The following is a 57496-nucleotide window of genomic DNA, read 5'->3' on the forward strand; positions in this document are numbered from 1 at the left end:
CGTAGGGGTACTCGATGGGGTCGGCGTCCCCCTGGCCCACGCCGAGGAAGTCCTCCTGGAACCGCTCCAGGGCCACGCCCCCGGCGTCGAAGTCGAACTCGTTGAGCAGCAGCACGTCGGGGCGCTGCCGCTGGACGATAGCGGCGACGTTCCGGACCTCGGCGTCCTGGGCCTCGTCGTCGGCGTCGGCCAGGTCGGCGGCCAGCTCCCCCTCGGTGGCGCGGAACATCGACACGTTGAAGGACGCGAAGCGCACCGGGTCCCGCTGGTGGGCGGCCGCGGGGGCGGCGGTCAGCAGCGGCAGCACCAGGGCGCCGGCGAGGGCCAGGCCGACGGCGGGGACGGGTCGGGACGGGCTCACGGGGCCTCCGGGGGAGCGGTGGGGCGGGCGGTCGCCGGCGACCCTGCGCGCCGGGCGTGACCGGCGGGTGTACCGCAGGCCGCGCGCAGGCGACGGGGAGGCCAGCATCGCCAGCCTGCCGGACCCGGGCGTGGCTACAGTGCCCCGGTGGTCGGGGAGGGGTGGCCGCGGCCGGTGCCGCTGGTCGGGGACGCGACCTCGGCGTCGCAGCGGGCCGCCGACCCGGCCGGCTGGGCGATGGACGGCCCCACCCGGGACGCCCTGCACCGGGTGGTCGCCGCGCGCCGCGACGTCCGCCGCTTCCGCCCGGACCCGGTGCCCGACGAGGTGCTGGAGCGGGTGCTCACCGCGGCGCACGCGGCCCCGTCGGTCGGCCACAGCCAGCCGTGGCGGTTCGTGGTGGTGCAGGACCCGGCGACCCGGGACCGCGCCGCCGTCCTCACCGACCGGGAGCGGCTGCGCCAGGCCGCCCGGCTCGCCCCCGACGCCGCCCGCCGGCTGCTGGACCTGCAGCTGGAGGGCGTCCGCGAGGCGCCGCTCGGGGTGGTGGTCTGCTGCGACCGGCGGGCGCCGGCCGCCGGGGTGCTGGGCCGGGCGACCTTCCCCGACGCCGACCTGTGGAGCTGCGCGGCGGCGATCCAGAACCTGTGGCTGGCCGCCCGCGCCGAGGGGCTCGGGCTGGGCTGGGTGACCCTCTTCCGCCCCGAGGAGCTGGCCGGGCTGCTCGGCCTGCCCGACCGCGTGGTCACCCTCGGCTGGCTGTGCCTCGGCTGGCCCGACGAGCGGCCACCCGCGCCGGGCCTGGAGCGGGCCGGCTGGTCGCGGCGGCTGCCGCTGGCCGACGTCGTCCTGCGCGAGCGGTGGCCGGGTGCGGCGCCGCCGGCCGCCCCGCCGTCGGCACTGCGCGCGCCGGGCCGGCACGCCGTCGTCGCGGCCCGGGACGAGGCCGACCGGCTGCTCACCCCGCCGGGGTCGCTGGGCGTGCTGGACCGCGCGGTGGACGCCGTGGTGGCGCTCGGCGGCGCCGGGACCACCAGGGGCACGCTCGTGCTCGCCGCCGCCGACCACCCGGTCGCCGGGCACGGGGTGTCGGCGTACTCCCCCGGCGTCAGCCGCGACGTGGTCCGCGCGGCGGTGGCCGGCACCTCCCTGGGCGCCACCGCGGCCCGGACGGCGGGCCTGCGGGTGCGGGTCGTCGACGCCGGTGTCGCCGGGGAGCCCGTGCCCGGGACGACGGTGCTCCGCCCGGCCGGCCCGCGCGGGGACCTCGCCGGGGCACCGGCCATGACGCCGGCCGCGGCCCGGGAGCTGCTGGACGGCGGACGGCGCCTGGGGGCGGAGGCGGCCGGCGCGGGGCTGGTCGCCCTCGGCGAGGTCGGCGTCGGCAACACCACGGTCGCCGCCGCGCTGGCCTGCGGGCTGCTGGACGCCGACCCCGGCGACGCGGTCGGGCTGGGCGCCGGCGCCGACGCGGCCGTCCTCGCCCGCAAGCGGCAGGTGGTGGCCGCGGCCGTGGACCGGGCCCGGCGCGCGGGCGTCGACGACCCGCTGGACGCGCTGGCCGAGCTGGGCGGCCCGGAGCTGGCGGTGCTGGCCGGCGTGGTGCTCGGCGCGGCCGCGGCGGGGTCCGCGGTGGTGCTCGACGGCTACGCCACCTCGGTCGCCGCCCTCGTCGCCGTCCGGCTGGAGCCCGGGGTGCAGCCGGCCCTGCTGGCCGGGCAGCGCAGCCGCGAGCGCGGGCACGAGCTGGTGCTGCAGGAGCTGGGCCGCGAACCGCTGCTGGACCTGCGGCTGAGGGCCGGCGAGGGCGTGGGCGCCGCGCTGGCCGCGGGCCTGGTGCTCGCCGGGCTGGCGCTGCGCCGGGAGACCGCCCGCGTCGACCCCTGACCCGGCCCGCCCGGCGCCTCAGCCGGCCGGCCCCAGCTGCAGCGGCAGGCCCGGCGCGCCAGGCGTCGGCCGGGCCGGCGCCGCGCTCGGTGGCCGCCGTCCAGCCGACCGCGATGGCGGCGAAGCCGACCGTGAGGCCCACCGTCGTCGCCGACGCGCTGCCGGCCGCAGGCCGGGACCGCGACGCCGGCGTCAGACCGCCTCGAGCGCCCCCTCGCCGCAGGCCGCGCCGATCGGGACGAGCTGCTCCGGGGCCGACGTGTGCACGCCGGCCTGCGCGAGGACCACCCGGAGCGCGGCGTCCGGGTCGACCGCCCGGGCGGCGGCCCACGACGGTGGCGCGCCCAGCTCCCGCCGGAAGGACCGGGAGGCCCAGCGGGCCTCGCGCGCCGAGAACTCCGGGTGGAACTGCACCCCGACGACGCGGGCTCCCACGGCGAAGCCCTGGACGGTGGTGACCGGGTTGCCCCACAGGTGCCGCACGGCGGGCCGGGACAGGAACGCCTCGGGCACCTCGGCGACGTGCGCGGTGGCCACCGTCAGGTCCGGGACGTCCGGTGCGCGGCCGGTGACGACGGTCAGGCCGGCCTCTCCCCCTCCGGCCACCGGGCGCGGCACCAGGCCGGCGACGACGGCGGCGATCATCTGGGCGCCCAGGCAGACGCCGACCACCGAGCAGCCGTCCCGCTCCGCGGTGCGGACCGCGGCCCGGACGGCGTCCAGCCGGGCGGCCATCTCCGGCGAGCCGGAGGACACCGGCTCCAGCCCACCGGTGAACACGTGCAGCACCCCGCTGCGGCCCGCGTGCGCGGCGCCGGGATCGCCCCACGGCACGACGCTCGGCTGCCGGCCCAGGGCGGTCAGCCGGCGGACGAGGGCGTCGTCCCAGGAGGTCAGGGGCCAGGCCGATCCACTGCCCTGCCAGACCACCGTGTCCACGGCCGCTCCCCCCGTCCCGGGCACCCGACGCGGGTGCTGGGTGGAGGATGGCGGCGGGGTTCGCGGGACAGGGGTCGACACGGTTTCGCGCAGGTCACGGATCGGCATCCACCCCGCGGGGTCCGGCCGGCGGCGCTACGTTCGACCGCGGGGTCCGACCGCGGGGAGTCGGTGTCCGGTCGGCCGTGAGGGGTGTTGTCCGGGTGTGCGGCATCGCGGGTGGGTGGGGGGACGTGGTCCCCGAGGACGTCGAGGCGATGACCGCCGCCCTCGCGCACCGGGGGCCGGACGACGCCGGCCTGCACGTGGCCGGCCGGTCGGTCCTCGGCCACCGCCGGTTGTCCATCGTCGACCTGGAGCACGGGGCGCAGCCGATCGTGGACGGCCATGGCGCCGACGAGGTCGTCGTGGTGGTGAACGGCGAGATCTACAACGCCCCGCTGCTGCGGACCGAGCTCGGCGGCGGCCGCCCCTGGCTGACCGCCTCCGACAGCGAGGTGGTCCTGCGGCTGCTCGACGGCCGCGACCGCGACCCGCGCGAGGACGCCGCCGCGGCGGCCCGGCTGCGCGGGATGTACGCCTTCGCCGTGCAGCGGGACGGCGAGCTCGTGTTCGGCCGTGACCCGGTGGGCATCAAGCCGCTCTACCTGGGCCGCCGGGGTCCGGCCACCGTCTTCGCCTCGGAGGTGAAGGCCTTCCCGCCCGGCACGCACGACGTGGCGCCGCTGGCGCCGGGCACGCTGTGGTCCTCGCGGTCCGGGGTCACCCGCTTCGCCGCGATCCCCGGTCCCAATCCCGTGCCCGGGACGGCCGACGGGCACGTGCGGGCGGTGCGGGCGGCGCTGGAGCGCTCGGTGGAACGGCACCTGATGGCCGACGTGCCGGTGGGTGCGTTCCTCTCCGGTGGGCTGGACTCCAGCGCCATCTGCGCCCTCGTCGGCGCCCGGGTGCCCGACCTGCACACCTTCGCGGTGGGGCTGGCCGGCAGCCCGGACCTGGCCGCCGCGCGCCGGGTCGCCGAGCACCTGGGCACCGTCCACCACGAGCGGGTCATCGACCCCGGCGAGGTCGCCGCGGCGCTCCCGCACATCGTGTGGGCGCTGGAGTCCACCGACCCGGACCTGGTGCGCAGCGCCGTGCCCACCTGGTTCGTGGCCGAGCTGGCCGCCCGGCACGTCAAGGTGGTGCTCACCGGGGAGGGGGCCGACGAGCTCTTCGCCGGCTACCGGTACCACGCCGACGTCCCGCGGCACCTGCTGCACGCCGAGCTGCGGCGCTCGCTGGGCGAGATGCACCACGTCAACCTGCAGCGGGTGGACCGGATGACGATGGCGCACAGCCTCGAGGCGCGGGTGCCCTTCCTCGACCTGGACTTCGTCGACGCCGCGCTGCGCGTGCCGGTCGAGCTGAAGCTGCCCGCCGGCGGCCCGGAGAAGTGGGTGCTCCGCGAGGCGGTCGCCGACCTGCTGCCCTCGGAGATCGTGTGGCGCACCAAGGCGCAGTTCGACGAGGGCAGCGGCGTCGGCGACCTGGTCGACCGGGCGCTGGCCGACTCGTGGGCCCAGGCCGGGGGTGCCGGGGACGAGCCCCTGCGGGCGGTCCTGGCCAGCGTCGCCTCGCCGGAGATGGTCGCGCACGTCGCCGCCGTCGCCGGGCGCTGGGACGCCGGCCGGCTCGGCGACGTCGCCTGACCGGCGCGGCCCCGGACGGGACAGCGGGGCCCGTGCGGCCGCACGGACCCCGCTGCGCACCCGGTGGGGATCAGGCGATGAAGCCGTTCTCCCGCAGGAACTCCTGGGCCACGTCGGCGTACTGCTCGCCGCCGTTGTCCACCTGCGAGTTGAGCTCGGTGATCGTCTCGTCGGTGAGCAGCTCGGCGATCGGCGCCATGATCTCGGCGATTGCCGGGTGCTCGTCCAGGACCTCCTGGCGGACGGTGAGCGCGCCGTTGTAGGGGACGAAGAAGTCCCGGTCGTCCTCCAGGACGACGAGGTCGTTGGAGACGATCCGGGCGTCGGTGGAGAAGACCTCGCCGAAGGCGCAGGTGTCCCCGACCTGCGTGTAGATCAGCCCCAGGTCCAGCTCGACGACGTCGGTGAACGCGAAGCCGTAGGCGTCCTGCAGGCCGGGCAGGCCGTCGTCCCGGTTGAGGAACTCGCTGGCCGCGCAGATCGACCCCTGGTCGGGGTTGGCCGCCACGAACTCGGCGGCGTCGCTGGTGGTCTCCAGCCCCTCCTGCTCGGCGAGCTCGGCGGAGGTCGCGATCCGGTAGGTGTCCTCGAAGGGCGCCGGCTCCAGCCAGGCGACACCGTTCGCGGCATCGGCCTCGGACACGGCCGCGAAGAGGTCGTCGGGCAGGTCGTCGGTGGTGTTGCCCAGGATGTTCACCCAGCCGGTGCCGGTGTACTCCCAGTACATGTCGATGTCGCCGGACTGCAGGGCGGCCCGGACGGTGTCGGTCCCGGTCAGCCCGGTCTGGTCGGCGACCTCGGCGCCGGCCGCCTGCAGCGCGGCGATGGTGATCTGGCCGAGGACCACCGACTCGGTGAACTCCTTGGACCCCACGGTCAGCGAGGCCCCCGACAGGTCGTGCTCCTCGGCGATGGAGCCGCCGCCGGCGGCGGCCGCGCCGCCCCCGCCGCCCCCGCCGCCCCCGCCGCCCGCGTCGCTCAGGTCGGTGTCGCCGCCGCACGCGGTGACCAGCAGCGCGGTCAGCCCCAGCGCCGCGGTCACGGGCCACGCCCTCGTGGCCCTCGTCGTCCTCGTCGTCATGCGTGTGTTCCTCTCGGGTGGCCGGTGGTGCTCGGACGGTGCGCTCGGTGGCGGCTCACAGCCCCTTGGGCTTGAGGAGGTCCTCCGCGATGCCCGCCAGGTGGTCGACGAGCAGGGCGAGGACGGCGCTGAGGATCGCGCCGGTGAGGGAGACGAGGATCCGGTTGGTGGAGAAGCCGGCCACGATCAGCGTCCCCAGCCCGCCGCCGTTGATGTAGGCGGCGAGGGTGGCCGTGCCCACGTTGATCACCAGCGCCGTCCGGATGCCGGCCAGGATGACCGGGACGGCCAGCGGGAGCTCCAGCCGGCGGAGCACCTGGGCCTGGGACAGCCCCATCCCCCGGCCGGCCTCCAGGACCGCGTCGTCGACCTCCTCCAGCCCGACCATGGTGTTCCGCAGCACCGGCAGGACGGCGTAGACGACCAGCCCAACGACGGCGGCCCAGAAGCCGAGGAAGAAGAAGACGACGGCCAGCAGGGCCAGCAGGCCGATGGTCGGCACCGCCTGGCCGATGTTGGCCACGGTCAGCAGTGCGCCCCGGACCCGGCGGGTGAACGGACGGGTCAGCACGATCCCCAGCGGCACGGCGATCAGGACGACCAGGACGGTGGAGACCGCCGTGAGCGCGACGTGCCGCAGCAGGGTCTCCCGGATGGTCGCGGCGTTGAGGCTGCGCGCCTCGATGGAGTCCAGGGTCTGGCTGCTGACGTAGAGCCACAGCACCAGGCACACGACGGCGAGCACCACCGGCAGGGCCACCCAGCCCACCCACCGCCGCTGCCCGTCGCCGCGGTCGGTGGACGCGGGGCGGGTGACCCCACGGGCCGGGGCGGTCATCGCCGCCGGTCCCGGATCGTCCCCGCGGCCTCGTCCCGCCCGTCGTCGAGGCCCAGCCGGGCCGCGCGCTGGTCGTCGCTGCGCATGGTCCGGATGGCCTCGGTGATCCGGTCGATGTCGACGACGCCCTGGTAGACGCCGTTGCCGTCGACGACGGTGGCGATGCTGTACCGGGCGGTGATGAGCTCGTTGAGGGCGTCGCTGAGGGTGGCGTGCGGCTCGACGACCGCCTCCGGCACCATGCCCACCTGGTCGAGCGGACGGCCGTCGGCGCGCTGCAGGTCGGCGCGGCCGACCCAGCGGCGGGGCCGGCCCTGCGCGTCGAGGACCAGGACGGCGCTGCCCGGGGAGGAACGCAGCACCCCGAGCGCCTCCTCCGCCGACGTCCCCTCGGGCACGGTGGCCCAGGGGCTGAGCTCGATGTCGCGGACCCGGCTGAGGTTCAGCCGCTTGAGCGAGGCGCCGGCGCCGATGAAGTCGCGGACGAAGCCGTCGGCCGGGTGGGTGAGGATGGTCTCGGGTGTGTCGTACTGCACCACCTCGGACCCCTCGCGCAGGATGGCGATCCGGTCGCCCATCTTGATCGCCTCGTCGATGTCGTGCGTGACGAAGACGATGGTCTTGCGCACCTCGGCCTGCAGCCGGAGGAACTCGTTCTGCAGCCGGTCGCGGGTGATGGGGTCGATCGCGCCGAAGGGCTCGTCCATCAGCATGACGTCGGGGTCGGCCGACAGCGCCCGGGCCACCCCGACGCGCTGCCGCTGACCGCCGGAGAGCTCCTTGGGGTAGCGGTCCCGGTACTCGGCCGGGTCCATCCGCACGGTGGTCAGGAGCTCGTCGACGCGGTCGGCGATCCGCTGCCTGTCCCAGCCGAGGAGCCGGGGCACCGTGGCGATGTTGTCCGCGATCGTCATGTGCGGGAACAGGCCGATCTGCTGGATCACGTAGCCGATGCGCCGGCGCAGCTGGTCGGGGTCGGCGTGGGTGACGTCCTCGCCGTCGAGCACGATCCGCCCGGACGTCGGCTCGATGATCCGGTTGATCATCTTCATGGTCGTCGTCTTCCCGCACCCCGACGGGCCGACGAGGATGACGATCTCCCCCGCCCGGACGTCGAGCGTGAGGTCGTCCACGGCCGGCCGGTCCTGCCCCGGGAAGGTCTTGGTCAGGTGCTCCAGCCGGATCATGGGGCGGTCGGTGTGCGACCCCGGGGTCGGGGAGTCGGTCATCGGAGCCCCTTCGGCGTGGTGAGCCGGCCCAGCACCGTGTAGGCCGCGTCGAACAGGACGGCCACGACCACCACGCCGAGCGTGCCGGCGAGCACCAGGTCGGCCGCGACCGGCGAGCCCACCCGGGCCAGCCCGTTGAAGATGAGGTTGCCGTAGCCGGGCCCGTTGACGATCGCGCCGATCGCGGCGATGCCCACCAGGACCACGGTGCTGACCCGGATGCCGGTGAGCACGATCGGCCAGGCCAGCGGCAGCTCGATGCGCAGCAGCCGCTGCCGGCGGGACAGGCCCATGCCCAGGGCCGACTCCACGACCGCGGGGTCGACCTGCAGCAACCCGGTGATGGTGTTGCGCACCACCGGGAGCAGCCCGTAGAGGGTGAGCGCCATGACGACCGGCGTCGTGCCGAGTCCGACGAGGCCCAGGAGCAGCACGAACAGCGCGAACGACGGGATGGTCAGGAAGGCGCCGGTGACCGCGAGGACCGCCCGGCGGGCGCCGGGCCGGCGGTAGCTCAGCACGCCCAGCAGCACACCGAGGGTCGAGGACAGGGCGACCGAGAGGGCGACCAGCCAGACGTGCTGGACCCCCAGCGTCAGCACGTCGTCGCGCCGGCTCCAGACGAACTCCAGGAAGTCCAGGACGGCGCTCCTCTCCGTGTCCGGGCGCGTCGGGGAGGCTCCGGCCGACGCGTTGACCAGGTACTGCGGCTGACGATGGCGAGACCGGGGTGGCGTGGTCAACCCGGGAGGCCGGATCCGGCACGTCCGCCGCCAGATCGTTGCGCACGGCCCGGCGCCCCGGGGCCCGCCCGTCCGGCCGGGGTCGCGGGGGCGGCGGGTGGCGGGCCAGGATCGGCGCATGACCGACCCCCGCGCCGGACAGCCGGCCCAGCCCGGCGACCTCGTCGACGTCGCCTCGCTGGTCACCGCGTACTACACGCTCGAGCCCGACCCGGCCGAGCCCGCCCAGCAGGTCGCCTTCGGCACCTCCGGGCACCGCGGCTCGGCGTTCGACCGGGCGTTCAACGAGGCGCACATCCTGGCCACCACGCAGGCCATCTGCGAGTACCGCGCCGCGCAGGGGTACGACGGGCCGCTGTTCGTCGGCCGCGACACCCACGCGCTGTCCGAGCCGGCCTGGGCCTCGGCGCTGGAGGTGCTGGCCGCCAACGAGGTGACCGTGCTGGTCGACGCCGCCGACCGGTACACGCCCACCCCGGCGGTCAGCCACGCCATCCTGCGGGCGAACCGCGGCCGCTCGACGGGCCTCGCCGACGGCATCGTCGTCACCCCGTCGCACAACCCGCCGCGCGACGGCGGGTTCAAGTACAACCCGCCGAACGGCGGCCCGGCCGACACCGACGCGACCAAGGTCATCGCCGCCCGCGCCAACGAGCTGCTCCGGGACGGCCTGGCGGGCGTCCGGCGCACCCCCTTCGCCCGCGCCCGCGCGGCGGCGCGGCCGCACGACTTCCTCGGCGACTACGTCGACGACCTGCCCTCGGTGCTGGATCTCGACGCGGTCCGCGACGCGGGCGTGCGCATCGGCGCCGACCCGCTCGGCGGCGCCAGCGTCGACTACTGGGGGGCGGTCGCCGAGCGGCACCGCCTGGACCTCACCGTGGTCAACCCACTGGTCGACCCCACCTGGCGGTTCATGACGCTGGACTGGGACGGCAAGATCCGGATGGACTGCTCCTCACCGAGCGCCATGGCCTCGCTGATCGGCGCCAAGGACGACTACCAGGTGGCCACCGGCAACGACGCCGACGCCGACCGGCACGGCATCGTGACCCCCGACGGCGGGCTGATGAACCCCAACCACTTCCTCGCCGTCGCGATCTCCTACCTGTTCAGCCACCGCGAGGGCTGGTCCGCGGACACCGCCGTCGGCAAGACGCTCGTGTCGTCGTCCCTCATCGACCGGGTGGTCGGCGGGTTGGGCCGGCGGCTGGTCGAGGTGCCGGTCGGCTTCAAGTGGTTCGTGCCCGGCCTGCTCGACGGGTCGGTCGGCTTCGGCGGGGAGGAGTCAGCCGGTGCTGCGTTCCTGCGCCGCGACGGCAGCGTGTGGACGACGGACAAGGACGGCATCCTGCTGGCCCTGCTGGCCGCCGAGATCCTGGCCGTGACGGGACGGTCCCCGTCGCAGCTGCACGCCGACCTCACCGGCCGGTACGGGGAGTCGGCGTACGCGCGCACCGACGCGCCGGCGTCCCGGGAGCAGAAGGCCGCCCTGGGGCAGCTGTCGCCGGAGGCGGTCACCGCCACCGAGCTGGCCGGCGAGCCGATCACCGCGAAGCTCACCCGCGCGCCCGGCAACGACGCGCCGATCGGCGGGCTGAAGGTCACCACGGAGAACGCCTGGTTCGCCGCCCGTCCCTCGGGGACCGAGGACGTCTACAAGGTCTACGCGGAGTCCTTCCGGGGCCCGGACCACCTGGCGCGGGTGCAGGAGGAGGCCCAGGCGGTCGTCACCGCGGCCCTGGGCTGACCCACCCCGCGGTGTGTGCACACACCGTCGTCCACACCGGCGACGGACAGCGCTACGTGCACACACCGCGGGGGACGCGGGTCAGCTCACGTCCTCGTCCACCCAGTCGAGGCTCTTGGTGACCGCCTTCTGCCAGTTGCGGTAGCTGCGCTCCCGCTCCTCGGCCGCCATCTGGGGCTCCCACCGCTTGTCCTCGGCCCACTTGGCGGTGAGCTCGTCGAGGTCGGACCAGAAGCCGACGGCCAGCCCGGCGGCGTAGGCGGCCCCCAGCGCGGTGGTCTCGGCGATCTTCGGCCGGATCACCGGGACGTCGAGCACGTCGGCCTGGAACTGCATGAGCAGCTCGTTGCCGACCATCCCGCCGTCCACCCGCAGCTCGGTGAGGTCCACGCCGGAGTCGGCGTTCATCGCGTCCAGCACCTCGCGGGTCTGGTACGCCGTCGCCTCCAGCACCGCCCGCGCCAGGTGGCCCTTGTTGACGTACCGGGTGAGCCCGACGATCGCGCCGCGGGCGTCGGAGCGCCAGTGCGGGGCGAACAGCCCGGAGAAGGCGGGCACGAAGTAGGCGCCGCCGTTGTCCTCGACGGTCCGGGCGACGTCCTCGATCTCCGGCGCACTGGAGATCATCCCGAGGTTGTCCCGGACCCACTGCACCAGCGACCCGGTGACCGCGATCGAGCCCTCCAGCGCGTACACCGGCTTGCCCTCGCCGAGCTGGTAGCACAGCGTCGTGAGCAGGCCGTTCTGCGACGGGACGGCCTCCTCGCCGGTGTTGAGCAGCATGAAGTTGCCGGTGCCGTAGGTGTTCTTGGCCATGCCCTTGGTGAAGCAGACCTGGCCGAAGGTGGCCGCCTGCTGGTCGCCGAGGGACCCGGCGATCGGCACCCCGGCGAGGAAGCCGGCCTTGCGGCCGCGGCCGTACTCCTCGGAGTTCGACCGGATCTCCGGCAGCATCGACACCGGGATGCCCATCTCCCCCGCGATGTCGGCGTCCCAGGACAGCGTCCGGTAGTCCATGAGCATCGTGCGGGAGGCGTTGGAGACGTCGGTGAGGTGCAGCCCGCCGTCGGCCCCGCCGGTCATGTTCCAGATCAGCCAGGAGTCGATGGTGCCCATGAGCAGCTCGCCGCGCTCGGCCCGCTCGCGGGCCCCGTCGACGTTGTCGAGGATCCAGCGCACCTTGGGCCCGGCGAAGTAGGTCGCCAGCGGCAGGCCGACCTTGTCCTTGTACCGGTCGGCGCCGCCGCCGAGGGCGCCGAGCTGCTCGACGATCGCCGTGGTGCGGGTGTCCTGCCAGACGATCGCGTTGTACACCGGCTCGCCGGTGGCCCGGTCCCAGACGACGGCGGTCTCGCGCTGGTTGGTGATGCCGACGGCGACGACGTCGGAGTGCCCGACGTTGCCGCGGGCGAGCGCCTGGCCGACCACCTCCCGGGTGTTGCCCCAGATCTCGTTCGGGTCGTGCTCCACCCAGCCGGCGCGCGGGAAGATCTGCCGGTGCTCCTTCTGCCCGACCGAGACCACGGCGCCGTCGTGGTCGAAGATCATGCAGCGGGTGCTGGTGGTGCCCTGGTCGATGGCGGCCACGTACTGGCTCACGGGTCGTTCCTCTCGGTCGGTGCGGGGGTCGGGCGGGTCGGGGGGCGGGTCAGATGGGCACGCGGGAGAACAGGCCGGCCAGGACCGCGCCGAGCAGCGGGCCGACGACCGGCACCCACGAGTAGCCCCAGTCGCTGCCGCCCTTGCCGCGGATGGGCAGCACCGCGTGGGCGATCCGCGGGCCGAGGTCGCGGGCGGGGTTGATGGCGTAGCCGGTCGGCCCGCCCAGGGAGGCGCCGATGCCGACGACGAGCAGGGCCACGGGGAGCGGGCCGAGTTGGATGGGCGTGTCGCCGAAGCGCAGGATGATGTAGACCAGCACGAACGTGCCGACGACCTCGGCGAGCACGTTGTTGGGGATCGACCGGATGGTCGGCCCGGTGGAGAAGGTGCCCAGCACGGGTTCGGTCGCCGCGTCGTAGTGGCTGCGGTAGGTGAGCCACGCCAGGACGGCGCCGAGGAACGCGCCGACGAGTTGTCCGGCCACGTAGACCAGTGACGTGGCGAGGGTGACCGGCACGCCGGGCGCGTACTCGGCCGTGCCGCTCACCGCCAGCCCGAGGGTCACCGCCGGGTTGATGTGCGCCCCCGAGCTGGCCCCGGCGAAGACGCCGGCGAAGACGGCCAGCCCCCAGCCGAAGTTGATCAGCAGCCAGCCACCCCCGTTGCCCAGGGTCTGCGGCAGTACGACGTTCGCCACCACCCCGATGCCGAGGAGCAGCAGGATCGCCGTCCCGACCACCTCGCTGCCGAACACGGTCCACAGGCTGATCTCGTCCATGCGCTGCTCCTCGTCACCGGTGATGCGTGGGTGCGGATCGACGCCGGGACCGCGGGGGCGACCGGGTGCCGGCTGGAGCGGTGACGCTATTCACACCGGTGACCGGGGACAATGGGTGCCGTACGACGATGTCGGACAGCGCCCGCGCCGGTCAGGCGCGCTCGCCCCAGGCGATGCTCAGCCGCACGGCGCGCTCCCACTCGGGGTAGGCGGCGTCCAGCGCGGCGACCCGGCGCGGGTCGGGGGACCACTGCGCCGAGCGGTGCCAGTTGCGCCGCAGCGCCCCGGTGTCCGACCACACGCCGACGGCCAGCCCGGCCGCGTAGGCCGCGCCCAGGGACACCGTCTCCCCCACCATCGGGCGCACCACCGGGGTGCCGAGGACGTCGGCCAGGAACTGCATGAGCAGGTTGTTGGTGGTCATCCCGCCGTCCACCCGCAGCGCGGTCAGGGGCAGCCCGGAGTCGGCGTCCATGGCCCGGACGACGTCGCGCGTCTGCCAGCCGGTCGCCTCCAGCGCCGCGCGCGCCAGGTGGCCCTTGGTCACGTAGGACGTCAGGCCGGCGACCAGGCCGCGGGCCCGGCCGGCCCAGTGCGGGGCGAGCAGCCCGGAGAACGCCGGGACGACGTAGCACCCGCCGTTGTCGGCGACCGTGCGGGCCAGGGTCTCCACCTCCGCGGCCGAGCCGATCAGCCCCAGGCTGTCCCGCAGCCACTGCACCAGCGCCCCGGTGACGGCGATGGAGCCCTCCAGCGCGTAGTGCACCGGCTCCCCCGCCAGCTGGTAGGCCACCGTGCTGATGAGCCCGTGCCGGGAGCGGACCAGGTCGGTGCCGGTGTTCTGCAGCAGGAAGCTGCCGGTGCCGTAGGTGCACTTGGCCTCCCCCGGCGCGAAGCAGGTCTGCCCGAACAGGGCGGCCTGCTGGTCGCCGAGGGCGCCGCCGATGGGCAGCGGCACCGGGAGGGCGCGCGCGGTGCCCAGCACCCCGACCGACGGGCAGATCCCCGGCAGCATCGCGGCCGGGACGCCGAAGAAGTCGAGCAGGTCGGGGTCCCAGCGGCAGGTGCGCACGTCCATGAGCAGCGTGCGGCTGGCGTTGGTGACGTCGGTGACGTGCACGCCGCCGTCGGTGCCGCCGGTGAGGTTCCAGACCAGCCAGCTCTCCATGGTGCCGCACAGCAGCTCGCCGCGCTCGGCCCGCGCCCGGGCCCCCGGGACGGCGTCCAGCACCCAGCGCAGCCGCGGACCGGCGAAGTACCCGGCCAGCTCCAGCCCGGTGCGCTCGCGGACCAGGCCGGCGTCCGGCCGGGCGGCCAGCTGTTCCACCAGCGGCCCGGTGCGGGTGTCCTGCCAGACCAGCGCGTTGACCACCGGCCGGCCGGTGGCGCGGTCCCAGACCACCGTCGTCTCGCGCTGGTTGGCGATGCCCAGCGCCACCACCTGCCCCGGCGCCGAGGCGACGTCGCGCAGCGCCTGGGCGGCGGTGAGCTGGGTGTTCGCCCAGATCTCCTCCGGGTCGTGCTCCACCCAGCCGGGCCGGGGGAAGTGCTGGCGGTGCTCGCGCTGGCGGACGGCGACCAGCCGGCCGGCCCGGTCGAAGACGATCGAGCGGGTGGAGGTGGTGCCCTGGTCCACCGCCAGCACGTACCTCTCGGTCACGAGGCGAGCTCCCGCGACACGGCCGCGGCCGCCTCGACGACCATCGCCCGCAGCGCCGGCCGGGCGGTGTCGGCGAACAGCCGCTCGACCGGCCCGCTGATGCCCAGCGCCCCGACCACCAGCCCGCCGGGGCCGTACACCGGCGCGGCGATCCCGCCGGTGCCGAGCCGGTACTCGTCGCGCTGCTCGGCCCAGCCGCGGCCGCGCACCGCCTGCAGCTGCGCCAGCAGCACCGCGGGGTCGACGACGGTGCGGGCCGTCAGCGCCTCGAGCGGGCCGTCGGCCAGGGCCCGGGCCATCGCCGGCCGCCCGGCCAGCAGCACCTTGCCCACCGCCGTGGCGTGCGCGGGCAGCAGCGCCCCGACCTCCAGCTCCTGCGGCGAGTCGTCGGGCCGGAACACGTGGTGGACGACGACCACCTGCGGCCCGGCCGGCGTGCCGAGCCGGACGGCGCAGCCGCTGCGGCCGGCCAGCGAGTCGGCCCAGTTCGACGCCCGGGAGCGCAGCTCGTTGGCGTCGAGGTAGCGCGACCCCAGGCCCAGCAGGCCGGCGCCCAGGGCGTAGCGGCCGGTGCGCGGGTCCTGCTCGACGAAGCCCACCGCCAGCAGCGTGCGCAGCAGCCCGTGCGTGGTCGTCTTCGGCAGGCCGACCGCGGCGGCCAGCTCGGTGACCCCCATCTGGCCGCCGGACTCGACGATGGCGTGCAGCAGGGTGGCGGCGCGCTCGATCGACTGGACGGTCCCTGGCACGGCCGGTCACCCTAGGCCCTGCACGTCCGACATTGTCGAACGCAGGGCGTCGACCGGCCCGTGACCCGCGCCTACCGTGGACGGCGAGCAGTCCCCGCCCTAGGAGTCGGCATGCCAGTAGTCCCCGCTCTCGGCCCCGAGCAGCGCGCCCGTGCCTGGTCCGAACTCGCGGAGGAGTCCTTCGAGGTGCTCGTCGTCGGAGGCGGGGTGACCGGTGCCGGCGTGGCGCTCGACGCCGCGACCCGCGGCCTGCGGACGGCGCTCGTCGAGGCCCGCGACTTCGCCAGCGGCACCTCGTCGCGGTCCTCCAAGCTGTTCCACGGCGGCCTGCGCTACCTGGAGTCCTTCGACTTCGGGCTGGTCCGCGAGGCGCTGCACGAGCGGGACCTCAGCGTCACCCGGCTCGCCCCGCACCTGGTCAAGCCGGTGCCGTTCCTCTACCCGCTGACCCGGCACTGGGAGCGGCCGTACGTGACCGCGGGGCTGACCCTCTACGACGCCCTGGCCCGCGTCGGCGCCCTGTCCACGCCCCTCCCGCCGCAGCGGCACCTGACCCGCACCGGCGCCCGCAAGCTGTTCCCCGCGCTGCGGCCGGACTCCCTCGTCGGCGCCGTCCGCTACTACGACGCGCAGGCCGACGACGCCCGGCACACCCTCGGCGTCGTCCGCACCGCGGCCGCCTACGGCGCCACCGTGCTCAACTCCGCCGCGGTCGTGGCGTTCACCCACGCCGGCGGCCGGGTCACCGGGGTGCGGGTGCGCGACGTGGAGACCGGCGCGGAGACCGACGTGCGGGCCGAGGTCGTCGTCAACGCCACCGGCGTGTGGACCGACGACATCCAGACCCTCATCGGCGGGCGCGGCCGGTTCCACGTGCGGGCCAGCAAGGGCGTGCACATCGTCGTCCCCCGGGACCGGATCAACGGCGAGACCGGGCTGATCCTGCGCACCGAGAAGTCGGTGCTGTTCGTCATCCCGTGGGGCAGCCACTGGATCGTCGGGACCACCGACACCGACTGGGACCTCGACAAGGCCCACCCGGCGGCGTCCCGCGCCGACATCGACTACATCCTCGAGAACGTCAACAAGGTGCTCGCCGTGCCGCTGACGCACGACGACATCACCGGCGTCTACGCCGGGCTGCGCCCGCTGCTGGCCGGCGAGTCCGAGATCACCAGCCAGCTCTCCCGCGAGCACGCCGTCGCCCGGCCGATGCCCGGCGTGGTGGCGGTGGCCGGCGGCAAGTACACGACCTACCGGCCGATGGCCGCCGACGCGGTGGACGCCGTTGCCGCCGACGTCACCCGGGCCGTGCCGCCGAGCGTCACCGAGAACGTCCCGCTGGTCGGCGCCGAGGGCTACCACGCGATGGTCAACCAGCTGCACGGGCTCAGCCAGCGCTGGGGCATCCCGCGCTTCCGCGCCGAGCACCTGCTCAACCGCTACGGCTCGGAGACCCCCGAGGTGCTCGCCCTGGCCGCCGGCGACCGCTCGCTGCTCGAGCCCGTCCCCGGCGCCGAGGAGTACCTCATGGTCGAGATGGTGTGGGGGGCCTCCCACGAGGGCGCGCTGCACCTGGACGACCTGCTGGCCCGGCGCACCCGCATCTCCATCGAGACGCCGCACCGCGGCGCGGCCTCCGCCGAGCCGGTGGCCCGGGCCGTCGCCGGGGTCCTCGGCTGGGACGAGGAGCGCATCGCCAACGAGGTGGACAGCTACGCCGCCCGGGTGGAGGCCGAGCGCCGCTCGCAGGCCGAGCCCGGTGACCAGGAGGCCGACGCGGTGCGGGTCGCCGCCCCGGACACCCGCGCCGTCGCGGTGGGCCGCGCGCTCGTCTGAAGAAGGACCCCCCCTCGCGAGCTCGGGGCGGTGCCCTGGAGGGGGCCGCCCGGACCTGCGCGCCCCGCTCGCCTGTGCCCACGCCGTGCGCGGGCCGGGCGCGTGAGGGGCAGGATCGGGTCATGACCGCGCCTGCTCCCGCCCTCGACCTGACCGCGCTGGTGCGCGAGCTGGTCGGCCGCAGCACCGTCTCCGGGGACGCCGCCGCCCAGCGCGACGTGCTCGGCCTGCTCACCGAGGTGGTGCGGGAGCGGGCGCCGCACGTGCGGGTCACCGAGGGCCGCGACGCCGACCACCCGTGGACGCTGCTGCGCACCCCGGCCGACCCCGGCCGCCCGCAGCTGCTGCTGGCCTGCCACGTCGACACCGTGCCCGTGCCCGACGCCGGCGCCTGGCAGCGTGACCCGTTCGGCGCCGACCTCGAGCAGGGGCGGGTGTGGGGCCGCGGCGGCAGCGACATGAAGGCCGGCGTGGTCGCCGCCGTCGCCGCGCTGGCCACCGCCGACCCGCAGACGCCGGTCGCGCTGCTGCTCACCAGCGACGAGGAGACCGGCTCCCAGGGAGCGGCCGCCGCGGCCGCCGCCGTCGAGGGGCTGCCGGTCGGCGCGGTGGTCGTCCCCGAGGCCACGGGCAACCAGGTCGTCCTCGGCCACAAGGGGGCGCTGTGGCTCGCCGTCCGCACCGCCGGGCGGGCCGCGCACGGCAGCACCCCGGAGCGCGGGCACAACGCCGTCCTGGACCTGGCCGCGCTGCTCGGCCGGGCCGGCGGCGCGCTGCCGCTGCGGACCGACCCCTTCCTCGGCACCGAGACCTGGAACCCCGGCGTCGTCTCCGGCGGCACGGTGTTCAACGTCGTCCCCGACCGGGCCGAGGTGCTGGTCGACATGCGCACCGTCGGCGAGGGCGCCGACCTGCTGGCGTGGTGGCGGGCCCAGCCCGAGGTGGCCGACGTCGAGGTGCGGGTGGACCTGCCGCCGGTGGTCACCCCCACCGACGACCCGTGGGTCACCGCGCTCCCGGCCGCGGTCCGGCCCACGCCGGCGACCTACTTCACCGACGCGTCGGTGCTGGTCCGCGTGGTCGGCGGGGCGCCGATCGTGGTCTGGGGGCCGGGCACCCCCGCGGTGATGCACGCCGTCGACGAGTACGTGGAGGTCGCCGAGGTCGAGCAGGCCGCGGCCGCCTTCGCCGGCGTCATCGCCCGCTGGGGCGGCTGAGCTCAGCGGCGGCGGGCGGCCTTGTCGGCGTACATCGCGTCGTCGGCCTCGCGGACGAGTCGCTCGAGGGCCCGCTCGGGGTCGGTGCCCCCGGGGACGGTGCCGATCCCGATGCTCATGCCGATCGGCAGGTCCACGTCGCCGACCCGCAGCGGCTCGGTGACCGTGCTCCGCAGCCGCGCGGCCAGCACCTCCGCGTCGGCCCGCGCGCTGTTCTCGCAGACGATGCTGAACTCGTCCCCGCCCACCCGGGCGGCGGTGTCGCTGGCCCGCAGCACCGAGGTGAGCCGCTCGGCGACGGCGACCAGCACCGCGTCGCCGACCGGGTGGCCGTACCGGTCGTTGATCTCCTTGAACCCGTCCAGGTCGATGCCCAGCACGCAGGTGGCGGTCCGCTCCCGGTGGCCGCGCTCCAGGGCGTGCCGCAGCCGGTCGCGGAAGAGGATCCGGTTGGGCAGCCCGGTCAGCGGGTCGTGCAGCGAGCGGTGCACCAGCGAGGCCTCCAGGGCCTTGCGCTCGGTGATGTCCTCGACGATGGCGACCACGTGCGGCGGGTCGCCCTCCGGCGTGCCGTCCACCCACGAGGAGGTGACCTGCACCGGGACGACGGACCCGTCCGCGCGCACCAGCCGGGTCTCGTGCCGCATCATCCGGCGCAGCTCGAGGAGCTCGGCGAACGCCTCCACGGCGGCCGCGTGGTCGTCCGGGTGGACCAGGTCGAGCATCGAGTGCCCGTAGAGCTCCCCGGCGCTGCGCCCGACCATCGCCGCGAGGGCCGGGTTCGCGTCCACGACGAGACCGGTGGTGGTGGCGAGGGCGATGCCCATGGGGGCGTTGGCGAACGCGCTCCGGCGGTCCGCCGGCGGCAACGTGCGGGTCTCGTCCGTCAACTCCCACCTCCCTGGCGGCCATGCTGGGCGAGTACCCGTCCCTCGCCGCACGTCCGGCTGCCCCGAGCCGGTTCCACGTGGAACCGGCGAGGGGGCAGGATGGCACGGGGACGAGCGAGGAGGGGTCCGTGAGCGAGTTCGACCTGGTGTTGCCCGCGACGGTGGACGTGCGTGAGGTGGGCATGCGCGACGGCCTGCAGCTGGAGGCCCCGGTGCCCCTGGCGGACAAGCTGGCCATGCTGGAGGCGCTCGTGGCCACTGGCGTCCGGCGGATCGAGGTGACCTCCTTCGTCTCGCCGAAGGCCGTGCCCGCGCTCGCCGACGCCGCCGAGCTCGCCGCCGAACTGCACCAGTTCGACGGCGTGCACTTCTCCGCGCTGGTGGCCAACGCCCGCGGGGCGACCCGGGCCCTGGACGCCGGGATGGCCCACCTGGAGTACGTCGTGTCCGCCTCCGACGGGCACAGCCGGGCCAACGCGGGGCGCTCCACGGCCGAGGCGGTGGCCGCTGTCGGCGAGATCGCCGCCCTGGCCGCCGCTGCCGGGGGCTCCCTGGAGGTGGTCATCGCCACCGCGTGGGACTGCCCGTTCGACGGCCGGACGCCGATCTCCCGCACCGTGGACGTCGCCCGTGCCGCGGTCACCGCCGGCGCCGACCGGCTCTGCCTCGGCGACACCATCGGCACCACCACACCGCTGCGGGTCGTGCAGCTCGTCGACGCCGTCCGCCGGGCGTGCCCGGGCGTGGACGTCGGCGTGCACTTCCACGACACTCGCGGGACCGGTCAGGCCAACGCGCTGGCCGCCGTCCAGGCCGGGGTCACCCAGCTGGACTCCTCCGTCGGCGGCCTCGGCGGCTGCCCCTTCGCGCCCGGCGCGAGCGGCAACATCGCCACCGAGGAGCTCGTCTACATGCTGGAGGAGTCCGGCGTGCACACCGGGCTGGACCTCGACGCCGTCCTGGCCGCCGCCCGCGTCACCGAGCGGGCCGTGGGCCGGCCGCTGCCCAGCTCGCTGTACCGGGCCGGGGGCCCCTCGGTGCCCCGGCCGGCCTCGCCCGTCGGGTGACGTCGCCGGGTCCGGGCCCCGTGGTTGAGTGGGGGGCATGAGCCAGCCGCCGGCGGGGGACGGCGTGATCGACCCGGGGACCATGCGGGACGTCCTCGGCCACTTCGCCTCCGGGGTCACCGTGGTGACCGCCCGGGGCGAGGGGGGCCCCCTCGGCTTCACCTGCCAGTCGTTCAGCTCGCTGTCGCTGGACCCGCCGCTCGTGGTGGTCGCGCCGGCCCGCACCTCGCGCACCTGGCCGCAGCTGCGCGCGCTGGGCCGCTTCTGCGTCAACGTGCTGGCCGAGGACCAGACCGAGCTGTCGGTGACCTTCGCCCGCTCCGGCACCGACAAGTTCGCCGGCGTCCCGTGGCGGCCCGGCAGGCTGGGCCAGCCGGTGCTCGAGGGCGTCGTCGCCTGGATCGACTGCGAGCTGTGGGCCGAGTACGACGGCGGGGACCACACCCTCGTCGCGGCCCGGGTGCTGGACCTCGGCGCCGACCCCGGCCGGCGGCCGCTGCTGTTCCACCGCGGCGCCTACGGGTTGCTGGAGGCCCCGCGCGGCTGACCCGCGGCCGGCCTCAGCAGAAGCGGACGGCGAGCAGCGCGACGTCGTCGCGACCGTCGATGGAGCCGGCGACCGCGGCGGCGCACAGCTCGCGGGGCCCCGCGCCGGCGCGGGCGGCGGCCAGCCGGCCGACCAGCTCGGCGATGCCCTCGTCGAGGTCGGTGCCGGGCCGCTCGATGAGCCCGTCGGTGTAGGCCAGCAGCGTGGTGCCCGGCGGCAGCTCCAGCGTCGTCGACGGCCGCACCGCGCCGCCGTCGACGCCGACGAGCAGGCCGGTCACCTCGTCGAGCACCCGGACCCCGCCGTCCGGCGCGCGCAGCAGCACCGGCGGGTGGCCGGCGCTGGCCACGTGCAGCTGCCACGGGCCGCCGTCCTCCGCCGGGGGCAGGGCGCGGGCGTAGACGAGGGTGGCCATGGCGGCCACCCGCAGCCCCTGTACCAGCCGGTCCACCCGGGCGAGGACGGCGCCGGGGTCCGGGTCGGGTGCCTCCCAGGCACAGGCCCGGATCAGCCCGCGCAGGTGCCCCATCGCCGCGGCAGCGACCACGTCGTGGCCGACGACGTCGCCGATCACCAGGCCGATCGACCCGTCGGGCAGGTGCAGCAGGTCGTAGAAGTCGCCGCCGACGTCGGCCGCGGTCGAGGCGCTGACGTAGTGCGCGGCCGACTCGATCCCGGGGATGTCCGGCAGCTCGGGCAGCAGCGAGCGCTGCAGCGTGACGGCGACCGTGTGCTCCTGCTGGTAGAGGCGCACGTTGTCCATCGCCAGCGCGGCGCGGCGGGCGAGGTCCTCGGCGAGGTCGACGTCCTCCTGGCCGAAGGGCCGCTCCCCGTCGGCGCGGGCCAGCAGGATGGCGCCGCGGGTCCGCCGGCGGGCGACCATCGGGACGGCGAGCAGCGAGCCGGTGCCCAGCGTGCGGACGGCCCGGCGGGTGGCCTCCGTGGGGAGCAGCGCGTCCAGGTCGGCGTCGCTCAGCTGCGCCAGCACCGGGCGGGCGGTGGTGGTGCTGCGCCGGGTCGGGGAGTCCGGGGGCAGGTGCGGCGCGTACTCGGTGGCCAGCAGGTGCAGCTCCTGCTCCCTGCCGTCCCGGTGGCGCGAGGCGGTCTCGCGGACGGCGCCGGAGTCGTCGACCAGGGAGATGAACACCCAGTCGGCGAGCAGCGGCACGCAGAGGCGGGCCAGCCGGTCGAGGACGTCGGAGAGGTCCAGGGTCGCGATCAGCGTGCTGGTCGCCTCGGCCATGAGCGCCAGGCGGCCCTGGATGCGCTCGGCGTCCGCGCGGGCCAGCTCGGCCTCCGACCGCGCCCGCTCGGCGGCCGCGCGGGCGAGCTCGGCCTCGTGGCGGGCGGCCTGCTCGGCGGCGAAGGCGGCCTCGCGCTCCCGCTCGACCCGCACCCGCTCGGTGACGTCGGTCTGCACGCCGACGAAGCTGACCAGCCGGCCCTCGCCGTCGAAGACCGGGCTGATCGCCAGCTGGTTCCAGAAGGCGGTGCCGTCCTTGCGGTGGTTGAGCAGCGTCGTGGTGACCGGCCGCCCGGCGGTCAGCGCATCGCGGATCTCCGCGACCGTCCGCGGGTCGGTGGCCGGGCCCTGCAGGAAGCGGCAGTTGCGGCCCACCACCTCGCCGTACTCGTACCCGGTGATGCGGGTGAAGGAGGGGTTGACCCACACCAGCGGGTCGTCCTCCTGGCGCGGGTCGGAGATCGTGAAGGCGATGTCGGTGGCCACCACGGCCCGCTCGCGCAGCGCCTGCAGCTGGTCGTCGGCCCGGTCCGGGCCGCCGCCCTCGACCTCGAGGAAGACGACCAGGGACAGCTGCTCCTCGCCGTCGGTCCGCGACATCGGGAAGCCGGTGACCCACAGCAGCCGCTCCCCCGGGGCGCCGTCCCCCCGGGCGACCCGGTCCGGCGTCATCCGCACCGCCTCGCCGGTGACCGGCTGGCCCTCGGCGACCAGCGACAGCGGGCTCGACGTGCGCGCGAGGGCCTGCCCGCCCAGGCCGGTCAGGCCGACCGAGGCGCCCCAGGTGTCGATGTCGACCGGCAGGCGGACGTTGCCGGCCATCTCCACCGCCGCGCTGTTGGCGTAGGTGACCGCCCCGGCGACCCGGTCGATGAGTAGCACCGCCACCGGGACCTCGGCGAGCACCTCGGGCAGGGCGGCCGACGCCGAGCCGGTGCCGGCCCGCTCGGTCATGACGGCGCTGGCGGCGGAGACGACGCCGGCCGCCTCGCGGCCCACGACGCCGTCGGGAGGCTGAGCGGGGGATGTGTCCCGCGGTCGGTCCTGCTCGGCCGGCACGGCGTCGACCCTAACCCTCGCGGGCGCCTCCGCGGTCGGCGCGGGTCCGGCCCTGACCAGCGGCTGCACCGGGCGAGGTGTGGGGTGCCCCGTGCAGGGAACCACTCCCGGGGAGCACACCGCCCCCCGACCCGAGGGAGACGATCGCCATGGGACTGCTCGACCGGCTCTTCGGGCGCGGCCGATCCAGCCACGACCAGTACGACGGGTACCAGCAGACCGAGCCGTACGGCGGCCACCAGCAGCCACCCCCGGGACAGGGCGGCACGCCCGGTGACCAGCAGGCGGTCGAGCGCTACCGCTACCTGCTGCGCACCGCGCCGCCGGACAAGATCGAGGAGGCGCACGCCGAGGCCTTCGCCCAGCTGACCCCGCAGCAGCGCCAGGAGGTGCTGGTGCAGCTGGCCGCCGCGGTGCCCGCGTCGGAGCGGCCGCGGTCGGACGACCCGCGCACCCTCGCCCGCGCCGCGACCCGGGCCGAGGTGCGCCAGGCCGGCACCCTGGAACGTGCCTTCGGTCCCGGCGGCGGCGGACCCGGCGGTGGCTACGGCGGCGGCTATGGCGGTGGCTACGGCCGCGGCGGTCCCGGCTTCGGCAGCATGGTGGGCGCCAGCCTGCTCGGCACCGTCGGCGGCCTGGTGGTCGGCACGGCGGTCGCGGACGCGCTGTTCGACAGCGGCATGGGCGACAGCGGGCTGTTCGGCGGCGGCGACGAGGAGGCCTACGCCCAGGGCTCCGAGGACGCCGGCGGCGATTACGGCGGCGACCCCGGAGGCGACCTCGCCGGCGGCGCCGACCCGAGCGCGGACCTCGGCGGCGGGGACCTCGGCGGTGGCGACTTCGGTGGCGACTTCGGCGGCGGGGACTTCTAGCCGGGCGGCCGTCGGGCGGTGCGGCGCAGGAAGAGCAGCCCGAGGACGGGCAGCACCAGCGGGACGAACAGGTAGCCGCGACCGTAGGCCGACCAGACCGTCTCGTCGGGGAACGCGGCCGGCTGCAGCAGCGACAGCGTGCCGACGACCAGGACGCCGACCAGCTCGAAGCCGATCGCGGCCAGCGCGGTGCGCCGCCCGCCGCGGGCCAGCGCCACGGTGGCCACCACGTACACGGCCGCGGCCAGCGCCGACAGCAGGTAGGCGACCGGCGCCTCGGCGAACCGGGTCGACAGCTGGACGACCGCCCGCGCCCCGGCGGCCAGCGCGAACACGCCGTACACCGCCACCAGCACCCGCCCGGGCCCGGCGGTGGTCGCCCGCTCCCCCGCGCGCTCAGCCACCCGACGCCTCCCACAGCTGCTGCAGCCGCCAGATCATCACACCGACCGCGCCGGCCGCCACGGCCAGCACGGTCCCCGCCCAGCGGGTGGGCTCGGTGCGGGCCCACAGCACCCCGGCGACCGGCAGCAGCACGATGCCGGCCAGGTAGCCGAGGAAGGTGGGGGTGTCGGCCGGGGTCTCCCCCTGCGCCAGCCGGACGACGGCCAGCCCGCCCTGCACCAGCAGCAGGGCCTCCAGCAGCGCCGCCCCCGCCAGGTGCAGCAGCCCGATGCGCCGGCGGGCGAGGGTCGAGGCGATCCCGGCCAGCGTCAGCAGCACCGCCGTCACGGTGACCGCGACCACCAGCGCGGTGCTCACCGGGCGGACCCCGTGGCGGTGGTGTCGGGCACGGGTGCCATCCTCCCGCGTGGGGGGACGCGCCGGTCAGGGGCCAGGGGCCGGCGCGGAGACCCACGGGGTGCGTCCGGCAGCGGCGCGCCGGGAGGCTGCCATGACCGTCCGCGACCTCGTCGTCGACCTCCTCGCCGACCTCCTCGACGCCGTCACCGACCGGCCGGTGCGGCTGCAGGGGCTGGTGGCGCTGCTGCACACCTCGACGTCGCGGAGCCGACCACCCGGACGACCACCGCCGCGCTGCGCCGGGCCGGCTGACTGCAGGCCGGCCGCCGCGGCCGGGAGACCCTCGACGCCCCCACCGAGCGGCTGCGCGCCGCGGTGCACCGGCGTGCCGCGCGGCTGGAGGAGCGGCTCGGCCCCAGGGACGGCCTGTGGCGCATGGTCGTCTACACCGTCCCGGAGACCGAGTGCCCCGCCCGCGAGCGGGTGCGCCGGGCGCTCACCCGGCACGGCTTCGGGCCGCTGGGCCCGGCCGCCTGGGTCTCCCCGCACCGGTGCGCGCTCGACGAGGTGCGCCACGAGCTCGCCGGCGAGCCGCTGGGCCGGCTGGACCGGCTCACCGCGCGGGTCGTCGGGGACGCCGTCGGTTCCGACGCCGAGCTGGCCGCCCGCGGCTGGGACCTGCCGGTCCTCGCCGCGGCCTCCCCGCGGGAGACCGACCGGCTCGGCGCTGTCCTGGCCGCTCCCCCGCCGGACGGCGCGACGGCGCTGCGCACCCACCTGCGCGGGCTGGCCGCCGTCCGCCGGGTCACCGCCGGCGACCCGCTGCTGCCCGAGGGGCTGCGCCCGGCCGGCCGGCCGGCCCGGGCCGGCGCTGCGCGAGGTCGGGGACGCGGTGGCCGACCGGCTGCGCGGGCCCGCCCGGGCGCACGTCACCGCCGTCCTGGACCGGACCGCGCCCGCCCTGCCGTAGGGGCGCCGCCGGCGGACCCCGGTCGGCACGGGCACCGGGCGGTGTGACAGGTTAGGTGAACCTCAGTAAGGCAAGCCTCTCCTCTCAGGAGCACCATGCGCACGCCCACCCGGCCGCTGTCCGCCCTCTCCCTCGGCATCGTCACAGCGCTGGCCGTCAGCGCGTGCGGCGGCAGTGAGGACACCACCGCGGAGGCGTCCTCGGCGGCCACCGAGGTCACCGTCGCGCACGCGCAGGGGCAGACGGCGGTCCCCGCCGACCCGCAGCGGGTGGTCGTCTTCGACATCGGCGTGCTCTCGACGCTGGACAGCCTCGGCGTCGAGGTGGCCGGCGTGCCGGAGGCCACCTTCCCCGAGTCGCTGGCCCGGTACGCCGGCGACGGGTACCCCAAGGTCGGCTCGCTGTTCGAGCCGGACTACGAGGCGGTCAACGCCCTTGAGCCCGACCTGATCATCGTCGCCGGCCGGTCGGCGGCGGTGTACCCGCAGCTGGCCGAGATCGCGCCCACCATCGACCTGAGCGTCGACAACGCCGACTTCCTGGCGAGCTTCGAGGAGCGGACCACCACCCTCGGCGAGGTCTTCGGCGAGCAGGACGCCGTGGCCGGGCGGCTGGCCGCGATCGAGACCCGCGCCGCCGAGGTGCGCGAGGCCGCGCAGGACGACGGCGAGGCGCTGGTCGTCATGACCAGCGCGTCGGAGGTCAGCGCCTACGGCGCCGGGTCCCGCTTCGGCATCGTGCACGACGAGCTGGGCCTGGGGGTGGCGGACGAGGACCTGACCGAGGCGGACCACGGCGACGCGGTCTCCTTCGAGTACCTCGCCGAGACCGACCCGGACATCATGCTCGTCCTCGACCGGGACGCCGCGATCGGCGAGTCGGGTGCGGCCGCGCGGGCAGTGCTGGACAACGAGCTGGTCCGCGGGACGACGGCCTGGCGCAACGGCGACGTCCACTACCTCGACTCCTCGGTCTGGTACGTCGCCCCCAACGGCCTGCCGTCGGTCGAGACCATGATCGACGAGGTCGCCGCGGCCGTCGAGTGAGCAGCACGACCGAACGGCGCAGCGGCGCCGCGCCCGCCCCCTCGGGGCAGGTGCGGCGCCGCCGCGGTGTCCGCCGCCGGCACGTCGCCGCGGCGCTGGCGGCCCTGGTGGTCGCCGCCCTCGGGTCCCTGTTCGTCGGCGTGAGCGACGTGTCCCCGGCCGACCTGCTGGATGCCGACGAGGCCGGGACCCGCGTGTTCTGGACCAGCCGGGTGCCGCGGCTGACCGCGATCCTGCTGGCCGGCTCGGCCACCGCGGTCGCCGGGCTGGTCATGATGTCGCTGACCCGCAACCGGTTCGTCTCCCCGCAGACCGCGGGGACGACGGAGTGGGTGGGGCTGGGCATCGTCGTCGCGACGCTCGCGTTCGGCAGCACCTCGGTGCTCGGCAAGATGGGCATCGCGGTCGCGTTCTCGCTGGTCGGGACCGCCCTGTTCGTCTGGCTGCTGCAGCGGATGGTCCTCACCGACATCGTCGTGGTCCCGCTGGTCGGCATCCTGCTGGGCGGGGTGGTCAGCGCCGCCGCGGCCTTCCTCGCCTACCGCTTCGAGCTGCTGCAGTCGGTGGACGCCTGGATGAACGGCGACTTCTCCGGCGTCGTGGCCGGCCGCTACGAGCTGCTCTGGCTGGTGCCGGCCGCCACCGTGGTCGCCTACCTCTACGCCGACCGGTTCTCCGTGGCAGGGATGGGCGAGGGCTTCGCGGTCAACCTCGGCGTCCCCTACACGCGGGTCGTCACCCTGGGCCTGGTCATCGCATCGGTGGTCACCGCGATCGTCGTGGTCGGCGTCGGGTCGATCCCCTTCCTCGGCCTGGTCGTCCCCAACCTGGTCACCCTCGCCCTGGGCGACAACCTGCGCCGGGTGCTGCCGGTGACCGCGGTGACCGGCGCGGCGTTCGTGCTGGTCTGCGACGTCGTCGGCCGCACCATCCGGTACCCCTACGAGATCCCGGTCGGCACCGTGGGCGGCGTCATCGGCGGGGTCGTGTTCATCGTGCTGCTGCTGCGCGCCCGCCGGAGGGTGGCCTGATGGCGGCCGTCCGCACCGCCCCGGAGCGGGCCACGCGCCGCCGCCGCACGCTGGTCGTGCTCGGCGCGGTCACCGCGGCCGCCGTCGCCGCGTTCCTCACCGTGGGCGTCACCGGCGCCTGGGACTACGCGCTGGAGATGCGCGGCCGCCGGCTCGCCGCGATGGCGGTCGTCGCCGTGGCGGTCGCGCTGTCCACCGTGCTGTTCCAGACGGTCACGAACAACCGGATCCTGACCCCGGAGATCATGGGCTTCGACCGGCTGTTCGTCCTGGTCCAGACGGCGGGCGTCTTCCTGCTGGGCTCCTCGACGCTCGCCTCGGCCGACCCGCGGCTGCGGTTCGCCGTCGACACCGTCGCGCTGGTCGCGTTCGCCGCCGTCCTGTACCGGTCGCTGTTCAGCCGCACCGAGCGCGACGTGTACGTGCTGGTCCTGCTCGGGGTGGTGCTCGGCACGGTGTTCACCAGCCTCACCCTGCTGGTCAGCCGGCTCATCGACCCCAACGAGTTCCTGACCCTGCAGGACCTGCTGTTCGCCAGCTTCACCTCCGTCGACCAGGGACTGCTCGGCCTGACCGCCGTGGTCGTCGGCGTCGTCGCCGTCGGGGTCTGGCGGCACATCCCGCTGCTCGACGTCGTCGCCCTCGGCCGCGACACCGCCGTCGGCCTCGGGGTGGAGCACCGGCGGGTGGTCGACCGGGTGCTGCTGGTCGTCGCCGTCCTCGTCGCCGTCTCCACCGCGCTGGTCGGGCCGATCACCTTCCTCGGCCTGCTGGTGGCCAACCTGGCCCGGCAGCTGCTGGGCACCCACCGGCACGCCTGGGTGCTGCCGGGTGCCGCCCTGCTGGCCCTGCTCGCGCTGGCCGGGGGCCAGACGGTGCTCGAGCAGGTGCTCGGCCTCAACTCCAGCCTGAGCATCGTCGTCGGTCTCGTGGGCGGGATCGTCTTCATCGCCCTCCTCGTCCGGGAGCCCCGCCAGTGATCGAGTTCCGGTCCGTCTCCAAGTCCTTCGGCGACACCCGCGTGGTGGACGACGTGTCGCTGACCATCCCCACCGGAGGGATCACCTCGCTGGTCGGCGCGAACGGCGCGGGGAAGTCCACCCTGCTGTCGATCGCCGCGCGGCTGCTGCCGGCCGACCGCGGCCGGGTGCTCGTCGACGGGCTGGACGTCGCCACGACGCCGGGGCCGGTGCTGGCCCGGCGGCTGGCGGTGCTGCGCCAGGAGAACGCGATGTCGGTGCGGCTGACCGTGCGCGAGCTGGTGGCCTTCGGCCGCTTCCCGCACTCGGGCGGGCGGCTGACCGCCGAGGACCACCGGCTGGTCGACGAGGCCATGGCGTGGTTCGAGCTGGACCCGCTGGCCGACCGGCACCTCGACCAGCTCTCCGGCGGGCAGCGCCAGCGCGCCTACGTGGCGATGGTGATGTGCCAGGGCACCGACCACGTGCTGCTCGACGAGCCGCTGAACAACCTGGACATGCGGCACGCCGTCCAGATGATGCGGATGCTGCGCGGCATGGCCGACGAGCTGGGCCGCACCGTGGTCCTCGTCGTCCACGACGTCAACGTGGCCTCCTGCTACTCCGACCGGATCGTGGCCCTGCGGGAGGGGCAGCTGGTCGCCGAGGGCCCGACCGCGGACCTCATGACGCCGGAGCTCCTGCGCGGGGTGTTCGACGTCGAGGTCGAGGTGCACGAGCTGGCCGGCCGGCGGATCGGTGTCCCCTGGTCCTGAGGGGACCGCCCGCCCGGCCGGGCGGGCGGTCCGCCGTCAGGCGGCCGGCGGCTCCAGCAGCAGCTTGCCCGTGCTGCGGCGGCCCTCCAGGTCCTCGTGCGCCCGGCGCGCCTCGGCCAGCGGGTAGCGGCCGCCGATGCGCACGTCGAGCCGGCCGGCGGCCACCAGGTCCAGGACGGCGCCAGCACGCTCGCGCAGCATCTCCGGCGTGCGGGTGTAGGTCTTGAGCGTGGGCCGCTGGACGTACAGCGAGCCGTGGCCGGCGAGGGACTGCACCTGCAGCGGCTCGGGCTGCCCGCTGGCGGCGCCGTAGACGATCATCCGGCCGGTGGGCCGCAGGGCGGTCAGCCCCTCGGCGAACGTGGTCCGGCCGACGCCGTCGTAGACCGCGGCGGCGCCCTCGCCCCCGGACAGCTCGCGGACCCGCGCGGCGAAGCCGTCGTACCCGACGACGACGTCGTCCGCGCCGGCCGCCCGGGCCAGCGCGGCCTTCTCCTCGGTCGAGGTGGTGGCCAGCACGTGGCCGCCGCGGGCGCGCACCAGCTGGGTGAGCAGCAGCCCCACCCCACCGGCGGCGCTGTGCACGACCACCCAGTCGCCCTCGCTGACGGGGTGGGAGTCGGCGACGAGGTACTGCGCGGTGCAGCCCTGCAGCATGACGGCGGCGGCCATGTCGAGGGGGACGCCGTCGGGAACCGGGACGAGCGCCGCCCGCTCCGCGGCGACCCGCGCGGCGTAGCTGCCGGCGACCTCCAGCCAGGCGACCCGCTCCCCCGTGCCGACGACGGTGCCGGCGCCCTCGGCGCCGAGGACCGCGGGGAGGGTCCCGCCGCTGTAGGGGGGGCGGCCCTCGCGCTCGTACACGTCCCGGAAGTTGACGCCCACGGCCGCGACGTCGACCAGCACCTGCCCGTCGCCGGGCTCGGGGTCGGGCACGTCGCCGACCGTCAGCACCTCGGGCCCACCCGGCCGCTCGTAGAGCACCGCCTGCACGTCGCCTCCCGCGTCCTCGCCCGGCCCGTGCCCGCCACGGCCCGGTGCCCCACCCTGTCACCGCGGGCCCGGACCCGCCCGGGCGCCCTGTTCCACGTGGAACGCGGCCGTGTTGCGTCCGCGTGAAGCCGACGCCGGACGGTCGCGCCGGCCTGACGGGTGGGGTTGGATCGAGTGCATGTGCGGCCTCTCCGGCGAGATCCGGTTCGACGGCTCCCTGGCCGACACCACCGCCGTGGCGCGGATGGTGGAGTGCCTGGTCCCCCGCGGGCCGGACGGGCAGGGAGCCTGGAGCAACGGCCGGGTGGCCTTCGGGCACCGGCGGCTGTCGGTCATCGACCTGTCCGCGGCGGGCAGCCAGCCGATGGTGGACAACGAGCTCGGCCTGACCGCGGTCTTCAACGGGTGCATCTACGACTACAAGGAGCTGCGCGCCGAGCTCGAGGGGCACGGCTACCGCTTCTTCTCCACCAGCGACACCGAGGTGATCCTCAAGGGCTACCACCACTGGGGCACCGACGTCGTCTCCCACCTGCACGGCATGTTCGCCTTCGTCATCGCCGAGCGGGACAGCGGCCGGGTGGTGCTCGCCCGCGACCGGCTGGGCATCAAGCCGCTGTACCTGGCCGAGACCGCGGGCCGGCTGCGGTTCGCGTCCTCGCTGCCGGCGCTGGTGCAGGCCGGGGACGTCGACACCTCCATCGACCCGGTCGCGCTGCACCACTACCTCAGCTGGCACGCCGTGGTCCCCGCGCCGCGGACGATCCTCGCCGACGTCCGCAAGCTGCCCCCGGCCACCGTGCGGGTGGTCGAGGCCGACGGCACGTCGGCCGAGCACCGCTACTGGGAGGCCCGCTACGAGCGCCGCCCGGAGCACGCGACCTGGTCGGCCCGTGACTGGGAGGACGCGATCGAGGAGGCGCTGCGGGTGGCCGTCCGCCGCCGGCTGGTCGCCGACATCCCGGTCGGCGTGCTGCTCTCCGGCGGCCTGGACTCCAGCCTCATCGTCGGCCTGCTGGCCCAGGAGGGGCAGACCGGCCTGGCCACCTACTCCATCGGCTTCGAGGCCGTGGGCGGCCGGGAGGGCGACGAGTTCGTCTACTCCGACGTCATCGCCGAGCGCTTCGCCACCGACCACCACCGCATCCGGGTGGCCGGCGACGAGCTCGCCGCGGCCCTCGGCCACGCCATCGGGGCGATGGCCGAGCCGATGGTCAGCCACGACGTCGTCGCCTTCGACCTGCTCTCGGAGCGGGTCAGCCAGACGATCCGGGTGGTGCAGTCCGGGCAGGGCGCCGACGAGGTCTTCGCCGGCTACCACTGGTACCCGCCGCTGCGCGGGGTGGACCGCGAGCGGGCGGTGGAGACCTACGCGCGGGCCTTCTTCGACCGGGACGCCGCCGACATGGCCCGGCTGGTGGCCGACCGGTACGCCGTGGCCGGCGACCCGAGCCCGGAGTTCGTGCGCGAGCACATGTCCGCGCCGCACGCCGAGACCGCCATCGACGCCGCGCTGCGCCTGGACAGCGAGGTGATGCTGGTCGACGACCCGGTTAAGCGGGTGGACAACATGTCCATGGCCTGGGGCCTGGAGGCCCGGGTGCCCTTCCTCGACCACGATCTGGTGGAGCTGGCCGCCGCCTGCCCGCCGGAGCTCAAGCTGGCCGACGGCGGCAAGGGCGTGCTCAAGGCGATCGGCCGGCGGATCATCCCGCCGGAGGTCATCGACCGGCCCAAGGGCTACTTCCCGGTCCCGGCGATCACCCACCTGGAGGGCAAGGTGCTCGGCCTGGTGCGCGACGCGCTCGGCAACGACGCCGCCCGCGAGCGCGGGCTGTTCCGCCCCGGGTACGTCGACGCGCTGCTGGCCGACCCGAACAGCGGGCTCACCCCGCTGCGCGGCAACAAGCTGTGGCAGCTGGGGCTGCTGGAGCTCTGGCTGCAGGCCCACGGGGTCTGAGGTGACCGGCCCGCCGCGCCGCACCGGGGCACCGCCTCCCGCCACGGTGCCGGCGGGCCCGGGCGAGGAGGCAGCATGACCCGCATCGCCGGACACCGCCGGCAGACGCCGGTGCCCACCAGCCGCCCCTGGCAGCAGCTGTCGGCGCACCAGCGGCAGGAGATGGACGCCGACGTCGTCCTGGACCTGGCCTGGGGCCGGCTGGTCTTCGGCCAGACGTTCGCCGGCCTGGACGGCATCGTGACCGCGCTGCGCTCGGAGGAGAGCGGACGGCGCGACATCTGCATCTACCCCCGCGACCCGCACGTGCTGGTCGGGCTGGCGCCCGACGAGCTGTTCATCGACCCCAGCTACACCTACCGGCTGGACCTGCACCGCTACCGGCCGCGGGCCGAGCTGATCCGCGGCGTCTTCGTGCGCACGGTGACCTCGCTGGCCGACATGGAGCAGATCAACGAGATCTACCTCCGCAACGGCATGGTCACCGGCGACCCCGGCACCATGTGGGCCAACCACCGCACCCGCTGCTTCACCTACCTGGTCGCCGAGGACCGCCGGACCGGGGCGATCGTCGGCACGGTCACCGGCGTGGACCACGTGCTGGCCTTCCGCGACCCGGAGGGCGGCGCCAGCCTGTGGTGCCTGGCGGTGCACGCGCAGGACGCCCCGCCCGGCACCGGCGAGGCGCTGGTGCGGGTGCTGGCCGAGCGCTACGTCGGCCGCGGCCGCGCCTACCTGGACCTGTCGGTCATGCACGACAACAGCGGGGCGATCGCGCTGTACCGCAAGCTCGGCTTCCACCGGGTGCCGGCGCTGTGCGTGAAGCGGAAGAACCCCATCAACACGCCGCTGTTCGCCTCCCGCCCGCCGGGCCTCGAGGACCTCAACCCCTACGCGCGGATCATCGCCGAGGAGGCGCTGCGGCGCGGCGTCCGGGTCGAGGTGACCGACCCCGGGTGGGGGGAGATGCGGCTGGCACTGGGCGGGCGCACCGTCCTCACCCGGGAGTCGCTGTCGGAGTTCACCAGCGCGGTGGCGATGAGCCGCTGCGACGACAAGCGGGTCACCCGGCGGATCATGGAGCGGGCCGGCGTCCGCGTCCCCCGCGGTGCCGCCGCCGGCGACGGCGACCTGGACGCCGCCCGCGTGCTGCTCGCCGAGTGCGGCGAGGTGGTGGTCAAGCCCGCCCGCGGCGAGCAGGGCAAGGGCATCACGGTGGGCGTGGCCTCGGCCGACGCGCTGGAGCGGGCGGTCGCGCTGGCCGCCCAGTTCTGCCCCGACGTGCTGGTCGAGGAGCTGGTGGCCGGCGAGGACCTGCGGGTCGTCGTCATCGACCACGAGGTGGTGGCCGCCGCGGTGCGCCGTCCGGCCGAGGTGGTCGGGGACGGCCGCAGCCCGGTCACCGAGCTGGTCCGCGCCACCAGCCGGCGCCGGGAGCGGGCCACCGGCGGGGAGTCCCGCATCCCGATGGACGACGCCACCGCCGAGGTGGTCGCCGAGTCCGGCTACGCGATGGACGACGTCCCGCCCACCGGACGGCGGATCCGCGTCCGGCGGACGGCGAACCTGCACACCGGCGGCACCATCGAGGACGTCACCGACCGGCTGCACCCGCAGGTCGCGCAGGCCGCCGTCCGGGCCAGCCGGGCGATCGGCATCCCGGTGACCGGGCTGGACTTCCTGGTGCCCGACGTCGACGGCCCCGAGCACGTGTTCATCGAGGCCAACGAGCGGCCGGGGCTGGCCAACCACGAGCCGCAGCCGACCGTGGAGCGGTTCGTGGACCTGCTGTTCCCCGAGACCCGCCGGCGCTGACGGCCCCTCCGCAGGGTCCCGCCGCGAGCTGCCGAGCGGTGGGGGGCAGAGGGGTCCTTCCTCGGATCGTGGCAGCGCCGTCGGCCCGGTCGACGCACCGGGCCGACGACCAGCACGGTGTCCGGGCCGGTGCCCAGGTGGTCCAGCAGCACCGCGGACTGCCCGGCCAGCACGAGCACCGGCTGGGCCAGCGCCACGGCGTCGTCCTCGCCGGGACGGCGCTGGACCGCACCGCCGTGGCCGGGGCCCCTCGACGCCGGTCACCCTGCGCTTGCCCCGACACGTGAATCCTGCTTCACTCTTCCCAGGAGGGGAGTATCCCCGACGCTCGTGTCGTCACTCCGGCCCCGGTGGACGGGCCCGGCCGAGCGGGTGCCCGCCTCGGGCGCCGGGAGAGACCTCCGGTCCGATCGACCGGAGGAGTTCTGCGTGGACGTCCCGCTCGCCCTGTGGCTGGCCGTGCTCGGCCTCATCGTCGGCATGCTCGCCGTCGACCTGTTCGCCCACCGCCGCGCCCACGCCATCGGCGTGCGGGAGGCCGCCGCGTGGTCGGCGGTGTGGGTTGCCAGCGGCATCGGCTTCGGCGCCTGGGTGTGGTGGGCCCACGGCGCCGACTTCGGCCAGCAGTACTTCGCCGGCTACCTGATCGAGAAGTCCCTGGCCGTGGACAACGTGTTCGTCTGGGCGATCATCTTCACGTTCTTCGCCGTCCCCCGGGAGTACCAGCACCGGGTGCTCTTCTACGGCGTGCTCGGCGCCCTGGTGCTGCGCGGCCTGTTCATCGCCGGCGGCTCGGCGCTGATCGAGAGCTTCGGCTGGGTGCTCTACCTGTTCGCCGCGTTCCTGCTGTGGACCGGCTACCGGATGCTCCGGCAGCGCAACGAGCACATCGACCCCTCCCGGTCGCGCACCCTGCGGCTGTTCCGCCGGTTCGTGCCGATGACCGACGCCTACCACGGGCAGCGGTTCCTCGTCCGGCGGGGCGGCGTCCTGCTGGCCACCCCGCTGCTGGCGGTGCTGGTGCTGGTCGAGGTCACCGACGTCGTCTTCGCGGTCGACTCGATCCCGGCCATCTTCGCCGTCACCGACGAGCCGTTCCTGGTCTTCACCGCCAACGCGTTCGCCATCCTGGGCCTGCGGGCGATGTACTTCCTGCTCGCCGACCTCATCCACCGCTTCGTGTACCTGAAGGTGGGCCTGGCGCTCGTGCTCATGTGGGTCGGCGTCAAGATGCTGCTCAAGATCGACGTCTACTACATCCCCACGACCGTCAGCCTGGCCGTGATCACGACCATCCTCGCCGTCTCGGTGTGGGCCAGCCTGCGGGCGACGAAGGGCCAGGGACGGCGCGCCGTCGAGGCCCCGGCCGCTCCCCCGTTCCGCGTGGCCACCCCGGAGGAGGAGGCATCGGTCGAGCCGGTCTGGCGCCGCGGCCGCGACCGGGACCGGGAGCCGCTGACCCCGGCCCCCTGACCGCCCGCGATCATGGAGGTGCGGTGGCGACACGCCGGCCCGGTCCGGTGTGTCGCCACCGGCGCGTCATGATCGCGGGGACGGGGGGAGGACCGGCCGGTGGCGTACCTGCTCGCGGCGGTGGGCGGTGCCCTGGGGGCGCTGGCCCGCTGGGGCGTCGGGACGGCGCTGCCGCACTCCCCCGGCGGGTGGCCGTGGGCCACCCTGCTGGTCAACCTCACCGGCTGCCTGCTGTTCGGTGCCCTGGCCGCCGCGCTGACCGCCCGCTCCCCCGAGCCGCCGTGGGCGCGGCCGCTGCTCGCGGTGGGCCTGCTGGGCGGCTACACGACGTACTCGGCGTTCGCCGTCGAGGCCGTGGGCCTGGCCGAGGCCGGCGCCCCGGCGCTGGCCGCGGCCTATGTGCTCGTCTCGCTGCTCGGCGGGCCGGTCGCCGTGGCCGCCGGGGCGCTGGCGGTCAGGGCGTCAGCGGCGGGGGACGGAACGCCGTGACGCCGCTGCTCGTGGTCGCCGGCGCGCTGGCCGGGGCGCCGCTGCGGCTGCTGGCCACCCGGCTGGCGGCCCGCGCCGGGCGGGACACCGCGTGGGGGACGCTGGCCGTCAACGTCGCCGGCAGCGCGCTGCTCGGCGTGGTGCTGGGGGCCGCCGGCACCCCGCCGGCCGTGGTGGCCCTGGTCGGCACCGGCTTCTGCGGCACGCTCACCACCTTCTCCACCGCGAGCGCCGACGTGCTCCGGATGGTCGAGCAGCGGCAGCTCGCCCGCGGCCTGGGCCACCTGCTCGGCACCGCCGTCCTGGGGGTGGCGGCGGCCGCGCTGGGGTACCTGCTGGCCGCCGGGTGAACCCCGGGGTGCCGGCGACGCCGGCGCTCACTAGGGTCGGGAGCGGTATGGCTGGGACATCGGCAGGGCAGGACAGGGCGGACAACCCGGTGGTCGTGGTGGCCAACCGGTTGCCGGTCGACCAGGTCACGGACCCCGACGGCAGCACCCGCTGGCAGCGCAGCCCGGGCGGTCTGGTGACCGCGCTGGAGCCGTTCGTCGCCGGCCGCAGCGGCGCCTGGGTCGGCTGGTCGGGGTCGGCCGGGGACGCGCCGGAGCCGTTCGAGTCCGGCGGCATGTCACTGGTCCCGGTCCCCCTCTCCGAGGAGGAGGTGGACCGCTACTACGAGGGCATGTCGAACGCCTCGCTGTGGCCGCTGTACCACGACGTGGTCGAGAAGCCCGAGTACCACCGGACCTGGTGGGACACCTACGTCCAGGTCAACAAGCGCTTCGCCGAGCGCACCGCCGAGGTCGCCGGCGAGGGCGCGATCGTCTGGGTGCACGACTACCAGCTGCAGCTGGTGCCGGCGATGGTCCGCCAGCGGCGCCCGGACCTCACGATCGGCTTCTTCCTGCACATCCCCTTCCCGCCCTACGAGCTGTTCACCCAGCTGCCCTGGCGCTCGGCGATCGTCGAGGGGCTGCTGGGCGCGGACCTGGTCGGGTTCCAGCGGCCCAGCGCGGCGGCCAACTTCGTGCAGCTCGCCCGCCGGCTGCACGACCTGCCCGCGCGCAGCTCGACGATCGAGTACGACGGCCGCACGGTCACCGCCCGGGCCTTCCCCATCTCCATCGACGTCCGCGCGTTCGAGGAGCTGGCCGCCTCCCCGCAGGTGGTCAAGCGGGCCGAGGAGATCCGGGCCGAGCTCGGCAACCCGAGCCGGATCATCCTGGGCGTGGACCGGCTGGACTACACCAAGGGCATCACCGTCCGCCTCGACGCCTTCCAGGAGCTGCTGGAGGAGGGCGTGGTCCAGACTCCGGACACGGTGATGGTGCAGGTCGCCACGCCCAGCCGGGAGCGGGTGGAGCACTACGTGCACATGCGCGAGACGATCGAGCAGCAGGTCGGGCACATCAACGGCGTGCACGGCACCCTCGGCGGCCCGGCGGTGCACTACATCAACCAGTCGGTGCCCCGCGAGGAGCTGGCCGCCCTCTACCGGGCCGCCGACGTCATGCTGGTCACGCCCTACCGCGACGGCATGAACCTGGTCGCGAAGGAGTACGTCGCGGCCCGCAGCGACCTGGGCGGCGCCCTGGTGCTCTCGGAGTTCGCCGGGGCCGCCGCGGAGCTGCGCCAGGCCTTCCTCGTCAACCCGCACGACATCGCCGGGGTGAAGAACCAGCTGGTGCGGGCGCTGCGGCTGGACCCGGCCGAGGGCGCCAAGCGGATGCGCGCCATGCGCCGCCACCTGGCGAAGAACGACCTGGAGCACTGGGCCAACTCCTTCTTCGAGGCGCTCAGGGCGCAGGCGTGACCTCCGCCGCGCTGCTCCCGGCCGACCTCGCCGAGGCGCTGCCGGCGCTGGCCCGCCGGCGGCCGCTGCTGGTCGCCAGCGACTACGACGGCGTCCTGGCCCCCCTGGTCGGCGACCCGTCGGCCGCGGTCCCGCACCCCGGCATCGCCGCGGCCCTCGCCCGGCTGGCCGCCCACGACGGCGTCGTCGTCGCGTTGGTGAGCGGGCGCGGCGTGGCCGACCTGCAGGCGGTCAGCGGCCTGCAGGGGCCCTACCGCTGGATCGGCAGCCACGGCGCGGAGTACGACGGCCCGCTCACCGGGCAGCTCGCGGCGCGCCGCGACGCCCTCGCCGAGCGGCTCGCCCCGCTCGTCGCGGCGGTGCCCGGTGCCCGGCTGGAGGTGAAGCCGGCCAGCGTGGCGGTGCACGTGCGGCAGGTCGCCGACCGCGCCGCAGCTGCTGCGCTGCTGGAGCAGGCCGACGCCGCGGCAGATCCGTCACTGACGAAGAAGCCGGGCAAGGAGGTCCTCGAGCTCGCCGTCACCGACGCCGACAAGGGCAGCGCCCTGCTGCGGCTGCGCGCCGACGTCGGCGCCGCCGCCTCGGTCTACCTCGGCGACGACCGCACCGACGAGGACGCGTTCCGCGCCCTGCCCGCCGGCGACCTCACCGTCAAGGTCGGGGACGGCGACACGGCCGCGCGCTACCGCGTCGCCGACCCCGCCGCCGTCGTCGTCCTGCTCGACACCCTGGCCGGCCTGCTCGCTTGACCTGACCCGGACGGTGCGGTCGGTGCAGGCCTCCGCCGAGGCGGTGGCCGGGGTGACCTGACGGTCGGGACCGACGCCGCCCAGGTGTCGCTGCGCGAGGTGCTGTCCGGCGTCGTCGGCTCGGCGGACGCGGTGGCGGCGAGTTCGGAGGAGTCGTCGGCGTCCTTGGCGCAGATCTCGGCGTCGGCGCAGGAGACCTCGGCGCAGTCCGGGGTGGTGGCCGGAGCGGCCGAGGCAGACGAACCCGCTGGCGTTGAACGCCACGGTCGAGGCGGCGCGGGCCGGGGAGGCGGGCACGGGCTTCGCGGTGGTGGCCAACGAGGTCGGGGAGCTGGCCCAGGAGGCGGCCGAGGCGACCGAGGACATCGCCGAGCGGGTGCAGGCCATCCAGGGCGACACCACCGCGGCGGTGACCGTGATCGAGCGGACGAGCTGTCCCCGGAGCGCCGCCGACCTGCGCACCTCGGTGGGCCGCTCCACCCACTGACGGAGCTCAGCGCCCCGTCGTCGTCGCCGGACCATTCCACCAGCATGTCGACAATTCCGGGGACGGTCACCGGACGATTTCTCGTCGCCGTTCCGACACGCCAGGACGAACGCTTTCCGTTCAATGTCCTCCCATAACCTGCCTCCGCGACGCATGTGGCCTCCCGAGCGAGGAAGAATCGGGATCACAGCGGCGCACGACCTCCGCCACATCCCGCCCGCCAGGAGCTCCCATGAGCAGCAGCACCCGTTCGTCCACACGTCGCGGACGGTGGTTCGCCGATCGCCCCGTCGGACTGAAGATCCTGTCCGCCGTCGGGGTCGCCTCCCTCACGGCAGCCGTCATCGGTCTGCTCGGCGTGCACGACCTCGGGCGGCTCAGGGACGCCCGAGCCGAGGAGCTCCGCACGGCGATGCCCTACCTGAACTCGCTGCACTCCATCGGGCTCACCGCCAAGGCGACCGCGAACGACGAGCGTGGCTACCTGCTCTCCGGCGACCCCGAGTTCCAGGCAGAGGTCGAGGAGCGGCTGGAGAAGATCGACGGCCTCTTCGAGGTGGCGCGCGCAGCTGCGTCCACAGAGGACGAGACGGTCTTCCTCGAGGAGCTCCGGACCGGAGTGGACGCCTGGGCCGTGAGCATCCGGTCGGAGTTCGCGCTGTACGCCGTCGACCCCGCCGCCGGGGTGGCGCAGGCCATGGGGCCCACCCGGGATCTCCGGAAGGCGTACGAGACCCAGCTGGCCGAGGGCCTCGAGGCGGCGGACGCCGAACTCACGACCGGGGCGGGTTACGAGGAGACGGTGGCCGCCGCCGTGCGCAGGACGGTCACCGTCTCGGTCCTGGGCCTCGCTCTCGCCGTGGCACTCGGCCTGCTCGTGTCGCGGTCTGTCACCCGTGGCCTGGACCACCTGCGGGCAGCCGCCGGCCGGCTGGCCGACGGGGACCTCACCGTGGCGACGCAGCTGGAGCAGCGGGACGAGATCGGGCAGGTGGCGGCGGCCCTGGACGCCGCCCAGGTGTCGCTGCGCGAGGTGCTGTCCGGCGTCGTCAGCTCGGCGGACGCGGTGGCGGCGAGTTCGGAGGAGTTGTCGGCGTCCTCGGCGCAGATCTCGGCGTCGGCGCAGGAGACCTCGGCGCAGTCCGGGGTGGTGGCCGGAGCGGCCGAGGAGGTCAGCCGCAGCGTGCAGACCGTCGCGGCCGGCGCGGAGGAGATGGGTGCGTCCATCCGGGAGATCGCGACGAACGCGGCGGAGGCCTCGGCGGTGGCCGCGCGGGCGGTGACCGCGGTGGAGACCACCTCGGCGACGGTGACCAAGCTGGGGGAGTCCTCCGCGGAGATCGGCAACGTGGTGAAGGTGATCACCTCGATCGCGGAGCAGACGAACCTGCTGGCGCTGAACGCCACGATCGAGGCGGCGCGGGCCGGGGAGGCGGGCAAGGGCTTCGCGGTGGTGGCCAACGAGGTCAAGGAGCTGGCCCAGGAGACGGCCAAGGCGACCGAGGACATCGCCAAGCGGGTGCAGGCCATCCAGGGCGACACCACCGCGGCGGTGACCGCGATCGAGCAGATCAGCACGATCGTCGCGCAGATCTCCGACCGGCAGACCACCATCGCCAGCGCCGTGGAGGAGCAGACCGCCACCACCAACGAGATGTCCCGCAACGTCTCCGAGGCCGCCGCCGGCGCCTCGGAGATCGCCCGCAACGTCACCGGGGTGGCGCAGGCCGCCCAGGAGACGACCACCGGGGCGACCAACACCTCCGCGGCCGCCGGGGACCTGTCCCGGATGTCGGCCGAGCTGCAGGAGCTGGTGGGCCGCTTCCGCTGCTAGGAGGACCCCCGTGCCCCGACGACGCCCCGGACCGGCTGCCGGTCCGGGGCGTCGTGGCGTCCGCGCACAGATCCCCTGCGCGGGGGAGCCGCGCGGGTGGGGGTCGGTGCCACGATGCGGGCATGGAGCGGTCCGGGGCACGGTGGGTCGGCTGGTGGCGGGCGCGCCCGCTCGCGGTGGACGCCGTCCTGACGGCGCTGGTGCTGGCGGTGTCGCTGCAGCCCCTGCTGCGCGCGGAGGGCTGCGGCTGCGCCCCGGTGCCCGGGTGGGCACCCCTGCTGGTCCTCGCCGAGTGCCTGCCGCTGCTCGGGCGGCGGCTGTTCCCGTTCGGGTCCGCGCTGGTCGTCGGCCTCGTGACGACGGCACACGGGCTGCTGCCCGTCCCCGAGCCGGTGGTGCCCTTCGCCGGGCTGGTCGCCGTCCACGCCGTCGCCGCCCACGCCACCCGTCGGCAGGCCCGGCTGGCCGCCGGGGTCGCCGCCCTGGCGATCACCGCCTCCCTGCTGCTCGACCAGCCGGCCAGCGAAGCCGAGGACGCCGCCGTGCTCGCGCTGACGTTCACCACCGCGTGGCTGCTCGGCGACGCCGCCCGCCACGCGCGCGAGCGGGCCGCGGTGCTGGAGCAGCGCGCCGCCGAGGCCGAGCGCACCCGCGCGGCCGAGGCCGGCCGGGCGGTGGTCGAGGAGCGCAACCGCATCGCCCGCGAGATGCACGACGTGCTGGCCCACTCGGTGAGCCTCATGGTCGTGCAGGCCGAGGCGGGGCCGGTCGTGGTCCGGCGCGACCCGGACCGGGCGGTCGCCGCGTTCGACGCCGTCAGCGCCACCGGGCGGCAGGCCCTCGCCGAGCTGCGCCGGCTGCTCGGCGTGCTCCGCGACGACCGGCCCGGCGGGGACGCGCCGGGGCCGCTGGCGCCGCAGGCCGGCCTCGACCGGGTGCCGGAGCTGGTGGAGCGGGTCCGCGGCGCCGGGGCGGACGCCGCGCTCACCTACTCCGGGCTGCCCGGCGCCCTGCCCGCCGCGGTCGACCTGGCCGCCTACCGGATCGTGCAGGAGGCGCTCACGAACGCGGTCAAGCACGCCGGCCCGGCGCGCATCGAGGTCCGGCTGACCGGCGACGGGACGGCACTGACCGTGCAGGTGCGCGACGACGGGCTGGGCTCCCCCGTGCCCGCCGCACCCGGGGAGCCGGTGGGGCGCGGGCTGATCGGCATGCGCGAGCGCGCCGGGTCGCTGGGCGGCAGCGTGTCCGCCGGCCCGCTGCCCGGCGGCGGCTGGCAGGTGCTGGCCCGGCTCCCGCTGGCCCCGGTGCCGGCGGCGACGACGGCGCCGTGACGGTGCGGGTGCTGCTGGCCGACGACCAGGCCCTGGTGCGCGCCGGCTTCCGGATGATCCTCGAGGCCCAGGACGACGTCGAGGTGGTCGGGGAGGCCGGCGACGGCGAGCAGGCGGTCGCGCTGGCCGCGCGGGAGCGGCCGGACGTCGTCCTCATGGACGTGCGCATGCCGCGGATGGACGGCATCGCCGCGACCCGCGCGGTGGTGGCCGCCCGCCCGGAGACGCGGGTGCTGGTGCTGACCACCTTCGACCTCGACGAGTACGTGTACGCCGCCCTGGAGGCCGGGGCCAGCGCGTTCCTGCTCAAGGACGTCGGCCGCGACGACCTGGTGGCCGCCGTCCGCGTGGTGGCCGCCGGCGACGCGCTGCTCTCCCCCGGGGTGACCCGCCGGCTGCTGGCCGACTTCCTCCGCGCCCGGCCCTCGCCCGCGCCGGCCCAGCCGGTGGCCGGGCTCACCGCCCGCGAGCAGGAGACGCTCGCGCTGCTGGCCCGCGGCCTGTCCAACGCCGAGATCGCCGCCCGGCTGGTGGTCAGCGAGCACACCGTCAAGACCCACGTCGGCAACGTGCTGATGAAGCTGCACCTGCGCGACCGCATCCACGCGGTCATCTACGCCTACGAGCGCGGCATCGTCCGCCCGGGCGCGCCCGCCTGACTCCCCCGCCGGCGGGAGCGCCGCCGGTTCCTCCCCCGCGCGGGGGAGGCCGCGGTCCGCCGTCGCGGGGGAGGTCGGCCGGCGGCGGCGTCCCTAGCGTTCCCGGCGTCCGCCCCGCCGAGGAGGGAACCGCCGTGCTGCTGACCCGCACCGCCACCTGGTGTGCCCGCCACCGCCTGCTCGTCGTCGCCGTCTGGGCGGCGGTCCTCGTCGGCGGCCTGGCCGCCGCGCCGGCCCTGTTCGAGCGCCTCGACCCCTCCACCGGCACCGTGCCCGGCAGTGAGTCCGACCGGGGCGCCCGCCTGCTGGACGAGGCCGACGCCGACGGCGGCAGCATCTCCGCCGTGCTCGACGGCCGCCCGGCCGACGCCGCCTCCACCGCCGCGCTGACCGCCGACCTCGAGGAGCTGTGCGGCGTGGCCGCGGTGACGCCGCCGCTGCCGGCCCGCGACGGGCAGGCGGTCGCGCTGTCGGTCACCTTCGACGACTCGCCCGCCGGGGAGGCCGCCGTCGACGACGCGACCGCGCTGCTGCGCGCCGCCGACGCCCCCCGGGTGCTGGTGGGCGGCGGCGTGCTCCAGGACCGCGAGATGGAGGAGCAGGCCGCCGCCGACCTCGCCCGCGCCGAGCTGTTCAGCCTGCCGGTGGCCCTGGTGCTGCTGGTCGTGCTCTTCGGTGGCGTGGTCGCCGCCGGCATCCCGGTGCTGGTGGCCCTGGTCGGGGTGGGTGCCACGCTGCTCGCCCTGCTGGCCACCAGCGGGCTGGCCGACGTGTCGGTGTACGCGGTCAACGTGGTCACCATGCTCGGCCTCGGCCTGGCCGTCGACTACGCGCTGCTGCTGGTCGCCCGCTACCGGGAGGAGCGCTCGGGCGCGGAGCCGGCCGCGGCCCTGGAGCGCACGTTCGCCACCGCGGGCCGCACCGTCGCCTTCTCCGGGCTCACCGTCGCCGTCTCGCTGGCCGGACTGCTCCTGCTGCCCGATCCGTTCCTGCGCTCCATGGGCGTCGCCGGGCTGTCGGTGGTGCTGCTCGACGTGCTGGCGGCGCTGACCCTGCTCCCGGCCCTGCTCGCGCTGCTCGGGACGCGGATCCGCCCCGCGCGCGCCGCCCGCGCCGACCGGGGCGTGTTCGTCGGCATCGCCCGCCGGGTGCGGCGGCGGCCGCTGGCCGTCGCGCTCGCCGTGGGCGCGCTGCTCGCGCTGGCGGCGGTGCCCTTCCTCGGCGTGCGCTACGCCGACCCGGACGCGCGGTCGCTGCCCGTGGACTCCTCGTCCCGCCTGCTGGTGGAGACGGTGCAGAGTCGCTTCGACACCGACGCCGACGTCGACCCGGTGACCGTCGTCGCCCGCGGCCCGGTGGCCCCGGCGGCGCTGGGGGGCTACGCCGCGCGGCTGCGCGGGCTGGACGGCGTCCTCGCCGTCCGGACCTCCGCGGACCCGGGCGCGCCGGCCGTGGTCGAGCTGGTGCCCGAGGGCACCTCCCAGGGCCCGGCGGCGCTGCGGCTGGTGGCGCAGGTGCGGGCCACCGACGCCCCGGTGCCGGTGCTGGTCACCGGGGACGCCGCCCGGCTGGTCGACCACCAGGCCGCGCTCGCGCAGCGGCTGCCGTGGACGGTCGCAGTGGTCGCGGTGGGCACCGCGGTGCTGCTGTTCCTGTTCACCGGCTCGGTCGTCGTCCCGGTCAAGGCGCTCGTGCTCAGCGTGCTCAGCCTGGGGGCGAGCTTCGGCGCGCTGGTGTGGGTGTTCCAGGAGGGGCACCTCGGCGGGCTGGTCGGCACCGAGGCGCTGGGCAGCCTGAGCACCACCACGCCGGTGCTGGTGCTCGCCATCGGCTTCGGCCTGTCCATGGACTACGAGGTGTTCCTGCTCGGCCGCATCGCCGAGGTGTACCGGCGCACCGGGGACAACGACCTCGCCGTCGAGCAGGGGCTGCAGCGCACCGGCGGCACCGTCACCGCCGCGGCGCTGCTCATGGTCGTCGTCTTCGCCGGTTTCGTCGCCGGCGGCTTCTCCCCGGTCAAGCAGGTCGGCCTGGGCCTGGCCCTCGCGGTGGCCGTCGACGCCACGCTGGTGCGGCTGCTGCTGGTGCCCGCGGCGATGTCGCTCATGGGCCGCTGGAACTGGTGGGCGCCCCGCCCGCTGCGCCGGGTGCACGCCCGGTGGGGCCTGCACGACGGGCCGCGCGCCCGTCCGGGGGCGGTTCCTGCGCCGGCGTGAGCGCGGTGCGGCGGTTGAGGTCAACCCGGCCGCCGCCCTGCCGATGACTCCCCCGGGGCGCCCGACGTCCCCGTGGAGAGAGGGAGAGCGCCGTGGACGGTCTGGACGACATCGTCGAGGAGTTCCTGGTCGAGAGCCACGAGAACCTCGACCAGCTGGACACCGACCTGGTCGCGCTCGAGCAGGAGCCCGACTCCCGCGAGCGGATCTCCAGCATCTTCCGGACGATCCACACCATCAAGGGCACCAGCGGCTTCCTGGCCTTCCACCGGCTGGAGGAGGTCACCCACGTCGGGGAGAACATGCTCTCCCGGCTGCGGGACGGCGCGCTGGAGCTGACCCCGCAGCGGACCAGCGTGCTGCTGCGCATGGTCGACACCGTCCGCTCGCTGCTGGCGTCCATCGAGGGGTCCGGTGGCGAGGGCTCGGTGGACGTCTCCGCCGTCGTCGCCGACATCACCGCCGCCATGGAGGACGCGCCTGCGGCCGCCGTCGAGCCCCCGGCCGCCGTCGAGCCGCCCGCCCCCGCGGCCGAGGCGCCGGCCGTGCCCGCCCCGCGGCCGGCCCCCGCCGCCGAGGCCGTCCCCGAGGCCGTCCCCGAGGCCGCGCCCGACGGTGACGCCGCCCCGGCCGCGGCCGACACCGGCGGCGGGCAGGCCCGCCGCGGCGTCGCCGACAGCACCATCCGGGTGGACGTCGACCTGCTCGACGAGCTGATGCTGCTGGTCGGGGAGCTGGTGCTCACCCGCAACCAGATCGTCCAGTACGTCGGGCGCTCCAACGACACCGACCTGGTGCGCGCCTCGCAGCGGCTCAACCTGATCGCCAGCGAGCTGCAGGAGGGGGTCATGAAGACCCGCATGCAGCCGATCGACCACATCTGGTCCAAGCTGCCGCGGGTCGTCCGCGACCTGGGCCTGCAGTGCGGCAAGAGCGTCCGCCTCGACATGGAGGGCAGGGACACCGAGCTCGACAAGACGCTGCTGGAGGCGGTCAAGGACCCGCTGACCCACCTGGTCCGCAACTCCGTCGACCACGGCATCGAGTCGCCGGACCTCCGCCGGGCCGCCGGCAAGCCGGCCGAGGGCGTGCTCACCCTGCGCGCCAGGCACGAGAGCGGCCAGGTCGTCGTCGAGGTCGCCGACGACGGCGCGGGGATCGACCCGGCCCGGATCGGCGCCAAGGCCGTCGAGCACGGGCTGGTCAGCGCGGACGCCCTGGCCCGGATGAGCCCGCAGGACCTGCTGCAGATGATCTTCCTGCCCGGCTTCTCCACCGCCGCCGCGGTCACCAACGTCTCCGGACGCGGGGTCGGCATGGACGTGGTCAAGACCAACATCGAGTCCATCGGCGGCACCATCGAGGTCGAGTCGGTGCACGGGCAGGGCACCGTGTGCCGGCTGCGCATCCCGCTGACCCTGGCGATCGTCCCGGCGCTGACCGTGGAGTGCGCCGGCGACCGGTACGCCATCCCGCAGATCAGCCTGCAGGAGCTGGTCAGCCTGGACGCGGAGAAGGCCGCCAGCGCCGTCGAGGAGGTCGGCGGTGCGCCGGTCTACCGGCTGCGCGGCGAGCTGCTCCCGCTGGTCCGGCTCACCGACGTCCTGGGGCTCACCTCCGACCGGCACGACGGGCACGTGGTCATCGCCGTCCTGCGGTCGGAGGGCCGGCGGTTCGGCCTCGTCGTCGACCGGGTCATCAACACCGAGGAGATCGTGGTCAAGGCCGTCGGCGGCCAGCTCAAGGCGATCGGTCTGTACTCCGGCGCGACCGTGCTCGGCGACGGCACCGTGGCGCTCATCCTCGACGTGCAGGCCCTGGCCCGCCGGGCGCTGCGCACCGAGACCAGCGAGCGCCAGGAGTCCCGCGCGGCCGCGCTGCGCGCCGCGGCCGGCGACACGGAGCGCCAGCGGATGCTGCTGGCGGCCATCGGCGGGGCCCGCCGGGTCGCCATCCCGCTGGACACGGTCACCCGCCTGGAGCAGGTGCGCACCGAGTCGGTGGAGCGGGTCGGCAACCGCGAGGTCGTGCAGTACCGCGGGGCGATCCTGCCGATCGTCCGCCTCGACCGGCACCTGGGCTCCTACGGCGAGAGCGACCGCGAGGTCCTCGAGGTGATCGTCTACAGCGACCACGGCCGCAGCGTGGCCATCGTGGTCGAGGAGATCCTCGACATCGTCGACGGCGGGGCCGCCGTGCGCAGCGACATCGACGACATGGGCCTGCTCGGCTCGGCCGTCCTCGGCGACAAGGTGACGGAGCTGCTCGACGTCCGGGCCGCCATCCTCGCCGCCGACCCGGCGTTCTACTCGGCCCACCCCCGGCAGACGCCCGACGGCGTCCCCGCGTCCCTCCTGGAGGTCTGACCATGACCACTGCCGGATCCCTCGACAGCACGGCCCCCGCCATCGGCGGCCAGCTGGCCACCTTCTGGCTGGACGGCGACCTCTACGGCGTCGAGGTGGCGCACGTGCAGGAGGTGCTGAAGAGCCAGGGCCTGACGCGGGTGCCGCTGGCCCCGGCCGCCGTCGCCGGGTTGATCAACCTGCGCGGGCAGGTGGTCACCGCGATCGAGCTGCGCGAGCGGCTCGGCCGCCCGCCGCGGCCCGAGGACACCGCCGCCGTCGTCATCGTCGTCCGGCTGCACGGGGAGGCGGTCAGCCTGCTGGTCGACGCCATCGCCGACGTCGTGGACGTCGACCCCGCCGACTTCGAGGCGCCGCCGGACACCCTGGCCGGAGCCGGCCGGGAGCTGATCCGCGGTGCGTTCAAGCTCGACGGGCAGCTGCTGCTGGCCCTGGACGTGCACAAGGCGGTCAGCGCCTGAGGCCTTCCGGCCACTCTGCGTGATCGGATCGGGACCCAACCGGCCGGGACACGCAGGGGCCACCCGGACGGGGTCCTGCCGGAGGGTGACGGCCACGTGGCGCCGGCCGCCGGTCACGGCGAGCATGACGGGACCTACGTCCTGGGGAGCCGCCGTGCCCTACTCGCTGGTCAGTGCCGCCACGCTCGGGTTCGACCTGGTGCGCGTGCCGGACGGCCGGGCCGTCGCCGACGCCCTGCTCGCCGGGCTGGCCGCCGACCCGGCTGCCCTGGAGCGGCTGGCCGCCGTGCACCCCGCCGCCGGGCGCGACCGCGAGCAGCGCGCCACCGTGGCCGTCCGCGCCCGGAAGGCCCGGGAGCTGGCCGCCGCCGTCCCGCACCTGCGCACCGCCGCCGGCGCCCCGGCCGGGTCCGACCGCGCCGCGGTGCTGGTGGCCCAGCTCGAGCGCAGCACCATCGGGGACGCCGCGGCGCTGGAGCGGGTGCTCCGCGACGACGTCCTGGGCCCCGAGCACCCCGCGGTGGCGCTGGTCGACGAGCAGGTCCGGGACGCCGCGGCCGACGTCCTCGCCGACGCCGCGGTGGGCTCCTGGGCCGCCGGGGTGCTGCCCCCGCTGGTGCACCGCCAGCTCACCGGGCCCTTCGCCCTCGCCACGGCCACCGGCGTGCCCACCACCCCGGAGCTCGACCTGGGCCCGGCCGCCGGCGAGCTGGCCGGGCTGCTGACCGGCCTGCGCACCCTCGGCCCCGCCGGGCGGGCCCGCTGGCTGGCCGCCGTCGACGCCGTGCGCCACGAGCGCCGGCCGTGGGCGGCCGCCATGCACGAGGCGTCCTGGGCGGCGCACGTGTCCGGCCGCACCCGCACGCTGGCCACGACGCAGCTGCTCGCCGTCCGCGCCTTCCTGGACGCCGGCTTCACCGCCGCCGAGGCAGCCGGGGGTGCCTGGAACGCCGTCGCCGGATGCGTGCAGGCCGTCGTCATGGGCGACCTGCTCGACGCGTCCTCCGCCGGGGTGCTGGCCGTCCACCTCCCCTAGCAGCCCGCCGGGCGGGCCGTCCGGTGGGGTGACCCGGGACCGCGGCGCACCCGACTGCCCGGTCCTCCTGCGACACGGCCCACCCGCGGCCCTGGTGCCGCCCCGTGTGAGGCGCCGGGACGGCAGGCCCTGCGTCAGTCGGTGCCGGGGTCGGGGAAGCGGGCGCCGGCGGGCAGCTCGCCGCCGGCGTCGATCTCGGCGCTGCGGCCGACCAGGGTGACCGCGCCGTCCCCGCCCACCGTGGCCCGCTCGCCGACGACCACCTCGTTGTCCAGGACGGCACGGGTGACCGTCGCCCCGGCGCGGACCCGCACCCCGGGCAGCAGCACCGAGTCGACGACCCGGGCGCCGGCCTCCACGACCACGCCGGGCGACAGCACCGAGCCGTGCACGTCGCCGAGCACCCGGGTGCCGCCGGAGATGAGGCTGTTGTCGACGGCGGAGTCCAGCAGCACCCGGGCCGCGCTGTGCCGCCCGCCGCGGGTGTGCACCGCCCAGCGCGGGTCGTCGAGGTCCAGCGGCGGGTCGTCGGACAGGAACTCCTGGTGGGCCCGCCAGTAGGAGTCCACGGTGCCCACGTCGCGCCAGTAGCCGGCGGAGGGGTGGGCGCGGGCCGCGCCGTCGCCGGTCTGCGCGGGCAGCAGGTGGGTGCCGAGGTCCTCCAGCCCCTCCTCGCCGTGCTCGGCGCCGAGGTCCTCCAGCCGGTCCAGCGTCGGGCCGGGGGAGAAGACGAACACCTCGTTGGTCGCGGTCGTGGTGCTCGGCTCGTCGGGCTTGTACGCGTAGCCGGTGACCCGCCCGCCCTCGCCGACCTCCACGATGCCGTAGCGCGACGCGTCGTCCGCCGCGACCTCGGTGGTGACCATGGTGACCTCCGCACCGGACTCCAGGTGCGCGTCGACGACCTCGCGGTAGTCCAGCTTGTAGACGGCGTCGGCGCTGAGCACGACCAGCGCGTCGGCGGCGAAGTCGCGGACCAGCGGCGAGTAGCGCCACAGCGAGTTCGCCGTTCCCGAGACCCAGCCGCCGCGGTCGGTGCCCTGGTAGGGCGGCAGCACCAGCAGCCCGCCCTCCGTGCGGTCGAGGTCCCACGGCCGGCCGTTGGCCAGGTGCCGGGACAGCGACGCCGGGTGGTGCTGCACGGACACCCACACGTCGGGCAGCTGGGAGTGCTGGCAGTTGCTCAGCGGGAAGTCGATCAGCCGGTACACCCCGGCGAAGGGGACGGCCGGCTTGGCGCGCTGCTCGGTGAGCAGCTCGAGGCGGCCGCCGGCACCGCCGGCCAGGACGAGGACGAGGACCCGGGGGAGTGCCATGCCCGGCCGCTACCCGCCCCGGCGACGTTCACCCGCCGGGCGCCCGGGCGACTCGTCGACAGCGGCGGGGCGCTGACCGGGTGGAGTGCGCGCCGGGCGCACCGGATCCCCGTGATCGGCTCAAGGACGGCCGGGAGGCGGCCGACAACACCGGGGACAGGCACCGACCCGGGCGGACGCCGGACACCGGCGGACCGCCGGGCGCGTCCCGCCCCGGCCCTCCGGGCGGGTGCCGACCCAGACCGCCGGCTCGCCCCTGGCCGGCACCCCGCAGGGGGAGACGGAGGACGCATGGACCCGATCCGGGTGCTGGTCGTGGACGACTCGGTGGTCGTCCGCAAGATCGTCACCGACGTCCTGTCGGAGGACCCTCAGATCGAGGTCGTGGGCACCGCGGTCAACGGCCGCATCGCCGTCGGCAAGCTGGAGCAGCTCAGGCCCGACCTGGTCACGATGGACATCGAGATGCCGGAGATGAACGGCATCGAGGCGGTCCGGGCCATCCGCGCCCGCGCGGGCGGGGAGCGGCACAGCCGGGTGCCGATCATCATGTTCAGCACGCTCACCGAGCGGGGCGCGTCGGCCACCCTGGACGCGCTGTCCGCCGGCGCCAACGACTACGTCACCAAGCCGGCCAACGTGGGCAGCGTCGCCGCCTCGATGGAGAGCGTGCGCCAGCAGCTCACCCCCAGGATCAAGGCCCTCACCGGGCGCCCGGTCACCGCCTCCCCGTCGCGGGCGGCCGCGCCCGCACCGGCCGCCGTCCGGCCGCCCGCACCGCGCGCCGGCGCGGCCAAGCAGCCCGCTGTCCTGGTGGTCGGGTCCTCGACCGGCGGCCCGGAGGCCCTCGCCCGGGTGCTGCCGGCCCTGCCGGCGTCCCTGCCCGTGCCGGTGCTGGTCGTGCAGCACATGCCGCCGGTGTTCACCCGCCAGTTCGCCCAGCGGCTGGACCGGCTGTGCGCCCTGCGCGTCGTCGAGGCCGTCGACGGCACCCCGCTGGCGCCGGGCACCGTGCACCTGGCCCCCGGCGACCACCACCTGACCGTCCGCCGGACCCCCCGCGGCCTGTACACCGCCCTGGACCAGGCGCCGCCGGAGAACTTCTGCCGGCCCGCCGTCGACCCGCTGTTCCGCTCCGCGGTCGAGGCCTTCGACGGCGCCGTCCTGGGCGTCGTGCTCACCGGCATGGGCGCCGACGGGCGGGTCGGCGCCGGGCGCGTCCGGGAGGCCGGCGGCGAGGTCGTCGTCCAGGACCAGGCCACCTCCGTGGTCTGGGGGATGCCCGGTGCCGTGGCCACGGCCGGCTTCGCCGACGAGGTGCTGCCGCTGGACCGGGTCGCCGAGGCCGTCCTGCGGCGGCTCACCGGGCCACGCCTGGCGACCCCCCGGAGCCCCGTTCCTGCCACCACGGGAGGACGACGATGACCCTCACCACCACCAGCTTCGACTGGGTCCGCCAGCTGGTGCACCGGGAGAGCGCGATCGTGCTGGCCCCGGGCAAGGAGTACCTGGTGGAGGCCCGGCTGCTGCCGATCGCCCGCTCCATGGGGCTGCCCGACGTCGGCCAGCTGGTCGACTCGGTGCGCACCCGACCCAGCCCGGAGTCCACCCGGAAGATCGTCGAGGCGCTCACCACCAACGAGACGTCCTGGTTCCGGGACGGCGACCCGTTCACCGCGCTCACCTCGACGGTGCTGCCCGCCCTGCTGGCCGCCCGCGGCCCGGCCGAGCGGCTGCAGATCTGGTCGGCGGCCTGCTCCAGCGGCCAGGAGCCCTACACGATCGCGATGCTGCTCGAGGACGCGATGCCGTACGCCTCCACCCGGGCCTCCATCACCGCGACCGACCTCTCCCGCGCGATGGTCGAGCGCACCCGGGCGGGCAGGTTCAGCCAGCTGGAGGTCAACCGGGGGCTGCCGGCGCCGATGCTGGTGCGGCACTTCACCCGCGCCGGCAGCGAGTGGCAGGTGTCCCCGTCGCTGCGCCGGATGGTCAGCGCCAGCGAGTGCAACCTGGCCGCCCCGCTGCCGCGGATGGGCCCGTTCGACGTGGTCTACCTGCGCAACGTCCTCATCTACTTCGACCTGCCCACCAAGCAGGCGATCCTCCGCCGGGTGCGCGCGCTCATGCGCCCCGACGGGTGGCTGTTCCTCGGTGCCGCCGAGACCACCCTCGGCGTCAACGACTCCTGGGAGCGGGTCGTGGTCGGCCGCAGCTCCGCCTACCGCCCGCTGAAGGGGGCCTGACGTGCGTGCCTTGGTGATCGACGACTCCCGCGCGATGCGCCGGATCGTGGGCGCGGCCCTGGAGGGTCTCGGCTACGAGACCCGCCAGGCCGGCCACGGCCGGGAGGCGCTGGACGTGCTGCAGGAGGGCTGGACGCCGGACCTGTGCACGATCGACTGGAACATGCCGGTCATGGACGGGCTGCAGTTCGTCTCCGCGGTCCGGGCCAACCCGGCCTGGCGCCGGCTCACGCTGATGATGGTGACCTCGGAGAGCGAGCAAGGGCAGATCGTGAGGGCGCTGGCCGCCGGCGCGCACGAGTACGTCATCAAGCCGTTCACCGCCGACGCGCTGCGCGACAAGCTCGCACTCCTCGGCATGCTGCCCGAGGAGGCCGTCCTGTGACCGCGGTCCAGCACCCCCCGCTCGACACCGGCGAGCGCCGCCGGACCGGCGACGCCCGCACGCTGATCACCTCGCTGATCGACCCGGCCACCGTGGAGGCCATCGCCGTCGACGCGTGGGTCGCGCTGGTCGGCGAGGAGGAGCTGCTGGTCCCCGTCCCCGGTGACCTGCCGGCCGACACGCTGTCCGCGTGGGTCGACGTCGTCGGCCCGTGGACGGGCAGCGTCGTGCTGACCACCGGCCGGCAGACCGCCGCCGACCTGACCCGGGCACTGCTGCGCGAGGCCGCGCCCGAGCTGCTCGACCACGAGGACGTCGCCGACGCCTTCGGCGAGATCGCCAACGTGGTCGGCGGCAACGTCAAGGCCGCCCTGCCCGGGCCCTCGACCCTCGGACTGCCCGAGGTCGGACCGGCCCCCGCGGTCCGCCACCCGGAGGACGTCTGCCGCATCGACGTCCTGTGGCGCGGCCAGCCCCTGGCCGTGTCCGTGCAGGGCGCCCTGCCGTCCCTGCCCACCCCGCACGACAACCCGCACCCGAACGGAGCGTCCTTGTGAAGATCCTCGTCGCCGACGACAGCCGCGTGATGCGGCAGATCGTCATCCGCACACTCCGCCAGGCCGGCTACGACGACCACGAGATCGTCGAGGCCGAGGACGGCGCCGACGCGCTGGCCAAGGTCTCGTCGGAGGAGCCGGACCTGGTCCTGTCGGACTGGAACATGCCGAACATGAGCGGTCTGGAGTGCCTGCAGGCGCTGCGCTCGGCCGGCTCGCGCGTCCCGTTCGGCTTCGTCACCTCCGAGGGGTCGCCGGACATGCGCGAGAAGGCCGCCAACGCCGGCGCGCTGTTCCTCATCGCCAAGCCGTTCACCGCGGACACCTTCACCGAGCACCTGGACGGGGTGATCGCATGAGCGCCCCGCTGACCGTGGTCCTGCCCGACGCCAAGGCGGTCAAGGACATGCTCACCGGCCTGACCGGCAAGCCCGTCGCGGTGATGCCGGGCGCGCCGGTCACCCCGACGCCGCGGTCGCCGGTGGCGGTGGCCGTCTACGTCGACCCGCACCTGTCGGTCAACGCCCTGTGCGTCCTGGACCTCGGCGCGTCGGCCTACACCGGCGCCGCGCTGGCGCTGCTGCCCCCCGGCGGCGCGCAGGACGCCGTCGCGGAGGACGGCGAGCTGACCGAGATGCTCACCGAGGCGCTGCACGAGGTCGTCAACGTCCTCTCCGCGCTGTTCAACGTGCCCGGGGCGCCGCACTCCAAGCTGCACCGGCTGTACGCGCCCGGCGACGAGCTGCCCGGCGACCTCGCCGGCATGCTGGCCGCCTTCAACCGGCTGGACCTGGCCATCGAGGTCCCCGGGTACGGCAAGGGCGCTCTCTCGCTGGTCGTCCCCTCCGGGGTCTGACCGGCAGCACACGCCCCGGGACGGCGCAGGAGCACGCCTCCCGCCGTCCCGGGCGCACGACCACGACGACCCCGGGGCCAGGGCCCCGGGGTCGTCGGTGTCTCAGGTGAGTGCGGGCTCGCGGTCCTCGGTGGCCGTGGGCAGGCAGGCCCACACGTGCTTGCAGCCGTCGTCGACGTACCAGCCGTGGGCCACCGACAGCCGGGCCACCAGGTAGAGGCCCAGGCCGCCCTGGGCAGGGTCCCGGCCGACCGCCGGACTGGGCAGCGTCTCGGGGTCCCGGTCGCTCACGTCGAGCAGCCAGCCGCCGCTGCCGGCGACCACCGTGGCCACGACCGGGGACAACCCGTGCCGCAGCGCGTTGGACGCCAGCTCGTCGAAGGCCAGGACCAGCCGCTCGGCGTCCGTGTCGTCGTCACCGTCCGGCGCGATGCCCACGCCGTCCAACCGGGCACGCAGGACCGCACGCGCCGCCGGGAGCTCGGCGACGGCCTGGAGGTCCCAGCGCCACACCTCTCCCCGCCCGTCCGGTAGCGGGCGCAACGGCCATGCGAGTCGCCCCACTGCCCTCTCCCCGTCCGTCGCTGTCTCCGACTCCCCCCGGGGTGCCCACGCGGCTGGGGGCTCAACCGTGCGACGGGGGTTTCCGACCACCCGGAGTGACGTGGCTCTCGTCCAGGCGGGTCAGCTGCGGGCGGCGGCGTCACGGACGGCGGCCGCCACCGCCTCGACGCCCTGCGACGCCCAGATGACCGAGTAGTGGTTGGTGTCGGGCACCTCGCGCGCGGTGATCCCGCTGCGCTCCAGGCCCAGCTGGGCCAGCCGCACCTCGTCGTAGAGCCCGGGGGTCTGGTCGAGCAGCCCGCGGGTCGCCCACAGCAGGGTCGCGGGCACCGGCAGGTCGGTGGTCGCCTCCAGGACCCGCTCGTTGCGCAGCACGTCGCCGCCGTCGACCCGGACCGCCTCGGGCACGCACGCGCTGCGCAGCGCCGGGGGCTCGCCGACCGTGCTCCCGGGTGCCGGGCTCTGCACCATGTCCCGCGCCAGGTAGGCCGCGACCGACGGGACGTCGACCCACGGGCCGACCGCCGGGTGCTGGGCCCAGAAGGCCCGCACCGCGGCCAGGTCGGGGAAGGTCATGCCGAGCCGGGCGAGCGAGGGGCCGAGGAAGGCCGACAGCATCGCGTCCAGGTCGGCCCCGGGCGGCTGCGGGAGGGCCAGCCCCCCGTCGACCAGCACCAGGCCGTGCACCCGGTCGCGGGCGGTGCCGGCGGTCGCCAGCGCGGCGACGAAGGCCCCCATGGAGTGGCCCACGAGCACCGCGGCCTCGGCCCCGGCGTCCCGGTCGGCGCCGAGGTGGTCGAGCAGGGCGGCGACGTCGGCGGCGTGCGCCTCGATGCCGTACGGGCCGGGCAGGCCGGCCGAGGCGGCCCGGCCGCGCAGGTCCGGGGCGACCACCTCGAACCCGCCGGCGAGCGCGCCGGCCACCCGCGCCCAGGCCATCGCGTTGCCGGTGATGCCGTGCAGCAGGACGGCGATCGGCGCGCCGGGGGCGTCGGCGGCCCAGTGCAGCGCGGCCAGTTGGCCCCCCTGCACGGGGACGGAGATCAGCTCGGGATCACGGGCGGGGTCGGTCACGGTGCCCACCCTGCCCGGACCCCGCCCCGGTCGCAGCCCGTGCCCACCCGCCGGCCGGCCAGGTGGCCCCGGTGCAGTGGCCCGCGCCGAGCCTGCGAGGCGTGGGGGGCACCGGGGTCCTCTCTCAGTCCGGGTGGCGCAGCAGGTAGCGGCCGAAGTGCGGGACGGTGAAGGCGATCTGGCCCCGCTCGGCGGAGTACACCAGGCCCTTCTTGATCAGCGAGTCGCGGGCAGGGGAGAGCGACGCCGGCTTGCGGCCCAGCGCGGCCGCCACCTCCGACGTCGCCACCGCGGAGCCGCCCGGTCCGCCCAGGTCGGCCATCGCGCGCATGTACTCCCGCTCGGCCGGGGTGGCCCGGTCGTAGCGCGAGCCGAAGAAGCCCACCGCCAGCTCGGCCTCGGCGACCGGCGCGGCCACCCGCACGTCGGCGGCGGTGATGGGGGAGGCGGCGGCGACGTCCCAGGTGACCTTGCCGTAGGCCTGCACGAAGTACGGGTAGCCGTCGGCGGCCGCGTACAGGGCGTCCAGCGCCTCGGCCTCGAAGGCCACGTCCTCCCGCTCGGCCGGGGCGAGCAGGGCCCGGTCGGCGGCGGGCCGGTCCAGCCGGTCGATGCGCAGGTAGCGGAAGAGCCGCTCGGAGTAGCTCTTGGACGCCGACAGCACCGCGGGCAGGTGCGGCAGCCCGGCGCCGACGACGATCAGGGGCGCGCCCTGCTGGGACAGCTCGTGGCAGGCCGCGCAGATGGCGGACACGTCGTCGGCCTGCACGTCCTGCATCTCGTCGATGAACAGCGCGATGCCGCGGCCGACGTCGGCGGCCAGCCCGGCGGCGTCGCTGAGCAGTTCGACCAGGTCGATCTCCATGTCGCCGGAGTCGGCCCGCCCGGTGGTGGCCGGGACGTCGATGCCCGGCTGCCAGCGGTCCCGCAGCCTGGCGGCCCCGCCGTCCCCGGCGACCGCGCGCTGCGCGAAGGCCCGGAGGGTGCCGAGGACGGCGTCCATCGAGTCCTGGTCGGGGTGCCGCAGCTCGCGCAGCGCCATGTGCAGAGCCGAGGAGACCGGCCGGCGCAGCGACTGCTCCGGCCGCGCCTCGACCTTGCCGGTGCCCCAGCCGCGTCCGATCGCCGCCGAGCGCAGCTGGTTGAGCAGCACCGTCTTGCCCACCCCGCGCAGTCCGGTGAGCACCAGCGAGCGCTCCGGGCGGCCGCGGGCGATCCGCTCCAGGACGACGTCGAACGCCGACA

At 75.6% G+C, this 57496-nt stretch carries 53 protein-coding genes (2 of these 53 only partly in view); 34 read left to right on the forward strand and 19 right to left on the reverse strand.

The features are described from left to right. On the reverse strand, window positions 1–361 hold the 5' end (the start) of the coding sequence (locus tag CHB98_RS12505) for an endonuclease/exonuclease/phosphatase family protein (protein ID WP_218822346.1). It extends 926 nt beyond the left edge of the window; the window shows 361 of its 1287 coding nt (coding positions 1–361); the start codon lies at window positions 359–361; its stop codon lies off the left edge, out of view. 147 nt (window positions 362–508) lie between these two features. Here CHB98_RS12505 and bluB point away from each other — a divergent pair, with 147 nt between their 5' ends. After that, a complete protein-coding gene (bluB, locus tag CHB98_RS12510; RefSeq protein WP_089305921.1) occupies window positions 509–2248 on the forward strand; it encodes a 5,6-dimethylbenzimidazole synthase in 1740 nt (579 codons plus the stop codon). A 192-nt stretch (window positions 2249–2440) separates the two neighbouring features. Here the strand turns inward: bluB and CHB98_RS12515 are convergent, their stop codons facing one another. Then, entirely contained in the window at window positions 2441–3187 is a 747-nt protein-coding gene (locus CHB98_RS12515; RefSeq protein ID WP_179224465.1) for a glutamine amidotransferase-related protein, read from the reverse strand. A 233-nt stretch (window positions 3188–3420) separates the two neighbouring features. Here CHB98_RS12515 and CHB98_RS12520 point away from each other — a divergent pair, with 233 nt between their 5' ends. Continuing rightward, complete coding sequence (locus CHB98_RS12520; RefSeq protein WP_218822347.1) at window positions 3421–4878, forward strand: asparagine synthase-related protein; 1458 nt, start codon at window positions 3421–3423, stop codon at window positions 4876–4878. Window positions 4879–4948: 70 nt separating this feature from the next. Here the strand turns inward: CHB98_RS12520 and CHB98_RS12525 are convergent, their stop codons facing one another. From CHB98_RS12525 to CHB98_RS12540, 4 genes are all read right to left on the reverse strand, one after another. Next, window positions 4949–5920 (reverse strand): glycine betaine ABC transporter substrate-binding protein, encoded by a 972-nt coding sequence (locus CHB98_RS12525; RefSeq protein WP_179224467.1) that lies wholly within the window; start codon window positions 5918–5920, stop codon window positions 4949–4951. Window positions 5921–6014: 94 nt separating this feature from the next. After that, window positions 6015–6797: an ABC transporter permease gene (locus tag CHB98_RS12530; RefSeq protein WP_089305924.1), complete on the reverse strand. Its 783-nt coding sequence runs from the start codon at window positions 6795–6797 to the stop codon at window positions 6015–6017. Next, on the reverse strand, window positions 6794–8026 hold the full coding sequence (locus tag CHB98_RS12535) for a betaine/proline/choline family ABC transporter ATP-binding protein (protein WP_089305925.1): 1233 nt from the start codon (window positions 8024–8026) through the stop codon (window positions 6794–6796). The genes CHB98_RS12530 and CHB98_RS12535 overlap by 4 nt, the downstream gene beginning before the upstream one ends. Beyond that, entirely contained in the window at window positions 8023–8769 is a 747-nt protein-coding gene (locus CHB98_RS12540; RefSeq protein ID WP_245821117.1) for an ABC transporter permease, read from the reverse strand. Before CHB98_RS12540 ends, CHB98_RS12535 begins: the two co-directional genes overlap by 4 nt. A gap of 118 nt (window positions 8770–8887) precedes the next feature. On the opposite strand from CHB98_RS12540, the gene pgm reads away from it, so the two are divergent. Beyond that, the gene (gene pgm, locus CHB98_RS12545; protein ID WP_089305926.1) at window positions 8888–10519 is read left to right on the forward strand and encodes a phosphoglucomutase (alpha-D-glucose-1,6-bisphosphate-dependent); all 1632 of its coding nucleotides are present in this window, start codon (window positions 8888–8890) and stop codon (window positions 10517–10519) included. A gap of 81 nt (window positions 10520–10600) precedes the next feature. Here pgm and glpK (CHB98_RS12550) read toward each other — a convergent pair whose 3' ends face one another. From glpK (CHB98_RS12550) to CHB98_RS12565, 4 genes are all read right to left on the reverse strand, one after another. Beyond that, the gene (gene glpK / locus CHB98_RS12550) at window positions 10601–12118 is read right to left on the reverse strand and encodes a glycerol kinase GlpK (protein WP_089305927.1); all 1518 of its coding nucleotides are present in this window, start codon (window positions 12116–12118) and stop codon (window positions 10601–10603) included. A 49-nt stretch (window positions 12119–12167) separates the two neighbouring features. After that, on the reverse strand, window positions 12168–12899 hold the full coding sequence (locus CHB98_RS12555; protein ID WP_179224469.1) for an MIP/aquaporin family protein: 732 nt from the start codon (window positions 12897–12899) through the stop codon (window positions 12168–12170). Between the two features lie 151 nt (window positions 12900–13050). Then, a complete protein-coding gene (gene glpK, locus CHB98_RS12560) occupies window positions 13051–14559 on the reverse strand; it encodes a glycerol kinase GlpK (protein WP_089305928.1) in 1509 nt (502 codons plus the stop codon). Continuing rightward, window positions 14556–15308, reverse strand: coding sequence for an IclR family transcriptional regulator (locus CHB98_RS12565; RefSeq protein WP_089305929.1), 753 nt, complete (start codon window positions 15306–15308; stop codon window positions 14556–14558). The genes glpK (CHB98_RS12560) and CHB98_RS12565 overlap by 4 nt, the downstream gene beginning before the upstream one ends. Before the next feature lie 111 nt (window positions 15309–15419). On the opposite strand from CHB98_RS12565, the gene CHB98_RS12570 reads away from it, so the two are divergent. Together CHB98_RS12570 and CHB98_RS12575 are read left to right on the forward strand one after the other, a co-directional pair. Continuing rightward, window positions 15420–17147, forward strand: coding sequence for a glycerol-3-phosphate dehydrogenase/oxidase (locus CHB98_RS12570; RefSeq protein WP_089305930.1), 1728 nt, complete (start codon window positions 15420–15422; stop codon window positions 17145–17147). A gap of 122 nt (window positions 17148–17269) precedes the next feature. Next, on the forward strand, window positions 17270–18364 hold the full coding sequence (locus CHB98_RS12575; protein WP_089305931.1) for a M20 family metallopeptidase: 1095 nt from the start codon (window positions 17270–17272) through the stop codon (window positions 18362–18364). Between the two features lie 2 nt (window positions 18365–18366). Here the strand turns inward: CHB98_RS12575 and CHB98_RS12580 are convergent, their stop codons facing one another. Next, window positions 18367–19254 (reverse strand): sensor domain-containing diguanylate cyclase, encoded by an 888-nt coding sequence (locus CHB98_RS12580; RefSeq protein WP_089305932.1) that lies wholly within the window; start codon window positions 19252–19254, stop codon window positions 18367–18369. A gap of 128 nt (window positions 19255–19382) precedes the next feature. Here CHB98_RS12580 and CHB98_RS12585 point away from each other — a divergent pair, with 128 nt between their 5' ends. After that, window positions 19383–20321, forward strand: coding sequence for a hydroxymethylglutaryl-CoA lyase (locus CHB98_RS12585; protein WP_089305933.1), 939 nt, complete (start codon window positions 19383–19385; stop codon window positions 20319–20321). Window positions 20322–20358: 37 nt separating this feature from the next. After that, a complete protein-coding gene (locus CHB98_RS12590; protein WP_089305934.1) occupies window positions 20359–20868 on the forward strand; it encodes a flavin reductase family protein in 510 nt (169 codons plus the stop codon). 13 nt (window positions 20869–20881) lie between these two features. On the opposite strand, the gene CHB98_RS12595 is transcribed toward CHB98_RS12590, so the two are convergent. After that, the gene (locus CHB98_RS12595) at window positions 20882–23170 is read right to left on the reverse strand and encodes a SpoIIE family protein phosphatase (protein WP_089305935.1); all 2289 of its coding nucleotides are present in this window, start codon (window positions 23168–23170) and stop codon (window positions 20882–20884) included. Window positions 23171–23319: 149 nt separating this feature from the next. On the opposite strand from CHB98_RS12595, the gene CHB98_RS12600 reads away from it, so the two are divergent. Continuing rightward, window positions 23320–24042: a hypothetical protein gene (locus CHB98_RS12600; protein ID WP_089305936.1), complete on the forward strand. Its 723-nt coding sequence runs from the start codon at window positions 23320–23322 to the stop codon at window positions 24040–24042. Here the strand turns inward: CHB98_RS12600 and CHB98_RS12605 are convergent. Further along, a complete protein-coding gene (locus CHB98_RS12605) occupies window positions 24039–24446 on the reverse strand; it encodes a hypothetical protein (protein WP_089305937.1) in 408 nt (135 codons plus the stop codon). The genes CHB98_RS12600 and CHB98_RS12605 overlap by 4 nt on opposite strands. Next, a complete protein-coding gene (locus tag CHB98_RS12610) occupies window positions 24439–24804 on the reverse strand; it encodes a hypothetical protein (protein WP_089305938.1) in 366 nt (121 codons plus the stop codon). Before CHB98_RS12610 ends, CHB98_RS12605 begins: the two co-directional genes overlap by 8 nt. Before the next feature lie 357 nt (window positions 24805–25161). On the opposite strand from CHB98_RS12610, the gene CHB98_RS12615 reads away from it, so the two are divergent. From CHB98_RS12615 to CHB98_RS12635, 5 genes are read left to right on the forward strand one after another with little or no spacing between them, the layout of a single operon-like run. After that, window positions 25162–25803 (forward strand): hypothetical protein, encoded by a 642-nt coding sequence (locus tag CHB98_RS12615; protein WP_089305939.1) that lies wholly within the window; start codon window positions 25162–25164, stop codon window positions 25801–25803. Window positions 25804–25851: 48 nt separating this feature from the next. Further along, window positions 25852–26802: a siderophore ABC transporter substrate-binding protein gene (locus CHB98_RS12620; RefSeq protein ID WP_089305940.1), complete on the forward strand. Its 951-nt coding sequence runs from the start codon at window positions 25852–25854 to the stop codon at window positions 26800–26802. After that, entirely contained in the window at window positions 26799–27833 is a 1035-nt protein-coding gene (locus CHB98_RS12625; protein WP_089305941.1) for an ABC transporter permease, read from the forward strand. The genes CHB98_RS12620 and CHB98_RS12625 overlap by 4 nt, the downstream gene beginning before the upstream one ends. Continuing rightward, a complete protein-coding gene (locus CHB98_RS12630; protein ID WP_089305942.1) occupies window positions 27833–28813 on the forward strand; it encodes an iron chelate uptake ABC transporter family permease subunit in 981 nt (326 codons plus the stop codon). The genes CHB98_RS12625 and CHB98_RS12630 overlap by 1 nt, the downstream gene beginning before the upstream one ends. After that, window positions 28810–29568 carry an iron ABC transporter ATP-binding protein gene (locus tag CHB98_RS12635; RefSeq protein ID WP_089305943.1) on the forward strand — a complete coding sequence of 253 codons (759 nt, stop codon included), beginning with the start codon at window positions 28810–28812 and terminating at the stop codon, window positions 29566–29568. Before CHB98_RS12630 ends, CHB98_RS12635 begins: the two co-directional genes overlap by 4 nt. Before the next feature lie 36 nt (window positions 29569–29604). Here CHB98_RS12635 and CHB98_RS12640 read toward each other — a convergent pair whose 3' ends face one another. Next, entirely contained in the window at window positions 29605–30561 is a 957-nt protein-coding gene (locus CHB98_RS12640) for a quinone oxidoreductase family protein (RefSeq protein WP_089305944.1), read from the reverse strand. Between the two features lie 178 nt (window positions 30562–30739). Here CHB98_RS12640 and CHB98_RS12645 point away from each other — a divergent pair, with 178 nt between their 5' ends. From CHB98_RS12645 to CHB98_RS12720, 15 genes are all read left to right on the forward strand, one after another. Beyond that, complete coding sequence (locus CHB98_RS12645; RefSeq protein WP_089305945.1) at window positions 30740–32521, forward strand: N-acetylglutaminylglutamine amidotransferase; 1782 nt, start codon at window positions 30740–30742, stop codon at window positions 32519–32521. 75 nt (window positions 32522–32596) lie between these two features. Then, on the forward strand, window positions 32597–34336 hold the full coding sequence (gene ngg, locus CHB98_RS12650) for an N-acetylglutaminylglutamine synthetase (RefSeq protein ID WP_089305946.1): 1740 nt from the start codon (window positions 32597–32599) through the stop codon (window positions 34334–34336). 429 nt (window positions 34337–34765) lie between these two features. Next, a complete protein-coding gene (locus CHB98_RS12660) occupies window positions 34766–35809 on the forward strand; it encodes a TerC family protein (RefSeq protein WP_089305948.1) in 1044 nt (347 codons plus the stop codon). Between the two features lie 99 nt (window positions 35810–35908). Continuing rightward, entirely contained in the window at window positions 35909–36298 is a 390-nt protein-coding gene (locus CHB98_RS12665; RefSeq protein WP_089305949.1) for a fluoride efflux transporter FluC, read from the forward strand. Beyond that, window positions 36295–36648 carry a fluoride efflux transporter FluC gene (locus CHB98_RS12670; RefSeq protein WP_089305950.1) on the forward strand — a complete coding sequence of 118 codons (354 nt, stop codon included), beginning with the start codon at window positions 36295–36297 and terminating at the stop codon, window positions 36646–36648. Before CHB98_RS12665 ends, CHB98_RS12670 begins: the two co-directional genes overlap by 4 nt. Before the next feature lie 89 nt (window positions 36649–36737). Next, on the forward strand, window positions 36738–38111 hold the full coding sequence (locus CHB98_RS12675; RefSeq protein WP_281251862.1) for an alpha,alpha-trehalose-phosphate synthase (UDP-forming): 1374 nt from the start codon (window positions 36738–36740) through the stop codon (window positions 38109–38111). Further along, on the forward strand, window positions 38108–38860 hold the full coding sequence (gene otsB / locus CHB98_RS12680; protein ID WP_089305952.1) for a trehalose-phosphatase: 753 nt from the start codon (window positions 38108–38110) through the stop codon (window positions 38858–38860). Before CHB98_RS12675 ends, otsB begins: the two co-directional genes overlap by 4 nt. A gap of 253 nt (window positions 38861–39113) precedes the next feature. Then, window positions 39114–39347, forward strand: coding sequence for a methyl-accepting chemotaxis protein (locus CHB98_RS23055; RefSeq protein ID WP_425432518.1), 234 nt, complete (start codon window positions 39114–39116; stop codon window positions 39345–39347). Window positions 39348–39579: 232 nt separating this feature from the next. Then, window positions 39580–41181 (forward strand): methyl-accepting chemotaxis protein, encoded by a 1602-nt coding sequence (locus CHB98_RS12690; RefSeq protein WP_089305953.1) that lies wholly within the window; start codon window positions 39580–39582, stop codon window positions 41179–41181. A 122-nt stretch (window positions 41182–41303) separates the two neighbouring features. Continuing rightward, entirely contained in the window at window positions 41304–42515 is a 1212-nt protein-coding gene (locus CHB98_RS12695) for a sensor histidine kinase (protein ID WP_089305954.1), read from the forward strand. Next, the gene (locus CHB98_RS12700) at window positions 42512–43174 is read left to right on the forward strand and encodes a response regulator (protein ID WP_089305955.1); all 663 of its coding nucleotides are present in this window, start codon (window positions 42512–42514) and stop codon (window positions 43172–43174) included. The genes CHB98_RS12695 and CHB98_RS12700 overlap by 4 nt, the downstream gene beginning before the upstream one ends. 134 nt (window positions 43175–43308) lie before the next feature. Further along, complete coding sequence (locus CHB98_RS12705; protein ID WP_218822349.1) at window positions 43309–45390, forward strand: MMPL family transporter; 2082 nt, start codon at window positions 43309–43311, stop codon at window positions 45388–45390. Between the two features lie 92 nt (window positions 45391–45482). Then, on the forward strand, window positions 45483–47756 hold the full coding sequence (locus tag CHB98_RS12710; protein ID WP_089305956.1) for a chemotaxis protein CheA: 2274 nt from the start codon (window positions 45483–45485) through the stop codon (window positions 47754–47756). 2 nt (window positions 47757–47758) lie between these two features. Next, the gene (locus tag CHB98_RS12715) at window positions 47759–48217 is read left to right on the forward strand and encodes a chemotaxis protein CheW (RefSeq protein WP_089305957.1); all 459 of its coding nucleotides are present in this window, start codon (window positions 47759–47761) and stop codon (window positions 48215–48217) included. Window positions 48218–48371: 154 nt separating this feature from the next. Next, window positions 48372–49253: a hypothetical protein gene (locus CHB98_RS12720; protein WP_089305958.1), complete on the forward strand. Its 882-nt coding sequence runs from the start codon at window positions 48372–48374 to the stop codon at window positions 49251–49253. Between the two features lie 134 nt (window positions 49254–49387). Here the strand turns inward: CHB98_RS12720 and CHB98_RS12725 are convergent, their stop codons facing one another. Continuing rightward, window positions 49388–50569 carry a glucose-1-phosphate adenylyltransferase family protein gene (locus CHB98_RS12725; RefSeq protein ID WP_089305959.1) on the reverse strand — a complete coding sequence of 394 codons (1182 nt, stop codon included), beginning with the start codon at window positions 50567–50569 and terminating at the stop codon, window positions 49388–49390. Window positions 50570–50860: 291 nt separating this feature from the next. Here CHB98_RS12725 and CHB98_RS12730 point away from each other — a divergent pair, with 291 nt between their 5' ends. Genes CHB98_RS12730 through CHB98_RS12755 form a run of 6 tightly spaced genes read left to right on the forward strand, consistent with a single transcriptional unit; the run spans window position 50861 to window position 54613 of the window. Continuing rightward, window positions 50861–51994 carry a protein-glutamate methylesterase/protein-glutamine glutaminase gene (locus tag CHB98_RS12730; protein WP_089305960.1) on the forward strand — a complete coding sequence of 378 codons (1134 nt, stop codon included), beginning with the start codon at window positions 50861–50863 and terminating at the stop codon, window positions 51992–51994. Next, window positions 51991–52815, forward strand: a complete 825-nt coding sequence (locus tag CHB98_RS12735; protein WP_089305961.1) for a CheR family methyltransferase — start codon at window positions 51991–51993, stop codon at window positions 52813–52815. Before CHB98_RS12730 ends, CHB98_RS12735 begins: the two co-directional genes overlap by 4 nt. A 1-nt stretch (window position 52816) precedes the next feature. Beyond that, entirely contained in the window at window positions 52817–53200 is a 384-nt protein-coding gene (locus tag CHB98_RS12740; RefSeq protein ID WP_089305962.1) for a response regulator, read from the forward strand. Further along, window positions 53197–53757, forward strand: coding sequence for a chemotaxis protein CheX (locus CHB98_RS12745; protein WP_179224471.1), 561 nt, complete (start codon window positions 53197–53199; stop codon window positions 53755–53757). Before CHB98_RS12740 ends, CHB98_RS12745 begins: the two co-directional genes overlap by 4 nt. Further along, complete coding sequence (locus tag CHB98_RS12750; protein WP_089305963.1) at window positions 53754–54116, forward strand: response regulator; 363 nt, start codon at window positions 53754–53756, stop codon at window positions 54114–54116. Before CHB98_RS12745 ends, CHB98_RS12750 begins: the two co-directional genes overlap by 4 nt. Then, entirely contained in the window at window positions 54113–54613 is a 501-nt protein-coding gene (locus CHB98_RS12755) for a hypothetical protein (RefSeq protein ID WP_089305964.1), read from the forward strand. The genes CHB98_RS12750 and CHB98_RS12755 overlap by 4 nt, the downstream gene beginning before the upstream one ends. 102 nt (window positions 54614–54715) lie before the next feature. Here CHB98_RS12755 and CHB98_RS12760 read toward each other — a convergent pair whose 3' ends face one another. From CHB98_RS12760 to CHB98_RS12770, 3 genes are all read right to left on the reverse strand, one after another. Continuing rightward, entirely contained in the window at window positions 54716–55126 is a 411-nt protein-coding gene (locus CHB98_RS12760) for an ATP-binding protein (protein WP_342744030.1), read from the reverse strand. 171 nt (window positions 55127–55297) lie between these two features. Continuing rightward, window positions 55298–56251 carry an alpha/beta fold hydrolase gene (locus tag CHB98_RS12765; RefSeq protein WP_089306028.1) on the reverse strand — a complete coding sequence of 318 codons (954 nt, stop codon included), beginning with the start codon at window positions 56249–56251 and terminating at the stop codon, window positions 55298–55300. A 124-nt stretch (window positions 56252–56375) separates the two neighbouring features. Further along, window positions 56376–57496, reverse strand: partial view of an ATP-binding protein gene (locus CHB98_RS12770; protein WP_089306029.1) — the 3' portion only. 76 nt of this gene lie beyond the right edge of the window; the window shows 1121 of its 1197 coding nt (coding positions 77–1197); its start codon lies beyond the right edge, outside the window; the stop codon is at window positions 56376–56378.

It is taken from the genome of Geodermatophilus pulveris (genome assembly GCF_900188375.1).
Taxonomy (GTDB): domain Bacteria; phylum Actinomycetota; class Actinomycetes; order Mycobacteriales; family Geodermatophilaceae; genus Geodermatophilus; species Geodermatophilus pulveris.

Coding starts and splice junctions, on each gene's coding strand:
- CHB98_RS12530 (WP_089305924.1), bottom strand. CDS start 6,797: ATGACCGCCCCGGCCCGTGGGGTCACCCGCCCCGCGTCCACCGACCGC.
- CHB98_RS12690 (WP_089305953.1), top strand. CDS start 39,580: ATGAGCAGCAGCACCCGTTCGTCCACACGTCGCGGACGGTGGTTCGCC.
- CHB98_RS12590 (WP_089305934.1), top strand. CDS start 20,359: ATGAGCCAGCCGCCGGCGGGGGACGGCGTGATCGACCCGGGGACCATG.
- CHB98_RS12695 (WP_089305954.1), top strand. CDS start 41,304: ATGGAGCGGTCCGGGGCACGGTGGGTCGGCTGGTGGCGGGCGCGCCCG.
- CHB98_RS12570 (WP_089305930.1), top strand. CDS start 15,420: ATGCCAGTAGTCCCCGCTCTCGGCCCCGAGCAGCGCGCCCGTGCCTGG.
- CHB98_RS12735 (WP_089305961.1), top strand. CDS start 51,991: ATGACCCTCACCACCACCAGCTTCGACTGGGTCCGCCAGCTGGTGCAC.
- CHB98_RS12730 (WP_089305960.1), top strand. CDS start 50,861: ATGGACCCGATCCGGGTGCTGGTCGTGGACGACTCGGTGGTCGTCCGC.
- CHB98_RS12535 (WP_089305925.1), bottom strand. CDS start 8,026: ATGACCGACTCCCCGACCCCGGGGTCGCACACCGACCGCCCCATGATC.
- CHB98_RS12575 (WP_089305931.1), top strand. CDS start 17,270: ATGACCGCGCCTGCTCCCGCCCTCGACCTGACCGCGCTGGTGCGCGAG.
- CHB98_RS12725 (WP_089305959.1), bottom strand. CDS start 50,569: ATGGCACTCCCCCGGGTCCTCGTCCTCGTCCTGGCCGGCGGTGCCGGC.
- CHB98_RS12600 (WP_089305936.1), top strand. CDS start 23,320: ATGGGACTGCTCGACCGGCTCTTCGGGCGCGGCCGATCCAGCCACGAC.
- CHB98_RS12715 (WP_089305957.1), top strand. CDS start 47,759: ATGACCACTGCCGGATCCCTCGACAGCACGGCCCCCGCCATCGGCGGC.
- CHB98_RS12555 (WP_179224469.1), bottom strand. CDS start 12,899: ATGGACGAGATCAGCCTGTGGACCGTGTTCGGCAGCGAGGTGGTCGGG.
- CHB98_RS12755 (WP_089305964.1), top strand. CDS start 54,113: ATGAGCGCCCCGCTGACCGTGGTCCTGCCCGACGCCAAGGCGGTCAAG.
- pgm (WP_089305926.1), top strand. CDS start 8,888: ATGACCGACCCCCGCGCCGGACAGCCGGCCCAGCCCGGCGACCTCGTC.
- CHB98_RS12645 (WP_089305945.1), top strand. CDS start 30,740: ATGTGCGGCCTCTCCGGCGAGATCCGGTTCGACGGCTCCCTGGCCGAC.
- CHB98_RS12630 (WP_089305942.1), top strand. CDS start 27,833: ATGGCGGCCGTCCGCACCGCCCCGGAGCGGGCCACGCGCCGCCGCCGC.
- CHB98_RS12620 (WP_089305940.1), top strand. CDS start 25,852: ATGCGCACGCCCACCCGGCCGCTGTCCGCCCTCTCCCTCGGCATCGTC.
- ngg (WP_089305946.1), top strand. CDS start 32,597: ATGACCCGCATCGCCGGACACCGCCGGCAGACGCCGGTGCCCACCAGC.